The organism is Anaerococcus sp. HMSC075B03 (assembly GCF_001815585.1).
In the GTDB taxonomy this organism is placed as follows: Bacteria; Bacillota; Clostridia; order Tissierellales; family Peptoniphilaceae; genus Anaerococcus; species Anaerococcus vaginalis.
Map to the genome: position 1 here is coordinate 1 of NZ_KV821195.1, position 57,671 is coordinate 57,671.

Below are 57,671 nucleotides of genomic sequence, written 5' to 3' on the forward strand. Positions count from 1 at the left end.
AAAGCAGTATGGTTTGCTGAACCCCTTGTAGATTTAATTATGATAATAGCTGGTGTAGTAATGATGTTTGGGGAATTAAATAGGATGGATAAAATTGGTTTGAAAAATTCAAGTAATGAATAATGAGTGGATTGATTTAAAAGAATGGAGGTAAAATATGCAAAAAAATATAATTAAAGTAAATTTACCTTTTTTCTTTGGTTTACGCTGTTTACAAGTTAGATAACTCAGTTAAAAAATTAAATACAATTACTATTAGAAAGAGTTTCTTTCATTCTAGAGGACTAACCATGCCCAAGAGCAGGAGTCCTCCTTTTTTTGTCTGAAAACATAAAGACAAAAAAAGAATGGAGGAAACATAAATGACGAAAGAATATTACCTTTATGTCGGTGGGCAAAAAATCAAAGTAAGTGAGCAGATATACAAAGTCTACTGGCAAGAAAGAGAACACGAAAAATATTTAGAGCAGGTGGACAAGAAAAACCACTTGCTATTTTTTTCGTCTCTAAATCACGATGGGAATTTTGAAGATAATCTAGAAGATAAAAATGTTGATGTTGAAAAAGTTGTAGCTACACAAATGATGATTGAAGCACTAAGAAATGCAATGTCAAAGTTAAATAAGGATGAACGGGAAATCATAGAAAGATTATATTTCAATGATGAAACACTTCGTGCAGTAGCAAAGACTAAAAATATCTCACATCCAACTTTAATTAAAAGACGAGATAAAATTTTAGAAAAACTAAAGAAATTTATAGAAGAACTATAAATTCTGGTTACCAAAGAGGGCAAATTTTCCTTTATAAAGTGAAGGGGAATTTTGTCCTCTTTTATATAAAAAAGAAATTGAAAGAATTTTGAACCTTGACAACTGAATAGACCAAGACAGGACATTAACCATTTGTGGAGCTTTATAATTTCTTCGCCATAACTTTTCTGCTGATAAGGATTTCGGTTTAAATAAATACTCTAGTTAAAAGAAGGATAAAAGAAAACGAGCGACAAAAAGAAATTATATATTCAGCCTAGGAAACTGATGCATTGAAGCAAATGGGGATAATGATACTTCTACAGTTGTTGCCGGCTCATCTTGAAAAGGGGCGGTGGTGAAATTCCAATGTCGTGACCTACACGCCTGTTAATGTCAAAAAACTTAAAAATTTAAATATAAGGAGAAGATATTATGTGTGATGAACATAATATAAACACTGAAATGAAAACAGATAAAAAAGATAAACAGATGATAAATCAAATTGATGGTTGGAACATAGAAGTTAAATTTAATGAAAATGGATTTAGCTTAGAAAATTTAGTAGAGGAATACATCAAAGAAAAATTTTCTGTCTATTAGGGGCTGACAAAAAATATAAGGAGCGTTATAATATTTTTGTGGAAGCCTAACCTTGGTTCGATTTATTGTATGTAAATTGAATTAAAGGAGGCTTTTTTATGTTTAAAAACAATTTAGCAAAAGAAAATTTGGCAGTTATGTATTTAAGATTATCAAAAGAAGATGGCGAAAAAACAGAAAGTAACTCTATATCCAATCAAAGAGAAATTATAAACTCTTATGCAAGAAAAAATCAAATTACAATTGTCAAAGATTATGTGGATGATGGGTATTCAGGTGCAAATTTTGATCGTCCCAATTTTAAAGAAATGATAAAGGCTGCCTATGATAGAAAGTTCAATACAATTATTGTAAAGGACTTATCAAGATTCGGAAGAGATTATATAGAAGCTGGAAAATATATTCAAAGAATATTTCCGGAAAACGGTATAAGATTTATATCAGTAAATGACAATTACGATAGTAAAAGTGCAGATATAAACGATACACATCTTATACTTCCTATAAAAAACTTCATCAATGATAGTTATTGCCGAGATATTTCCAATAAGGTAAAAAGCTCTCAAAAGATAAAAAGAGAAAAAGGAGACTTTATCAGTGCTTTTGCACCTTATGGATATAAAAAGTCTGAGGAGAATAAAAACAAGTTAGTGATTGATAAAGAGATATCGGATATTATCAAAAATATATTTGATATGAAACTCTTGGGATATTCCTCAAAGGCAATTGCAGATGAACTAAATCATTTAGGAGTTTTAACTCCAAGAAAATATAAAGAAAGTCAAGGATTTAAGTGTAATGGATTTCAAAATACAAAAGGCGGAAATTGGTCAGCAAAGACAGTAAATAGAATTATAGAAAATGAAGTATATATTGGAAATACCTTACAGGGAAAGAGTGTTACTTTAAGTTATAAAAATAAAAAGCAGATAGAAAAAGAGAAAGAAGAATGGATAAGAGTAGAAAATACCCATGAAGCAATTATAAGTAAAGAAGTTTTTACTATTGCAAATACTATGTTAAAAAGAGATTTGAATAATTCTCGTGGAAAGGACAAAATTGATATTTTTACAGGAATGCTTTTTTGTAAAGAATGTGGAAGTTCTTTGATTAGAAGGACTGTAAAGTATAAAAAAAGAGAAGAGGTTTTCTATATCTGTTCAAAGTACAACAAGGAAAAATCTTGCACAAGACACAGCATAAAAGAAGAAACCTTGATAAAAGCAGTATCTAAAATAATGAAGTCCTACATTGAATTTAATGAAAATCTATATTCTAAAGTTCAGCGTATAGATATAAATAAAAATTTGAAAGACAATCAAATTCCTATACTAAAACGAGAAAAAGCAATGACAGAAGAACTCTTATCTTCCCTATACCTTGACCTGAAAGAAGATGTTATTAGTAAAGAAGAATATCAACTTTTTAGAAAAAACTATACAGAGAAACTGACTAAATTAGATGAAAGTATCGAGTATAGATTGAAAAAACAGGAATATACTAAGGAGAAGATTGACAAAAATAAGAGTTGGATCATCGACATTAACAAATATAAAAATTTATCGGAAATAGATAGATTGTCTGTTGTGATGCTCATTGATAAAATTTTTATTTCTGAAGATAAAACGATAGATGTTAGGTTTAATCATACCGAAGAATTGTCTTTACTTGAAGAAATGACAAAAATGGATAAGTCTGACATTAAAGCTAACACTATAAAAAAGAAAAGTATCGATATAAGCAGGAAGTCAAAAACTATCCCCACTGTTATGAATAAAAGTCTTGTAAGTGCTGAAAGTGAGGTATGCTATGGCTAGAACAAAAAATAGGCATATATCACAATCAGAAACAGAAGTTGGAAAAGTGATTGAAAAAATATACATTGCCGGTATTTATGCTAGATTATCACAGGAAAGAAAGGAAGCTTACAGGGATAAAAGTAATTCACTTGAAATGCAGGAAGAACTTTGTATAAATGCTGCAAAAGAAAAAGATATAAAGATTTTAAGAGTATACAAGGACTATGAATATTCTGGAACAAATTTTAAAAGACCTGCATTTATTGAAATGATGGAAGATATCCGAACAGGTAGGATAAATTGTATCATAGTAAAAGATATGTCAAGGTTTGGTAGAGAGTATTTAGAAATCGCAAACTATATCGAAAAAGTATTTCCATTTTTGGGAGTTCGATTTATTTCCGTAAATGATAATTTGGATACTAAAGACGGTATAAAATCAGAACAGAGTTATGAAATAGCAATAAAAAATATCTTCAATGATTTATACGCAAAAGATATTTCAAAGAAAATAAAAGCCTCCAAAGAAATAAAAATGAAACAAGGGTCTTTTATAGGAGCAATGGCTCCGTATGGCTATAAGGTTGATAAAATTGATGGAAAAAGAGTTCTGATGATGGACGAAAAGGCAGCAGATGTAGTAAGACTTATCTTTTATATGGCAAGTCAAGGTAAATCCAATATGCAAATAGCAAGAGAATTGACTAAAACATATACGACACCTGATGAATATAAAAGAACAGGTAAAATTTTTAAGGATAAAGAAGATACAAGACAATGGGATATTTCTTATATATCAAAAATGCTTTCTGATGAAGTATATATTGGGAATTTGATTCAAAGAGTTTACTCAAATAGACATGATCCAAGTAGGAAAAGTAAGTTTCGTGATAAAGAAGAGTGGATTATAACAGAGAACACCCATGAAGGGTTAATAGACAAAACTACATTTGAAAATATCAGAGAGATAAAGGAGAAAAAACAAAACTATCTACCTTACCATTCACTGAAAAACATAATAAAAGACGGAAAAGAAAATGTTGGAGTAAAAATTCAAAGAGATTATAAAAAAGAAGGAAAGTATGACGACCTCATACAATGCAGTGTTTGTGGTAGAAATTTGAAAAAACAATATGGACCACGAGGACTGAAATATCATGATGAGATTTGCTATTGCTATTATTGTAAAGGTGGAGACAGATTAAAATTAGAAAAATCTCATGTCAGAATATATGAAACAGACCTCGACAAAATTTTAGTAGATACCTTAAAAAGACTGTTTTCATGCTTTTATAAAAAGGATAAAAGATTACAACTAAAAATATATTTAGAAAATATAAGTGCTGAAAAGATAAATCAAGTTTCTATAAAAACAGATGTAAATAATAAAAAAATTGCTTCTCTTAGGATCAATTTACAAGAACAATATGAAAACTATGTTAAAGGAGAGGTTCTTTTAAGTGATTTTAAAATAGAAAGTAAAAAAATAAATAATCAAATAAAAACCTTAAAAAATGAATTAAAAGTTTTTGCTGAAAGAATAAGAAATATAAAAAAGAAAAAAAGAGAAATTATAGAATTTATAGATGTACTATTTTGCTGCTTGGATGCTAAAAGCATAGAAGTTGATAAAGAATTGGTCGATACATTAATTAGTCATATAGAAATATCAGAGTATAAGCAGGTTACCATATATTTTAAGTTTAAACTTGATAAAGATGTGGGAAAGCAGTTGGAGGTAGAGCATGAATAAGATAGCTATATATTTAAGACTTTCTGAAGAAGATTATCACAAAGTGGATGAAAGTGAAAGTATAGCAAATCAAAGAGATTATATAAAAAGCTACATTGAAAATGAAACATCTTTAAAAAGTTGTGAAATAGAAGAATATGTAGATGATGGATATTCTGCTACTAATACAAATAGACCTTCCTTTTTAAGGCTTATTGAGGATATAAAGAGTGGTAAAGTGGGAACTATAATTGTAAAAGATATGTCTAGGTTTTCAAGAGATTATATTTTGCTTGGGGATTACTTAAGCAATATATTACCATTTCTAAAAATACGATTTATTGCTATTAATGACAACTATGATTCTTTAAAAGAACAAGGTAATGGCTTAGATACAGATACACAGTTTAAGACATTGTATTATGATTTATTCAGTAAGGAATTATCTGAAAAGGTAAGAGGTTCTATTAGGCAAATTAAATCGCAGGGGAAAAATATAAATTGGGCAGCACCTTTTGGATATATTAAAGATCCAAAAGATAAACATAGTATCATCATTGATGAAAAAACAGCTTTTATAGTTAAAGAAGCTTTTGATTTATTGCTAAAAGGATATTCGTGTATTCAAGTGGCTAATATATTTAATGAAAAAGGTTATATTACACGCTCTGAACGAAAAGAAGAACTGAAACTTTCTGATTATACTGGAAATTTAATTACTGGAAGTGAGGTAAAGAAAAGAGTTTGGACAAACGCAGCTATCTCACAGATTACAAGGAACGAACTATATACAGGAGATTATGTATATAATAAATTCAAAGAAACAAAAATAGGTGGAAGAAAAAGAATTTTACTTCCTGAAGATGAGTGGAAAATACTTCCAAATACCCATGAATCTATTATTTCCAGAGAAGTGTTTGATAAGGTTAAGAAAATAAAAGAAAAACGAAGTTTTGGGGGATATACAGGAAACAAAAATCGTTCTATTTTTTCTGATAAGATTTTTTGTAAAGAATGTGGTAGACATATGAGTTTACGATGTGACAGTAGACAAAAGAAGAATTCTGATAAAATATACAAGTATAAGATTTATTATTGTAATTTATGTAAAGCTGAGAAAACACCAAACAATATCAAAGAGAAAGATATTATTGAACTTATAAAACCAAAATTAAAAGATTTTAAGATTCAAAATACATTAAATGAAGAGAAAGTTATAGAACACAAGAATGTAAAAGAAGAGATTCTAAAGGAAATATCCATATTAAACTGCAATTTACAAATCATCTATGAAAACTACAAAAAGAAAATTATTTCAAAAGAGGCGTATCTAAAGGAAAAATCTCTTATACAAGATAAAAAGATATTATTGGAGAGTAAGTTGGAAGAATTGAAGTCGGAGAATATTGATTCAAAGAAAGAAACGGATATTGTTATCTTAGATGAGGAAGGTTTGCTGAAAGTTTATGTGAAAAGTTTAATTGATAAAATAATCGTATCAAGAAGTGGAGAAATAGAAATTGTAGAAAAATAGATGAATAGCATTAAAAGTAACTCATAATCTCGCCAACTTTAATTTTAATACGCCAAAATGTAAATAATGGCGAGAAAATTTGCGGAAATAAATAGTACTGTTTACTATGGTTGATAGGGTAAATATTTAGGAATAAATAAAAAAAATGATATAATTATAGTTAAAATGAGATATTGTGAGGTGATTTTTGTGTCTAAAATAAATGTGGAAGGATCAGAAATTAGCATTATTGCCATAGATAATAGAGATTATATTTCTTTAACCGACATGGTTAGAAATGTTGAAAATGGTGTGACACTAATAGAAAAATGGCTAAGGAATAAAAATACAATTGAATTTTTAGGAATATGGGAAGAAATGTATAATGCGAATTTTAATTCCACCGAATTCGAGGGAATTAAAAATGAAGCAGGTTTTAATCGTTTTATTTTATCGGTTAAACAATGGGTCAATAAGACGAATTCTATCGGAATTATTGCCAAAGCAGGAAGATATGGTGGAACATATGCACATAAAGACATAGCTTTTGAATTTGCGTCGTGGGTATCACCTTATTTTAAGCTCTATCTTATTAAAGAGTTTGAGCGCTTAAAAGAAGAAGAACAAAAACAATTAGGTTGGGATATCAAGAGGAATTTAGCTAAGATAAATTACAAAATTCATACAGATGCAATTAAGAATAAACTTGTCCCTGAAAAATTATCAAAGGAAAGAATAAACTATATCTATGCAAGTGAAGCAGATATATTAAATGTAGCTTTGTTTGGAATGACAGCAAAAGAATGGCGTGAAAGTAATCCGGAGTTAAAAGGAAATATGAGAGACTATGCTGATATATCACAATTAGTGTGTTTATCAAATCTTGAGAACTTAAATGCTGTTTTTATAAATGAGGGAATGGATGCAACTGAAAGGATAGAAAAATTAAATGCAATTGCTATTGAACAAATGAGGATTCTAACAGAAAGTGAACGTATAAAAAAGTTAAAATAAAAGTTTTGTATATAAATTAGGCGATAGAAATATCGTCTAATTTTATGTAACAATTGCTTGACATTGTAGGGTAAATCAACTTTAATAAAATTAATTTTAAAGGATTTGAAAAAAGATTCGGGAGAGATTAAATTATTTGGGACAAATATAGAAGATTTTAATGCTTATTCAAAAATTGGCTATGTACCACAAGTAAATGATTTAAACAAACTTGCCTTTCCAGTAACAGGAGAAGAATTTGTAATTTTAAATTTGTATAAGAAATTTAATATTTTTAACAGACCAAGCAAAAAATGCTATCAAAAGGTTCGTGATATTTTTGAAATTTTAAATATTGAAAATCTTTTGCATATTCCTTTCAATCAACTTTCAGGAGGGCAGGCTCAAAAAGTTATGATAGCAAGGGCAATGGTAAATAATCCAGAGGTTTTGCTTTTGGATGAGCCAACAGTTGGTGTTGATGAAAAATCAAAAAGAGACTTTCTTAAACTTCTAGCTCACTTAAATGATAAACACAAAATTTCAATTTTGATGATAAGTCATGAAATGGATGTTGTTAGAGAATTTTCTAAAAGAGAAATAAGGATAAAAAATGGAAGGATAGTTGATGCTTAGTTATGAATTTATGCAAAGGGCAATTTTAGTTGGGCTTATGCTTGCAATAATAATTCCTATGATTGGAATTGTTATGGTAAACAGGAGGACTTCTATGATTGGAGATGCCTTATCTCACACAGCCCTTTCGGGAGTTGCTCTGGGTTTAATTATTGGAATAAATCCAGTTTTTACTTCAATAATAATTTGTATTGTTGCAAGTTTTGCAATTGAAATAATTAGGAAAAAATTTAAAAGTTTTGGCGATATGGCAACGGCTATTATTATGAGTCTTGGAATTGGACTTGCAGGAATTTTATCAGATTTTACACCAGGTGGAACAAGTTTTGAATCATTCTTATTTGGTTCAATAACAAGTGTTACGAGTGAAGACGTAATTATTGTAAGTGTAATTTTTATTCTTGTTTTATTTTTTAGCCTTTATTTATATTATCCGCTTTTGTATAATTCAATTAGCCCTTTGATGGCAAATCTTTCTGGAATTAATTCAAAATTAATTTCTAGCATTTTTACATTTTTGACAGCCATTACTGTGGCAATTTCTACAAAAACTGTAGGAGCTTTGATGATTTCGTCATTGATGGTTCTGCCAGTTGCAAGTGGGCTTTTGATTTCAAAATCTTATAAAGAAACTTTTATAAAATCAATTATAATTGCAATAATTTATATGATGGCAGGAATAAGTGCAAGTTTTTATCTTGGAATAAAACCAGGTGGTGCCATAGTGGTTATTGCAGTTTTTGGAATGATAATTTCTCTAATAATTCAAAAAATTTTAAAAAGATAGGTTCGCCTGTCTTTTTTTTGTGGAAATTTTCTATGATATAATTAATTTAGAATGAAAAATAGAAAGGTTTGATATGAAAATTATAATTTCGCCTGCAAAAAGGTTTAAACATTTTGAAAATGAAAATACACAAGGACTTTTGTTTGAAGACGAAACAAAAGAATTAGTTGAAAATTTAAAAAAATATTCAATAAATGATTTAGCAAATATGTTTTTTTGCAATGATGATCTTGCTATAAAAGCTTATTATGATTACAAGGATTTTGATTTTGAAAATTTAAAAAATCCAGCGATTTTTTCTTATGATGGACTTGTTTTTAAGCAATTTAAAAAAGAAGATTTTAATGACTTAGAATATTTGAATGATCATGTTTATATTATTTCTGCCTTATACGGTTTGTGCAAGCCTTTTACAGGAATTTCTGATTATAGACTTTATATGGATTCAAAAGGAGTAGATATGTATGGATTTTGGGCTGATAAAATTTACAAAAAAGCCTTTGAGGATGAAAATTTTATTATAAATTTGGCGAGTGCTGAATACGCTAAGCTCATAAAAAAATATTTGAAAAAAAATCAAAAATTTTTGACCTTGACCTTCAAAGAAAATAGAAATGGAAAAATTCGTTCAATTGTTTCATATACAAAACAAATGCGTGGGAGAATGTTAAAATATTTAATTAATAATAAAATTTCAGATACTGAAGAAATTAAAAAAATAAATCTTTGTGATTATATTTATGATCCAATTAATTCAACAAAAGATGAGTATATTTTTGTGAGGGAAAATAAATGAAATTATTACATTTATCAGATCTTCATATAGGAAAATCAATAGGCTCATATTCTTTGCTAAAAGATCAAAAATTTTGTCTTGACCAAATTTTAAAAATTATTAAAGATGAAAAAGTAGATATTGTTTTGATTGCAGGAGATATTTTTGATACAGCTATTCCAAATAATGAAGCTATGAAAGTCTATTCTGATTTTGTGGATGAAATTATTTTTAATTTGAAGAAAAAAATTATAGCAATTTCTGGAAATCATGATTCGGGAAAAAGGCTTGAAATTTCTAAAAGTTTTTTTGAAAAAAATTCTTATTATATTTATGGAAATTCTTCTGATGAAAAAATTTCTTTTGATGATGAATATGGTAAAGTTAATTTTTATCCGATTCCTTATATTTCCCTTGCAAGGGCAAAAAATGAAATTGATTCAAATATAGAAAATTTTACAGATCTTTATAAAGTTTTATTAAAAAATATAGATTATAAGGATAGAAATGTTTTGATAAGTCATTGTTATGCAAATGAAAAGCCGTTTGAAGATGAAAAAATAGAAGGGGAAAAACCTCTTACAATTGGTGGAAATGACGCTATGGATGCCCATTTATTTAAAAATTTTGATTATGTAGCCTTGGGACATCTTCATAGAAAACACTTTGTCCTTGATGAAAAAATTAGGTATTGTGGGACTTTTATGAAATATTCATTTTCTGAAATAAATCAAAAAAAATCAGTAACTGTTATTGATTTGAAAGAAAAAATTTCAATAAAAGAAATAGAAATTAAACCTTTAAATGATTTTCAAAAAATTTGTGATTATTTTGAAAATATTTTGAAAATGGAAAATTCAAATGCTTATATAGAATTTACTTTAAAAGATGATAAGCCAATAGATTCTCCAATGGCAAAATTAAAAATAAAATTTCCTCATGCAGTTTCAATAAGGTATGAAAAATCAATAAATATTGAAAAAGATGAAGATATTGATATTGATTTTGAAAAATTATCAAGCTTGGAAATATTTGAAGAATTTTATAAGTTTAAAATGAATGACAAAATGACAGATTTGGAAAAAGAAATACTTAAAAAGGTGATACAATGAAGCCAGTAAAACTTGAAATGTACGGATTTATGACCTACAAAAATAAAACTTTTATAGATTTTACAAAAATTTATGATTCTAAAATTTTCATAATTTCAGGGGATACTGGAAGTGGAAAAACTACAATTTTTGATGCCATAAGTTTTGCACTTTTTGGAGAAATTCAAAGAGAAGGATTTAATTTTAACGATATTAGAAGTGATTTTCTAGGTGGAGATGATCCTATAACTTATGTAGATTTTTATTTTGAAATTGATGGAAAAAATTATAGGATAAAAAGAATTCCAAATCAAAAAGCAAAAAAAACAAGAGCCAATGTCAATGTTTCTCATAGCGTAGAATTTTATAAAATTGAAAATGAAAAGGAAATTTTAATCTCTGATGGGCCACAAAAAACAGATAAAAAAATAATTGAAGTAATTGGACTTGATTATAATCAATTAAATAGGGTTATGATTCTTGCACAAGGAGAATTTTCAAAATTTTTAAAATCAAATTCAGATGAAAAAGCTGAGCTTTTATCAAAAATTTTTTCGTCTTATCTTTACAAGGAAATAGAAGAAAAATTGAAAGAAGCAAGCAAAAATTCAAAGAGAAATTTGGATATGATTTCTAAAAGCTTGGAAAATGAAATTGTAAAAAATGAACTCTTAGAAGATAAAGTTGATGATGAGTTAATAAAGCTTAAAGATTTTCAAAAAATTATAGATATTATAGAAGATTTGCTTTTAGAAAGTGAAAAAAATACTCAAATAAAAAATGATGAGAAATTATCTTTAAACAAAAATCTAGAAAATGAAAATTCCAAGTTGAATTTCTATGAAAAAGAAAATGAACAAATAGAAAATTACAAAAATTTACTTAAAGAAAAAGAAAAACTTTTAGAAGATGAATCTTTTTATAAAAATTTAAAAAATGATTTGGCTTACGCAGAAAAATCTATAGGAGTTAAACCATATTACGATTCTTTTCTTGACTTAAATAAAAGCCAAAAAGATTTGAAAACAAATCTAGATTTTGAAAATGAAAATTTGAATTTTATTGAAGAAAAATTGAAAGAAAATAAAACTTATCTTGGAAATAAGGATGAGCTTTTAAAAATCATCGACAAAAAGAAAGAAAATATAGTAAAAAATCTTGAAATTTTAAATAAATTTGAAAATTTACAAAAAATTAAAGATGAATTAGATAAAAATAAAAAAGCATTTGAAGATGGAAAAAATTATAAAAAATCCATAGAAAATAATTTAAAAGAAAAAGAAAAAATAAATGAAAAAATAAGAAAAAAATCAGATGAATTGCTAGATTTTTCTAGAAATCTTGAAAAAATTACAAAGGAAATCCACAATGCCTATCAAAAAGTTTTTGAATGTCAAAATCTTTATGAAAAAGCGCTAATTAATGATGAAAGAATTAAAAATTTAAATGATGAGAAAATTCAATTTGATAAGGCAAATAAAGCTTATGAAAAGAAAAAAATATCATTAGATAAGGCAAAAGAGAACAAAAAATCCATACAAATAAATGAATTTAGGAAAGATTTAAATGAAAAAGGAATTTGTCCGATTTGTGGAAGGATTTATAAGGGAGAAATTGAGTTTTTAGAATCTTTTGACCTTGATATAGAAAAAATTGAGAAAGATTTTTTTGAGTTGGAATCAAAAATAAATCGTTCAAAAGATAAAATATCAGATTTGGAAAAATCAATAGATTTTAATATGGAAAAGGCAGAAGATATTGGAAAAAATCTTCAAAATTATAAAAATGAACATGAAAAATTGAAAAAATCTTACGACAAATCCAATCAAGAATATAAAAAAGAAATAAGCTACAAAAAAGATTTGGAAAAAGAAGTTTTTGAAATTGAAAAAATAATTGGAGATTTAGAAAATAAATTAGAAAATTTAGGCGATTTAAAAAATATAGAAGAGCTTGAAAATAAATTTAAAATAAAAAAAGAAGAGATTGATGATTTTAATGAAAAAAAAGTTATTGAAAGTGTAAATACTGACAAAAAATTTGTAGAAAATGAAGAAGAAAGAATTAAAAAGCTTGATGAGAAAATAAAAAATTTAGAAAAGGAAAAATCTTCATCAAATTCAAAGGTTGAATCACTTAGCTCTTATATAAAAATAAATCAAGAAAAAATTTTAAAGACTGAAAATATTTTTAAAAATAAGATTAGGGAAAATTTTAAGTGTATAGATGAATTTTTGAAATACTTAGAAAAATCCAAGGACTTAATTGATAGAAAAGAAGAAATTCAAAAATATTTTGAAAACTTAAACAATATTTCTATAAGGCTAACAAGTCTCAAAGATTACGCAAACAAAGAAAAATTTGAAACGGATAAAATAAAAGAAAAAATTGAAAATTTGAAAAATATTTTGGAAGAAACAAATGATGCTATTTTTTCTCTAAAATTAAATGAAACAAGATTAAAAGATAGCAAAAATGAAATTAATTCGATAGAAAAAAACTTCAATAAATTAAAAAATGAGGATGGAATTTTATATAAACTTTCAAAAATTGCTGATGGTTCTTTGTCAAATGTTTCTGGAAGGGAAAAATTAAATTTCGAAACTTTTGTTCTTTCTCATTATTTTAGAAAAATTTTATCTCTTGCAAATATAAGGCTTAAAGAAATGACTGATGGTCAATTTACAATGATTAGAAAAAAGCAAACTAACGATAAGAGAAAAAATTATGGGCTTGATATAGAAATTTTGGATGCAAATACGGGAAAAATCAGAAGTGAGGCTTCTCTTTCTGGTGGAGAAAGTTTTATTGCATCACTTGCTTTGGCTCTTGGACTTTCTGATGAAATAAGTATGGAAAATGGTGGAATAAAAATTGATACGCTTTTTATTGATGAAGGTTTTGGAACTTTATCAGATGATTATTTGGAAAAAGCAATAAGAACAATTGAAAAATTATCCTATGATAATAAATTTATTGGTTTAATTTCTCACGTAAAGGAATTAAAAGATGCTATTGATGCAAAAATTGAAGTTTCATATTCTAAAACAGAAGGATCAAGTTTGAAGGTGGTTGTATGATAAAAATAATTATGAGCAAATTTCCTAAAGAAAATTCATTTTATATTTACAAAGACATTGAAAAAAATTTGGATAAAAAAGAAAAAACATTTCTTATAGTTCCAGAACAATATACACTTGAAAGTGATATGGATTTTATTGATTCAATAAAATATAAGTCGGTTATGGATGCAAAAGTTTTATCATTTTCATCTTTAATTTCATATATTTCTCAAAGGCTAAGTCTTAAAAAAAATGAAAATTTAAATCAAGTTTCTAAGGCAATTTTACTTACAAGCGTACTTGATGAAATAGATGATAAATTAAAACTTTTTTCAAACAAATCATTTGATATAGATTTTGTAAATAATCTTTCTGATTTTTTCTCAAATATTAAGGAATATTATTTTGATGATGAATTTTTTGGAAAAATTAATAAAAATGAAAATTTAGATCCAATGACAAAATTAAAATTTGAAGAAATCAAATTGATTTATGATTCTTATATAAAAAAGCTTGAAAATTCTTATATTGACAAAGAAGATGAGCTTGAAATTATAAAAGATAATATTAAATATTGCGATTTTTTTAAAAATGTTAATTTTTATTTTGATAAATTTGATTTTTTGTCTGACCTTAAAATAGATTTTATAAAAGAGTTAATAAAAATCGGAGCAAAAGTTACGATTTCAATTTGCCTTGATTGGAAATATTATGAAAATAATATGGCAGGCGATATGGATATATTTGATCAAGCAATTCGCTTTGTCGAAAGCTTAAAAAATATAGACAAAATCAAAATTATAAATTTAGAAAAAGAAAATGAGCTTTTAGATATTAAGCACCTATATGAAAATTTTGAAAAATATAATCCCCAAATTTATCAAGAAAAAACTAAAAATATAAATATTGTTGAATCAATTTCTTCAACAAATGAAATTGAAAATAGTAGCCTAATTATAGAAAAATTAATTAGAGAAGGTCATAGATATTCTGAAATTTCTTTGGTTTTAGCAAATAGTGATGAGTACGAAAATCTTGTAAAAAGAATTTTTGCAAGGAGCGAGATTCCTATTTTTGTAGATAAAACAAAAAAATTATCCGACAATCATATTTTAAAAACTTGGCTTTCTATGATTAGACTTGTTGTTTTTAATTTTAGAAAAACAGATCTTGAGGCTTTTATAAGATCAAATGTAATTGATTTTGGAGAAAATGCCTACGAAAGGATTTTAGATTTTCAAAATTATATTGAAAATAGAAAAATCAAAGGGGCGATGATTTTTGATGATAAGTATTTTGTTTTAGATGAAAAATTTTATGAAAATGATGAGAAATTAAAAAAAGAAAAAGAAGATGAGCTTAAAAATGTAAATTCAATAAGAAAAATTTTAATCGACTTATTGTATGACCTATATAAAATTAGAAATGAAAAGATTAAGGCGAATGATCTGGTAAAAGAAATTTATAAGAGTTTTGATAAAAAAATAATAAAATCAGGTTTTAATCATTATCAAGAAAATATAAGGGAAAATAGGCTTGAAATTTTTGAAGAAAACAAACAAGTTTGGGATAAATTTTTGACGAATTTAGAACAAATAGCAACAATTTTGAATGATAGTCCTACAAAGCTTAAAAAAATTTACAAATTAATAGAAAATTCTTGCAAAGCAATATCAATTGGCATAATTCCTCCTGCAATCGACCAAGTTTTAATTGGAGATTTTTCAAGAGATAGGATAAATGATAGAAAAATTAAAATTTTTGTGGGAATGACAGATATTTATTTTCCAGGAAATAACAATAGTGAGATGTTAATATCAGAAAATGAAAAAACTGCTTTGGAAAATGATGGGATTGACCTTAAAATTTACAAAGAAAAAAAGGATGATAAAATTCTTTTAAATTTACTTAGGATGTTTACATCATCGCAAAAAATTATTTTTTCATATTCTTTAATAAATAAAGAAAACGACCCAATGAATAGGGCAACAAGTATTTCTGATATTATAAATATTTTCCCAAATATTTCTTACAAAAAAATTGCCCAAAGTAAATTTGATTTTATAAAATATTCCACAGATCTTTTGGACTTAAAGGCATATCAAATTTTATGGAATATTAAAAACAAAGAAGATACAAAAAAATCAGAAAAGGAATTTGTAACATCATATCTTAAATTTAAAAAAGATAATATAGAAAATTACAATTATTCTAAAAATTCTTCCTATGATTTATTTATAAAAGGATTTACTTATTCTAATGATAAAAATTTATTGAGTTCTGAAATTTCAAAAAAACTTTATGATAAAAATAAATTTTCAGTTTCAGAAATTGAAACTTATGCAAAATGTCCTTACAAACATTTCATAAATTATGGGCTTAGGGCAAAAGAAAATAAAAATTTGGATGTTGATAATTTAGAAATTGGAAATATTGTTCACTATAATATGGAAAATATTTCAAAGAAATTGATTGATATGGATCTTAAAGAAGCTGATGATGAAAAAATAGAAAATCTTGTAAAAGAAAGTTTCCAAAAAGCAATTGAAAATTCTCTTGATTTGGGAAGGGCAAATGATAATAAAAATAAATTTATTTTATCAAATATTTATGAGTCAACTCAAAAATCATCTAAAAAAATAATCAACCAAATCAAAGAAGGAAATTTTAAAATTGATAGTGTAGAAGAAAAATATGGAAAGGGACAAAAATATCCAGAAGTTTATGTGGATGACAAAAACTATCTTGAAGGACGAATTGACAGGATTGATAAGTGTAATAATTTACTAAGAATTATTGATTACAAAACGGGCTCAAAAGAAATTAAAATTTATAATCTATTAAATGGCTTAGACCTTCAATTGTTTGCATATATGTTGGCTGCAAAAGAAAAAAAATCTGAAAATTTGTTTCCAGTTGCAAGTTTTTATTTTCCTTTAAAAGATGAGGTTAAAAAACTTGAAAAAAATTATGATAAGGATGAGATTAAAAAAATTTATGATGACAAAACAAAAATGAATGGAATTATTATAAAAATTGATGAGGAAATTTTAAATCTTTTGGATAAGAATTTTGACGGCAAAAAATCTGATATTTTTAAAATTACAAGAAGTAAGGATAATATTTTTTCTCTTGAAGAAGAAAAAATAGTGGAAAAATTTATTAAAAAATTAATTTCTTCTTATATAAGTGAAATTAAAAATGGAAATATTAAATTAAATCCACTTAGAATAAATCAAAATTCTTATGAATGCATGAATTGTCCTTATAAGTCAATTTGCAAATTTGATTACACAAGAGATCAAGACAAATTTCATGATATAAATAAAAATATTTCCATAAATGATATTAAAAAGGAGCAATCAGATGAGTAAATTTAAGCCAACTGATGATCAAAAAAAGGCAATAGAAACAAGAGGAAAAAATATTATTGTTTCTGCTGCGGCAGGAAGTGGAAAAACTAGAGTTTTGGTTGATAGGCTTGTTTCAATTATGCTTGAAGAAAAAATTCCCATAAAAAATATGATTATCGTAACTTTCACAAACAAGGCATCTGTTGAAATGAAAGATAGGATAAGACAAAAATTAAATGATTTATTAAAAGAGGAAAACTCTGACAAAATTTTTATAAAAAACCAAATCAAATCTATAAATGATGCTTTTATAAAAACTCTTCATTCATTTTGTGCAGATATGCTAAGAGAAAATTTTTATTTGTCTGATAATCTATCTCCTTCTTTTAAAATTGCTGCTGATTCCAAACAAGCACTTTTGAGAAAAGATGCCATTGATGAGCTTTTTGAAGACGAATACGAAAAAAATGATCCAAATTTTATAAATTTTTTGCATAATTTTGCTTCATCAAAAGATGATAAGGATGCAAAAAATATAATTTTGGACTTATATGATTTTTCAAAAAGTCAAATAAATCCACATCAATGGCTTTGTGATAATACAAATAATAATTTTGATTTTGAAAAATTTAAATTTTATATAAAAGAAAGAGTCGAAACAATTATTTTAAATGCAAGAGATTTGGAAAATTATATAAAAGAAAAATCCATGAGGGATAAGTATTTTATAATGATTGAAAAAGATTTATCCTATTTAGAAAAAATAAAAAATGCCATAGAAGAAAAAATTTGGGATGAGGTCATAGAAATTTTTGAAAATGGATTAGCGAATATGGTTACAATTTCAAAAAAATTAGATGATCCAAATGAAAATGCCTATGTAAAAGCAAAGAAAAATGCCTACAAAGAAGAATTTAATATTGTAAAAGATTTTGTAAAAAATACAGATTCTATTACTAGGGGATTTTTTAATCTTTTGGAAGAAAAAATTTTAAATGAATTAAAAAATCTTGTGTTTTCTTTTGAAAAAATTTATACAAATAAAAAAAGAGAAGAAAATTATTTGGATTTTTCTGATATGGAACATGAATTTATTAAATTATTGGACAATGAAAAATTGCAAAGCAAATTAAAAAAGCAATTTAAATATATTTTCTTTGATGAATATCAAGACTCAAACGACATTCAAAATTATATAGTAGAAAAATTAAAAAATGAAAATAATTTATTTTTTGTAGGAGATGTAAAACAATCAATTTATGGTTTTAGAAATGCAAGACCAGAATTATTTTTGAAAAAGCTTGAAGATTATGACACAGATTCAAATTGCCTAAGAATTGATTTGTCCAAAAATTTTAGAACCGATAAGGACTTGATTGATTTTAATAATTATATTTTTGATAGGCTTATGACAAGAAAAAATTCTGACATAGATTACAAAGATGACAATCACAGATTAAATTATCATTTTGAATTTGACGAAAAATATCCAAAAGTTTCAATCAAGGCTCTTGCAAAAAATGTAAGCGAAGAGGCTTATTTGACAAAAGAAATAAATAATTTAATAAATTCGGGTTTGGAATATAAGGATATTGCAATTTTACTTAGAGCATCATCAAAAGCATATTTATTTGAAAATGAATTAAAAAAAGCAGGAATTCCATTTTCATCTGATATTTCAAAAATTTCCTTTGAAACAGTTGAAGTAGAATTTTTCATAAATATTTTAAAATATATAGCTAATCCAAACGATGACATTAGCCTTCTTTCAGTTCTTAGGAGTGAAATTTTTAATTTTTCTGAAGATGATTTGGCAGAAATTAGTTTATCATCTGAAAAATCTCATTTTTACAAAAAATTTAAGGAATATGAAAAAGAAAATGAAAATAATCTTTCTCAAAAAATTTCTGATTTTAATACGATTTTTACAGATTTTTCTTATATTTTAAATTTTTCTACCATGTATGATTTTGCAAATATTATTTTTGAAAAATCTGGTCTTTATGATTTTTTGAAAGCAAGAGACAGGGGAGAAGAAAGAGTAAAAAACATTGAGGCTTTTATTGAATTGATGGATGATTATGATAAAAATAATGAAAATTCTTTATTTGGATTTTTAGCTTACATTGATAATTTAAAAAATCAAAAAAAAGATAATTTAAAAGCTTCAAGAAATTTATCTGATGATGAAAATTTAGTGAGAATTATGACAATTCACAAGTCAAAAGGTCTTGAATTTAAGGCTGTAATTTTACCAGATTTTTCTAAAAGATTTAATACACGCGACAATTCAAAAGATATGGTTTTGGATAAGGATTTGGGAATTGGAATTAATATTGCCGATTGGGAAAATAAAATAAAAATTTCGTCCATAAAAAGAGATTTGATTTTAGAAAAATCTAATCTTAATGATAAAAAAGAAGAAATGAGAGTTTTATATGTTGCGCTAACTCGTGCTGAAAGAAAAATTTCTATAATTGGCAAAAAAGATTTAAATGAAAAAGGGCTTGAAAAAGTTTTAAATGCAAACTCAATTTTGGATTTATCATCTTATATGGATTGGATTTTAAAAATTTTGTGCGATGATAAAATAATGAGTGATTTTGTCGATATAGATTATAAGACAGATGCTTTTAATAAAGGATTTTTGGAAATAAAATATATTGAAGATTTCATAGAAGATTATAAAAAAGATTATACAGATGTTGAAAAACTTATTGGGGCAGATGAGTATAATCAAAAAATTTACAAAGATATAGAAGAAGTTTATAATTTTTCTTACAAAAATAAGGAAAATATAAATAAATCTTTGAAAAAATCTGTAACAGAAATTGCAAAAAATTATGATTTATCAAAAGATGGCTACGAAAAATCTCCTTTTGAAGAAAATGAAGATTTTTATGAATTTAGAAATCCAAATTTTGAAGAAATAAAATTATCAGCAACTGATAAGGGAACTCTAATACACAAAATTTTCCAAGAATTAGAATTTAAATCTTACGATTTAAATTTATTGGAAAAAGAAATAAATAAATTAGTAGATTTAGGAAAAATAAAAAAAGAATATCTCCCATATATAAATTTTGAAAATATTTTAGGATTTTTTAATTCAAAAATCATCCAAGATTTAATGAAAAAATCACCAAAAATTCGAAAGGAAGAATCATTCCTTAGAAAAATTGATGATTTTTATGTAAATGGTCAGATTGATATAATGTTTGAATTTCAAAATGAAGTTGTACTTATGGATTTTAAAACAGATTCTTTAAAAAGAGAAGGATTTTATGATAAGCAACTTGAAATTTACAAGGACTCCATAGAAGAAGCTCTTGGAAAAAAAGTTATATCATCTTATATTTATTGGTACAATTTTAAAGAATTTGAACAAGTTAATAAAAACCACCGTTAATATCAAAAATGGAACCTGTAATATAAGAACCTTTTTCAGATATTAAAAATTCAACGAGATTTGCAATTTCTTCGGATTTTGCAAATCTTTTTTCTATTAAATCTTCTTTCAAAGATTTTTTATCATCTTCAGATAAATCAAATTTAGTCATATCAGTATTAACAATTCCTGGTGCAATCGCATTTACCCTAATATTTGATGGCAAAAGTTCTTTTGAAAGAGCCTTTGTAAAAGAATTTACTCCGCCCTTAGTCGCAGAATAAGCAACTTCAAAACTTGCTCCCAAACTTCCCCAAATTGATGAAATATTTATAATAACTCCAGATTTTTGACCAACCATATTTGGAATTGCTCTTTTTGAAGTTAAAAAAATTGAGGATAAATTTGTCCTTAAAATTTCATTCCAATCGGACAAAGTCATATCTTGAATTAAACCAAAATAAGAAATGCCTGCATTATTTATTAAAATATCAACATGAGAAAAATTTTTCTCAGCAAGATCAAATAAATTATTTATTTCATCTTCATTTTTAACATCACATTTTACAGCAATTACATTTGGATTTTCATCTCTCAAATCTTCTAATAAATTTAAAGCTTTTTCCTTATTTTCCTTATAAGTTAAGACTAAATTGTAGGATTTATTTAATTTTTTTGCAATGGAAGCACCAATTCCTCTTGATGCGCCCGTTATTAATACAGTTTTCATAAAATGATTATATCATATATTTAAGGGTAAAACTTAAAACAGGAGGATGATATGAAATATTACAAACTAAATGACGGAAATGAAATACCAGCTTTGGGTTTTGGTACTTATAAAATTACTGACAGAAATGACATGGCAAATGCAATTGAGGCATTTTTTGAAAATTCTTATGAATATTTAGATACAGCAAAAATTTATAATAATGAAAAAATGATAGGAGAAGAACTTAAAAATTCTTGCAAAAAAAGAAATGAATACAAAATAGCAACCAAGGTTTGGCCAAGTGATTTTGGCTATGATAAAACCAAAAAATCTCTTGACGAATCTTTGGAGAAATTACAAACAGATTATTTGGATGTGGTTTTACTTCATTGGTTTGGAAAAGATTTTGAAAAATCTTGGAAAGTTTTTGAAGATTATAAAAGACAAGGGATTGTAAAAACAATAGGAGTTTCAAATTTTGAAATTTCTCAATTAAAAAAACTTTTAGAAGTTGGAGAAAAACCAGCAATCGACCAATTAGAATCTAGTCCACATTTTCAAAATGACGAAACAGTAAGATTTTTAAAAGAAAATAATATTCTTCATCAAGCTTGGTCTCCAATTGCAAGAGGAAGAAGTGAATTATTAGAAGAATTTGTAATAAAAAAACTTGCAAATAAATACAACAAAACTCCAGCTCAAATAGTTTTGCGTTGGCACATTGAAAGAGGCTCAATGCCAATTCCAAAATCAACAAATCCAAAAAGAATAAAGGAAAATATAGAAATATTTGATTTTTCACTTGATGAAAAAGATTTGAAAGCAATAAAATCAATTGACCTTAAAAAAAGATATTCATCAGATCCTGAAGATGAAAATTGGTTAAAAGATTTATTAAATAGAATTTAAAAAATAAAAATTCTGCAAATAAATGCAGAATTAGAGCGTAGACAAAGTCAATTTACTAATTAATTATTAATTTAAAAATGTAATTACGCTATACCCCATCTCGACTAAGTGAGTGAAACGAACGCACGGAGAGATCTCATGAGATTTCTCGGCTCACTACGTTCGCTCGAAATGGGGAAATTTTAGTTTATCAACAGTCTGATTCTGCAAATAAATGCAGAATTTTTTTATGGGGCATATTGTTTGATTTTTATTTTATCTATTTTCAAAAATTTCTTTTATTTCGTCTTCATTTATTCCAACCATAGCTTCGCCGAGATCTTTTGAAACTTCTAAAATAATTTCTGGTTTATCAAAATTTTCTACGGCTTTTACAATTGCATTTGCTCTTTTTTCTGGGTTTCCAGATTTAAAAATTCCACTTCCTACAAACACACCGTAAGCTCCAAGTTGCATCATCAAAGCAGCATCGGCAGGAGTTGCAACTCCGCCAGCAGAAAGATTTGCTACAGGAAGTTTTTTATTATCTCTTACATATTTTAAAAGATTCACATCAACAGCTAATTCTTTTGCGTATGAAAAAATTTCATCATCAGTTAAAACAGAAATTCTTTGGATTTGTCTGTTAATTTCTCTCATGTGTCTTACAGCTTGGACAATATTTCCTGTTCCAGCTTCGCCTTTTGTTCTAATCATTGAAGCTCCTTCAGAAATTCTTCTCAAAGCTTCAGAAATATTTCTTGCTCCACATACAAAAGGAGTTTTAAATTTCTTTTTGTCGATGTGATTGTAATCGTCAGCCACAGTCAAAACTTCAGATTCATCTATGTAATCAACTCCCAAGGCTTCAAGAATTTGTGCCTCAACAAAATGTCCAATCCTTACCTTTGCCATTACAGGAATTTTTACAGCATTCATTATCTCTTCAATCATTTTTGGATCGCTCATTCTTGAAACGCCACCAGCAGCCCTTATATCTGCAGGAACTCTTTCAAGAGCCATAACAGCACTTGCACCAGCTGCCTCTGCAATTTTTGCTTGTTCAACGTTCATTACATCCATAATAACTTTTTTTTCAAATTGAGCATTTATATTTTTTTCAATCATTTTTTTCTCCTTAATATTTATCTTGATTCTATTATATGATAAACTGTAACTAATAAAAGTAACAAAAAATAAAAAAACGAGGGTTACAGATGTATTTAAATTTACCAAATGACAAAAAATATTTATATGAACAAATATATGAAATTATAAAAAATAAAATAATTAATGGAGAAATAAAAGAAGACGAAAAGCTCCCATCAATTAGAAATTTATCAAAAGATATTAATGTTTCAAAAAATACAATAAAAAAAGTTTACTATAAACTTGAAGAAGAAGGCTACATTTATGCAAAAGATAAAAGTGGATTTTATTGTCGAAAAATTGATGATTTAATTATTTTGAACAAGAAAGAATTGAAAAATAATAAAATAGATGATGAAAAAATTAAATATGATTTTTCAATTAGTGGAGTAGATTATGATAATTTTCCCTATAAAGTTATGCAAAAATATATGAAAGAGGCAATAGATAAGGATGATATAAAAATTTTGGACAAGGGCTCCTATAAGGGATACGAGCCTTTGAGAAAGGCTATAAAGACTTATTTAAAAAATTCTAGAAATATAAATACAAATTCTAGAAATATAATTATTTCATCATCAACTGAACATTTATTTTCTATGATAAAAAAACTTCTCACAGATCAGACTCTTTTTGCTTTTGAAAATCCTGGTTATGCTTTTGGAAATAAATTTTATACTTATGATTTGAAAAATCCAATTCCTTTGGATTTGGATGATGAGGGTGTAAAAATTGATAAGCTAAGAGACCTAAATGCTTTGTGTTTATTTGTAACCCCTTTTCATCAATTTCCGATGGGTACAGTTATGTCGATACAAAGAAGAATTGAACTACTAAATTGGGCTTCGCTTTCAAAAGATAGGTATATAATTGAAGACGATTATGATAGCGAATTTAAATTTAAGGGTTATCCAATAGAAAGTTTAAAAGCAATGGATAAAAATTCTGATGTAATTTATTTTGGTTCATTTTCAAAATTGATTGCGCCATCAATGAAAATTTCTTATATGGTTTTGCCAGATGATTTATTAAAAAAATATGAAAATAATTTTAAAGATTTATCAAATACAGTTTCAAATTTTTTGCAAAAAGCTTTGGCATCTTTTATAAGAAGCGGAGAATTTGAAAAGCATATAAACAGGATGAAAAATATTTATTATAAGAAATTTAATTTTATAGTAAAAAAATTAGAAGAAATTGAAGAAATTTCTTTTCCAACAAAGGCAGATTCTTTAAATTTGCTTATAAAAATTGATGGGTCTGTAAATATAAAAAAATTTAATGAAGTTTTAAATGAGAAATCTTTAAGACTAATTAATTTGAATAGATTTTCTTTTAGAAAGGCTGGAAAAGAGAATTATTTTATTTTAGGGTTTGCAAATTTAAGTAAAAAAGAAATTGATGAAGGAATAGAAATTATTAAATTTGCCATAAAAAAATCAAAAAATTCCTAATGAAAGCTTGATTTTATAATGTTTTATGTAATAATAAAAAAATTTAAAAATTTTTTACAAAAAAAGTTGAACATCGTTCAGAAAGTTGTATCATATAAATGTAGCAACGAATGAACGGCGTTCATTTTATATTATTATATAGGAGTAGATTAATTTATGAGTGATGTAGAAAATAAAAAAGAAAAAATTATGGATGCAGCCCTGAAAATTTTTCAAGAAAAAGGTGCTGAAAAAACTTCTGTTAGAGATATTATGACAGAAGCTGGATATGGTTTGGGTACTTTTTATTTGTATTACACAGATAAAAATGATTTGGAAGAAAAAATGGTTTTAAATATCGGTACACAGATTATTTTAAATGCTGAAAAAATGTGCAAGGAAACTGATCCAATTGAAAGATATATTTCTTTTGTAAACTATATAATTGATTATTTGATAGCTCATCCTTTTGAGCTAGATCTTTTGAGCAAAAATATTACTTGGACTCTTTATACAAAAATTGAAAATGATTATGGTCTTAGCGAAGCGGATTCGACTTTAAAATATATTTTAAATAAATATGATAATCTATTTTTAACAAATCATACGGAGTCGCAAAAACTTTATATACTTTCTCTAACTCTTGAAATTATGATGTCTACTTGTAAAAGTGCTGTATTGGAAGAGTCAATTTTATCAATTGATGAAATGAAACCAGTTTTATTTGCTATTATTAGAAAAATTTTCGATAGAATAGGAGAGAATAAATGAAAAAAATAACGAAATTTATTTCGCATCATCCTAGACTTGTTTTATTAATAATGACTTTATTATTAATACCTGCTTGGTTTGGATACAAGAATACTGGTGTAAATTATGATATTTTGTCATATTTACCTGCTGACTTGGAATCTACTCAAGGGCAAGAAATTCTTGATAAAGATTTTAAAAATGCTGCCACGGGCATGCTTCTTTTGAAAGGCGATGATTATGATGCTGATAAACTTAAAAATGAAATTTTAAAGGTTGATGGTGTTGAAGATGTAATTTCAAAATCATCAATTGTTGGAGATAGCATTCCAAATGAGTTTTTACCTGATGAGATAAAAGATATTTTTTATTCTGAGGATTGTACTTTGCTCATGGTTAAATTTAAAGAAAGCTCATCATCTTTTAGGACTATGAAAGCTATAGAAAATATTAAAAAAATAGAATCCAAGGAGAAATTTTTAAGTGGTATGAGTTCACTTGTAAAAGATACAAAAGATTTAATAGATCACGAAACGCCAATTTATGTTGCCTTGGCAGTAGCTTTGGCTTTGATTATTTTATCTCTTACAAATGAATCAACTATCATACCATTTTTATTTATTTTGAATATTGGATATGCAATTTTATATAACTTTGGTACAAATTTATTTTTGGGAGAAATTTCTTATATAACAAAAGCTATTGCAGCTGTTTTACAACTTGCTGTAACTACAGATTATTCTATATTTTTATATCATAGATATGTTGAAGAAAAGAAAACTAATGATGATAAAAATGACGCGATGGATATAGCTATTCAAAAAACTGTATCATCAATTTTTGCATCATCACTTACAACTTTTGCAGGATTTATTGTATTAATTTTAATGCGTTTAGGACTTGGAAAAGATATAGGTCTTGTTATGAGTAAGGGTGTTTTATTGGGACTAATTTCAACTGTTGTAGTTCTACCACCAATGATTTTGATTGTAGAAAAAATAGTTGCAAGATTTAATCATAGAATATTTTTACCATCATTCGACAAGACATCAAATTTTGTACTAGGTCATAAAAATGGATTATTTATTGCATTTTTGATTTTGTTTATTCCTGCTATATATGGAGCAAGAAACACAGATCTTTATTACAATCTTGATAGGTCTTTGCCACAAGATTTGGATTCAATTGTTGCTTTAAATAAAATGAAAAAAGATTTTAATATGGCTTCTACACATTTCGTAGTTGTTGATGATAAATTAAGCAAAAAAAATGTAAATGGACTTGTTGATGAATTAAAAGATGTTGATGGAGTAAATAGTGTTTTAAGTTTAAATTCATTTACAGGACTTACCTTACCAGATAGCGTATTGCCAGATAAAATAAAAGATAATTTCAATAAAAATGGCTACCAAATGATTATGATAAATTCAAAATATCAAACAGCATCTGACAAGGTAAATAATCAAGTAGATAAAATAAATAAAATTGTAAAAGAACATGATAAAAATGGATATTTAACAGGAGAAGCTGTTTTAACAAAAGACCTTACAATTTTATCAGATAGGGATTTTAAAATGGTAAATATTGCGTCAATTATTATAGTTTTTCTAATAATTGCAATAGTGTTTAAATCATTTGCTATTCCTGTGGTTTTAATTGCAGTAATTGAGCTTGCTATTCAAATAAATATGGGAATTCCATTTTATTTAGGTCAAACTATTCCTTTCGTAACATCAATCATTATTGGAGTAGTTCAATTAGGTTCAACCATAGATTATTCAATACTTATGATGGATAGGTTTATTGCAGAATATAAAGAAACTAAAGATGTGGATATGTCTTTAAAATTGACAGTAAAAGAAACATCAAAATCAATTGTAACATCTGCTTTGTCATTTATGGCAGCAACTGTTGGAGTAGGTTTGTATTCAAAAATGGAAATTGTTTCAACAATCTGTATGTTCTTGGCAAGAGGAGCAATAATAAGTATGCTTGCAATAATATTATTCCTTCCAGCCATAATAAAAATAGCATTTCCATTTATTAAAAAGACAACAAAAGGATTAAATTAGGAGGAAAATATGAAAAATAAATTAATAAAAGGATTCTCATTAGTTCTTGCAAGTTCATTATTGATGACAAATGTGGCTTATGCCAAAGATTTAAATGTTAGAAAAAGTGAGACTATATATGTTACAAAAGAAGCTGATAAAATAAAAGATAAAACTGGTTCAATTTGGATAAATTCCGATAATAATATCAAAGTAAAAGATAAAACCAATTTAAAAGAAATCAAAAATTTAAAAACAGACAAAAAAGTAAATTTAGAGAATGGATATATAAATTGGAATGAAGACAGCAAAGATATTTACTATCAAGGAAAAACAAATGAAGATTTGCCAGTTGATATAAATGTAAAATATTTTTTAGATGGAAAGGAAATGACTTTTGATAAATTAAAAGGAAAATCTGGACATTTAAAAATACAAATTGAAGCTGTAAATAAGAAAAAAACAAATGCAAAAATTGATGGCAAAGATAAAGAAATATATTCTCCATATCTTGCCCTTACAGAAATGAATTTCAATTCAGATAAGGTTAAAAATCTTACAACAAACGATGGAAAACTCGTAAAAGATGGAAAAAATGAAATTGTTGCAGCAATTTTAACACCAGGACTTAAAGAAAATTTCCAAGGAATTATTGAAGATGATAAATTAGATAATTTCAAAGATAAAATAGAAATGGAAATGGATGTTAAAGATTATGAACCAGCGGAAGTGTATGCACTTATAACTAATGAATTTTTCCAAGAAGATGCAAAACTTGATTCCTTAGATGAATTAAAAAATGGAATAAACGAATTAGAAGAAAATGCAGCAAAACTTGTTGACGGTTCAAACAAATTAGATGAAGGAAGCAAAAAATTAAATGATGGAATTGGAAAATTAAATGAGGGAGCAGGTCAATTATCCCAAGGCTCAAACAAAATAGTAAGCTCATTTGACCAATTATCAAATGCTTTTTCAAGTTTGCCAGGAAAAATTCAAACAGTAAATTCAGCAGTAAACCAACTAAATAACGGTGGTTCAAAACTTTATACAGGAGTAAACCAATACACCATGGCAGTTGGACAAATAAATAATAATATGGCAAAATTACAAGATGGATCAGTAAGTTTAAATAATGGAGCAAGCGAATTAGATTCATCACTTTTAAAATTAAATAAAGGAACAACAAGCCTAAGAAATAGTTTGTTACAAGCAACAAACGGAGAAGATATAGGAAAATTGACAGATTCAATGAATCAATTATCAAATGGACTTGAAGAATTGTCAAAAGGAATTAGTCCGCTTGCAGATAATATTGGACAATTGAGTGGGGGACTTTCAAAAATTGAAGAATCTTCAAAAACATTAAATCAAGGAATAAATAATCTAAACCAAAGTGCTCAAAATGCTCCAAGTATTGATTCATCAATTCAAGATATAAATGCTCAAGCAAGCTCAATTGACCAAGTTATAGCAAATTTACAAGCAAAAAATGAAGATGACTCACTATCAGGAGAAATTGAAAATTTAAAAGCAGTAAAACAAGGATTAATTAATGATGCAGCCTCATTAAGTGCAAATAGTCAAGCAAATACTGCTATAAAAGCTGGACTTGGACAAGTTGCAAAAGGCTCATCAGATCTTACAACATCAATTGGACAAGTAAATAGTGGATTATCCCAAGTAAACACTAAATTAAATGATTCAAAAACAAAAATACAAACATCATCAGAAAAGCTTGCACAAGGAAGTAAAAAAATAGGCGAAGCTTTGTCAAAAAGCAATATTAAAAAATTACAAGATTCAGTAGTAATGCTTGATGAGTCAACAAAACAAATTAAAGCTGGATCAGAAAAATTAAAAAATGGCACACAACAAAATCAAGATGGAGTTAATAAACTTTCTAATGCAATTAGCCAATTAGACTCAAATTCAGAAGAATTAAGAAATGGATCAGCATCTCTTTCTAGTGGCTTAAAACAATTCCAAGAAAGATCAAAAGCTCTTTCATCACTTGCAAATATAAATGAAACAGCAATAAATCCAATGGCAAATGGAATCAAACAATTAGATAATGGAATTAATAAATTGAGTGATTCTACAGGTCAACTTAAAAATGGAAGTGACGAATATGCTTCATCATTTGAAAAGTTCAAAGAAGGACTTAGCGATTACAAGACAAAAGGAATAGATAAATTAGCTGATAAATCAGAAGATGTAACAGAAATTAGCGAAATTCTAGACCAAATGTCAAAAATAGCAAAAGAAAATAAATCAATAACAGGAACAAGCGATAATTTTGAAACAAAATCAAGAATAATCGAAAAAATCAAATAAAATATAAAAGAAAAAATCCGATTACACGATAAATAATCTGTGAATCGGATTTTTATTTTTTCTAAAATATCATTAAAAAATTTTAAAATTAAAATATCTAGAGATGATGTAAAATTAAAAATTTAATTTGGATTTTAAGATTTCATCATAAGCTAGGTTTAAATTTATTTTGCTTTATTTTTTATATATTTATCAATATTTTCAGCTGCTTTTTTACCAGCTCCCATTGCAAGAATTACAGTTGCAGCACCACTTACGGCATCTCCTCCTGCAAAAACTCCATCCTTACTTGTCATTGTAGAATCATCAATTATAATTCCACCCCAAGATTCAGTATTTATATCATCATTTGTTTGTTTAATAAGTGGATTTGGGGATTGTCCTATTGAAACAATTACAGAATCAAAATCAACTTCTTCATATTTTCCAGTTGGAACAGGACGTCTTCTTCCGGATTTATCTTCTTCGCCTAATTCCATTACTTCTAATTTAACTTTTTTAACCCAACCATTTTCTCCTTCAATTTCTACAGGATTGTGGAGGTTCATAAAGTTAATTCCTTCTTCTTTTGCATGATGACTTTCTTCAGCTCTTGCTGGCATTTCTTCAAAACTTCTTCTATAAACAACAGTTACGTCAGCGCCCATTCTTTTTGCACTTCTTGCCGCATCCATTGCTACGTTTCCACCACCAACTACACAAACTTTTTTTCCTATATGAACTGGAGTGTCATATTCTGGGAATTTATATGCTTTCATCAAATTCATTCTTGTCAAAAATTCATTTGCTGAATAAACTCCGTTTAAATTTTCTCCTTCAATTCCTAAAAATTTTGGAAGACCTGCTCCAGTTGAAACATAAACTGCTTCAAATCCTTCTTCAAATAATTCATTAATGGTTTTTGTTCTTCCAATAATTGTATTTCTTTGAAGTTTTACACCAAGACCAATTACATTTTTCAATTCTTTTTGAACTAATGTTTTTGGAAGTCTAAATTCTGGAATTCCATACATCAAAACTCCGCCTGCTGTGTGGAAAGCTTCAAACATAACAACTTTATAACCTAATTTTGCAAGATCAGCTGCACAAGAAAGTCCAGAAGGACCAGATCCAACAATGGCAACTTTTTTATTTTGTCCTGTAACTTCTGTTGGTTTATTATATTCTTTATTCATGTGATAGTCTGCTACAAATCTTTCAAGACGACCAATTCCAACTGGCTCGCCATTTCTTCCTCTTGTACAAACTCCTTCACATTGATTTTCTTGTGGACAAACTCTACCACAAATTGCTGGAAGGTTATTTGTTGATGAAATAATTTCGTAAGCTTTATCCAAATCTCCTTCAACTACTTGATGAATAAATTCTGGAATTCTTACAGAAACAGGACAGCCTCCCATACAAGGTTTATTTTTACATTGAACACATCTAAGCGCTTCCTCTTGAGCCATTTTTAAATCATAACCAAGAGCCACTTCCTCAAAATTTTTGTTTCTAACATTTGGATCTTGTTCAGGCATAGAAACCTTTTGTTTATTCATATTAAATTTTGCCATTTCTCATATCTCCTGTTAGTCTACAAATGTGTTCTCTTTCTTCTTGTTGGTAATTTCTTCCTCTGTTCATGGCTTCATCAAAATCAACTTCAAAAGCATCAAAATCTGGACCATCAACACAAGCAAATTTCATTTCGCCACCAACTGTAATTCTACAACATCCGCACATGCCAGTTCCATCAACCATAATTGAGTTTAGTGAAACAATAGTTGGTATGTCATATTCTTTTGTTACAAGGGCAGTATTTTTCATCATAATCATTGGGCCAATTGCCAAAACAAGATCATATTTTTTTCCATTTTCAATATTTTCTTTTAAAACTTCAGTAACAAATCCTTGTTTGCCATAAGATCCATCGTCGGTTGTAATGTATAAATTGTCTGAAGATTCTTTTAATTCATCTTCAAGGATTACTATGTCTTTATTTTTAAAGCCCATTATTACATCAGTGTGAGCTCCAATTTTATGTAAATATTTTGCTTGAGGATAGGCAATAGCTGTTCCCAAACCTCCACCAATTACACAAACATTTTTTCCTTTATATTGGTCAAGTTCAGTTGGTTTTCCTAAAGGACCAACAAAATCTAAAAATCCATCGCCTGCTTTTAATTCGTTCATTCTAATTGTTGTTCCTCCAACAATTTGAACAATTATTGTTACATTTTCATCATCAGTTTCAGAAATTGTAAAAGGAACTCTTTCGCCTTTTTCATCTATCCTTAAAATTATAAATTGACCAGGTTTTGCTCTTTTTGCAATATCTGGAGAATTTACAACAAATTTAATGGTTGAGTCATTAAGATTTGTTTTTTCAATTATTCTTGCCATTATTCCTCCTTATGTGTCTTTATTAATATTTTAACAATTAATCTAAAAAAATCAAGTGAATAAGTTTAAATTAATAGTAAAATACTATAGTATAAAAATTTTAATAAGGAGGAGAAATGGAAAAAAGAACTTATTCTGATAAAGAATTAATTAAAAAATTTATTCCTTATTATAAGGATTACAAAAATATTTTGGCTATTGATTTATTTTCTGCATTTTTAACAACTGTTTGTGAATTGATTTTACCAATTATTTTATCATCACTTACAGATCACGCATCAAATTCTAGCTTGACTTATTCAATTATTTTAAAACTTACATTAATATATACTCTTACAAAACTTGTAGAAGTTGCCGGAAGATATTTTATGCAATCTTACGGCCATATAATGGGAGCTCACATTGAAAAAGATATGAGAAGGGATATTTTCAAACATTTTTTGACAATGTCCACAGCTTTTTTCAATGAAACAAAAATTGGACAACTTATGAGTAGGATGACGACAGACCTTTTTGATATAACAGAATTTTCTCATCACTGTCCTGAAGAATTTTTTATTGGTTTTATAAAACTTTCAATATCATTTGTAGTATTGATGACTATAAATATTCCTTTGACTCTTGTTTTGTATATAATTATTCCACTTATGGTTTATGCAGCTAGAATAAAAAGAAGAGCTTTTTCAAAATCGGTAAAAAGTGAGAAAAAACAAATTGGGGAAATTAATGCAAGCATTGAAGATTCTCTTTTGGGAATAGATGTTGTAAAATCTTTTGCTAATGAAAGTTTAGAAAAAGAAAAATTTAAAAAGGGAAACGACAAGTTTGTAGATATTAAAAAAGTAAAATATTACAATATGGCATCTTATAATATGATCAACCAATTATTTGCGGGAAGTATGTATGCGGTTTTAATTATTATTGGAGGAAATTTTGTAATAAAAAATTTGATGAGTCCAGGAGATCTTGTTGCTTTCGTTTTATATTTAAATACAATAATTGCAACTGTAAACAGGCTTGTAGAATTTACAGACCAATATCAAAAAGGAATTACAGGAATTGAAAGATTTTATGAAGTAATTAATTTAAAATCTGATATTTTTGATAAAGAAAATGCGAAAGAACTTACAGATGTTAAGGGAGGAATTTCCTTTGACCACGCTTATTTTAAATATCCAGACCAAGATGAAAAAGATTCTTGGATTTTGGAAGATATTAATTTTAACATAAATGTTGGAGAAAATGTCGCTCTTGTTGGACCATCTGGAGCAGGCAAGACCACTATTACAAAACTTATTCCAAGATTTTATGAAATTAATAAGGGAAAAATATTAATCGATGGCAAAAATATAAATGATTTAACTCTAGATTCCTTGAGAGATAATATTGGAATTGTCCAACAAGATGTGTATTTGTTTGGAGCTACAATCAAAGAAAATATTTCTTATGGAAAAAAAGATGCCAGTGATGAAGAAATAATAAGAGCAAGTAAACTTGCAGGAGCTTATGATTTTATTATGGAACTTTCCGATGGATTTGACACTTATGTTGGAGAAAGAGGAGTAAAACTTTCTGGAGGTCAAAAACAAAGAATTTCTATTGCAAGAGTATTTTTGAAAAATCCTCCAATTTTAATTTTGGATGAGGCGACTTCATCTTTGGATAATACAAGTGAGGCTATAGTTCAAGATTCTTTGGAAAAATTATCAAAGGGAAGAACAACTTTAACAATTGCCCACAGGCTTTCTACAATTATAAATGCAGATTCAATTTTAGTTTTAACAGAAGATGGGATTGTTGAAAGAGGATCTCACAAGGACTTACTTGATAAAAAAGGAATTTATTATAAGCTTTATAATTCTAATAATGAGGAGCTTTTTGGCTAGTAGACAGATAAAAATAACTTGGGTATAATTAAGATAGATTGGAGAAAAAACGTGAAAAAAATATTTGGAAAATTTATCCATGGACTAGCAAGCGTATTAAATTCAATATTTAATTTTTTAATAAATATTTTAAATGCAATAGTTACAGTCTTTGAAGGTTTAAGCCAAGTTATAATGCTAATTGGATGTTCAGTAATATTTGTACTTCCATTGTTTTTTATAGCTATACCGCCTGAACTTTTTACTATTTTTTTGATAATAGCAGTAGTTCCATTTCTAGGAAAATCTTTCATTTCTCTTTTGAGATATGGAAATTATACTTTGATAGAATGGATGTACGATAAGGCTGATACTTTAATTTCTGGCGAGAAAAAAGGATTTGACAATTTATCAGATTATGCAAAAAAATATAAGCTAGACCAAGAAAGAGAAAGAAGAAGACAAGCTGAAGAAGAAAGACAAAGAAGACAAGAAGAAATGAATCAAAGATTTGAGGAATTTTTTCAAGGTTTTAATTTTTCGGGATTTGATTTTGACGAAAGAAATTATAATGGAGGATACAATACAGGTTCTTATCAAAACGGTAGCTTTGTAAATGACCTTGGGTTTAAAGAAAAATATCAAAAAGCTTGTGATACTTTGGGTGTATCATATACAAGCGACCAATATGAAATAAAACTTGCCTACAGGAAACTTGCAAAAAAATATCATCCAGACATAAGCCAAGATCCAAACGCAACTGAAAAATTTCAAAAAATAAATGATGCTTACGATTTTCTTTCATCAGATAATATAAATAAATACAAAAATATGTAAAATTTTTTTAAGTAACTTTCCTTCAATTTTGGAAAGTTACTTTTGCATTAAAAAGGATAATAAAATGTATAAAGAAGATGATATAAATAAATTACTTGAAATAACATCAAGGGCAGGAGCTATGATGTTAAAAAATGGAGCAGAAATTTATAGGGTTGAAGACACAGTCGAAAGAATAATAAGATCAATTTATGAAGCAAGTGACATAGATGTTTTTGCAACCTTTAACGCTTTAATGTATTCTTTTAATGTTGATGGCAAAACTTATGCAAATGTTAAAAGAGTAAAAAATAGAGGAAATAATTTAATAGTTGTAGATAGGGTTAATTCATTTTCTAGAAAATTTTGTAATCATGAACTAAATTTAGACCAAGCTTTGATAGAGCTTGATAACATAAAAAAAACCACAAAAGCAGACGTAAAATTAAAAATAATAGGAGCAACACTTGCATCAACAGCCTTTCCGATGCTGGTAAATTCTAAAGCTCCAAATTTTTTAGATTTGCCAGTAACTTTTGTTGTTTCCTTACTAACATATCTTATTTTTATAAAAATAGAAAAGAAAATGTATGGATATTTTATAGAAAATTTTGTGGCAGGGATTATGGTTTCACTTTTTGCCCATATTATAGGGAAATTTGTTTTTGGATTTAATATGGCAAATGTAATTGTTTCATCGATGATGCCCTATGTTCCAGGATTTTTGCTAACAAATTCTATAAGAGATCTAATGAGTGGCGATGCAACAAGTGGACTAACAGGACTTGCTATGTCGTTTTTTGTATCCCTTGCCCTTGCAATTGGCGTTGCCTTCCCAATGACTTTATTTTAAGGAGGAAATATGCATTTAATAATAGGTTTTATATCTTCATATTTATCAGCAGTAGGATTTGCTATGTTTTTTTCTTGCCCAAAAAGATCAATTGGATTGTCATCACTTGCAGGAGCAATAGGATTTTTGATTTATATGATAGTTGGAGATTTTTTTGAAGGAGTATTTTTGCCAGCACTTGCAGGAGCATATTTTACAGGAATTTCTGGAGAAGTTTTTGCAAGAAAATGTCACATGCCTGCTATTTTATTTATAGTACCAGGAATTATAAATTTAGTACCAGGAAAAGGGATTTACAATACACTTTTTTATTTTGTAGATGGAAAAAAATCACTCGCCATTGTAAATTTATTTGATACCCTTGCAGTTGCATCAGCAATTTCATTTGGAATTTTGTTGGCATCAGTTTTATCAAAATCACTTAGAGGATTTAAATTTAGAAAGCCAAGTAGAAGATATGATTGGAGAAAGAAAAAATGAAAAAAATTTATTTAGCAGGCGGATGTTTTTGGGGAGTTGAGGCATATTTTAAAGATATAAAAGGAGTAGAAAAAACTCTTGTAGGATATGCAAATGGAAATAGTGAAAAAACAACTTATAAAAATTTATACCTAACAGACCACGCTGAAACCGTAGAAATAAGCTACGATGGGAAAGAAGAATCATTAGAAAGAATTTTGGAATATTTATATTATATAATTGACCCATTTTCAATAAATAAACAAGGAAATGATATAGGACGTCAATATAGAAGTGGAATCTTTTCAAAAGATGAAAAAGATTTAGAATTTGCAAAAAAATTTTTAGAAGAAAAACAAAAAAATGAAGAAAGAAAAATCCAAATACAAGTCGAAAAATTAGAAAATTTTGTAAAAGCGGAAGATTATCATCAAGATTATTTAGAAAAAAATCCAAATGGCTACTGCCATATTGATTTATTAGATAAACCAAACCTAGATTAAACTAGGTTTTTTCTTTTGGAAAAATTTATAAAAAGATATAAAAAAAATTATGAATTGATTTTTAAAAACTTTATAATACAATCCTTGTAGAAGAAATTATTCTATGATATTATACTCAAAGGAGAGGATAATATGGATCTTATTGATGAAAATAATTTAACTAAAAATCAAAAAAATTTGTTGGATTTAAAAATTCGTCTTATCAAGGCTGAGTACGAATTGAATTTTTATTTGACAGGATATGAAAATCTTAGCCAATTTTATGATGATAAGGAAAAACTTGATAGGATTTTTGTTGATTCTTATGTTTCATTGAGAGATTATAATCTCTATGATTTTGTTGGAAAAATCGATAGAATTAAAGAAAGTGATTTTTTCTATAAAACTGACGATAGGAAAATTCAAAATTTTCTTAAAAGTTTAGAAGATATTAAAAATTTAGATGATGACGAGATTGTAAAACAAAAGGGTAGAATAAAAAACAGAATTCGTAAAATGGAAATGGCAGCAAGTGAGATTGAATATGTTTTACTTGGATCTTTGCCTAGAAATTATTATAGTTAGGAGTTTGTATGGCAATAAAATATGATATAGTAGAAAATTTGGGAGTTCTTTCAACAAATGCAAAAGGATGGACAAAGGAATTAAATCTTGTTTCTTGGAACGATAGAGATCCTAAATATGATTTGAGAGATTGGAATGAGGATCATACAAGAATGAGCAAGGGAATTACTTTCACAAAGGAAGAAGCTGAAGTTTTAAAAGAAATTTTAAAAGAAGAATTTGACGACTAAGACCTAAATTTTTAGGTCTTTTATAAATTATAAGGAAATTTTAATGATATATTTTGATTATGCAGCTACATCAATAAAAAGAAAAGAAATCTTGAAAGATATTTTTGAAAATATGGAAAATTTTGATGGAAATCCTGATTCTTTGCACGCCCTGGGAAGGGCTGGAAAAAAAGTTTTGGAAGAATCTAGACTAGAAATTGCAAAATCTATTAATGCAAATCCAAATCATATAATTTTTACATCTTCTGCAAGCGAGGCCAACAATACAATTTTGTCAAATTTCAAGGATGATTTTGTTATAACTTCAAAAATTGAGCACGACTCTATTTTAAATACTATAAATAAGGAAAAAACAATTTTTCTTGATGTTGATGATAATGGATATTTTTCCCTTGATGACTTGAAAGAAAAACTTAGAGATGATGTAAAATTAGTTTCTTTGATGTTTGTAAATAATGAAATAGGGGCAATTGAGCCAGTTTATGAAATTGGAGAATTTTTAAAAGACAAAAATGTATTTTTTCACGTAGATTGTGTTCAAGCTTATTCTCATGTTGATATTGATGTAGAAAAACTTCATTGCAATTCTCTTTCTCTTTCAGGGCACAAAATTGGAGGAATAAATTCTTTTGGTGTTCTTTATTGCAATAAAAAAATCAAGCCTTTTATTAAAGGCGGTGAGCAAGAAAAAGATAGGCGTGCTGGAACTTCTTTTACAATGGGCGCTTATTCTATGGCAAAATCTTTTCCAAAAGCTTGTAGCGAAAGAGAAAAAATCAAAGAATTGAAATCTTATTTTGTAAAAAAATTAGAAGAATCAAATTTTTCCTACGAAATTAATGGAAGTTTAGAAAATTCAACTGACCATATATTAAATTTATATTTTCCAAAAGTTAAAAATGAACTTCTTCTTACATATTTGGACATGAATGGAATTTGTATTTCTGTGGGATCTGCTTGTAGGGCAGGAAGTGTGGAAGCAAGCAATGTTATAAAAAATATGTACGATGAAGATAGGGCAAGACATTCTGTAAGATTTTCTTTTGGATTTACAAATACAAAAGAAGATATTGACTATACATTTGAAGTTTTGAAAAAATTAAGGGGGATAGATGGAAAAGAAAGATAAAAAAGATATAAAAGTTATCGTTGGTGTAAGTGGTGGAGTTGACTCATCTGTTGCTGCCCTCTTATTAAAAAAAGAAGGCTATGATGTAAGCGGAATTTTTATGAAAAATTGGGACGAGGAAGATGAAAATGGAGTTTGTACTGCGGAAGTTGATTATGAAGATGCAGTCAAAGTTTGCAATCAAATAGGAATTCCATATTATTCCATAAATTTTGAAAAAGAATATTATGATAGGGTATTTTCATATTTTCTTGATGAATATAAAAAGGGAAGAACTCCAAATCCTGATATAATGTGCAACAAGGAAATAAAATTTAAGGCATTTTTGGATTATGCAAAAGATTTGGGAGCAGATTATCTTGCAACAGGTCATTATGCAAGAGTTGATAGGGAAGATGATGAAACCAAAATGCTAAGAGGTCTTGATTCAAACAAGGACCAAACATATTTTCTTTCCCAACTATCCCAAGATCAAATAAAAGATGTTTTATTTCCAGTAGGAGATTTGGATAAAAAAGAAGTTAGAAAAATTGCCAAAGAAAATAATTTGGCAACAGCTGATAAAAAAGATTCAACAGGAATTTGTTTTATAGGAGAAAGAAATTTTAACGAATTTTTATCCCACTATCTTCCAGCAAAAGAAGGAAATATTGTTGATACTGATGGAAATATTTTGGGAAAACACTACGGTTTAATGTATCACACAATTGGTCAAAGAAGAGGACTTGGAATTGGTGGAGAAGGTGAAGCTTGGTTTGTTTGTGGAAAAGATTTAGAAAAAAACGAACTAATAGTTTGCCAAGGAAAAAATAATGAAAAATTATTTTCAAATAGATTAATAGGATCAAATTTATCATCAATTTCAGCCAAGGGACTAAAAAAAGAATTTGATTGCACTTGTAAATTTAGGTACAGACAAAAAGATATAAATTCTCATGTAAAGATTTTAGATGATGGAAAAGTAGAAATAACCTACGACAAAACAAAAGCCGTAACCCCAGGCCAAGCCGCAGTTTTTTATGACGGAGAAGTTTGCTTGGGATCTTGCATTATTGATGAAGTTTATAATGGGGAAAAAAGATTAAAAGTATAAAAAAATCGGAGAACAAATCTCCGATTTTTTACTTTGTGTTCTAAAATATTTTTTAAAATTTTAATTAAAATAATAAATTGAATCTAAAATTTCTTCAAAGCTTGTGACTCCTTCTAGAACTTTTTTAATTCCATTGTAGGTCATCGACTTGAAATTTTTTTCTTTATTTAAAATATCCAAATCATTTTTGTTAAAATTTTTATTTTCAAAAAATAATTTTTTATAAGCCTCATCAAAATCTACAATTTCTTCAACTGCTTCTCTTCCTAGGTAGCCATCGTGACATTTATCACAAGATGATGGCTCATAGATATAAGTGTTTTCATCTATATCAAAATAATTTTTTACAAAATTGTATTCTTCTTTGGAAATTTTTCTTTTTTTCTTGCAAGAGCAAAGTTTTCTAACAAGCCTTTGGCTTGCAAGAGTATTTACAGATTGTTTTATTAGATAATCTTCAACTCCCAAATCACGAAGTCTATTTATTGATGCAAAACTATTATTTGTGTGAAGAGTTGTCAAAACTAAATGACCAGTTATTGCAGCCCTTACTGCCATTTTTGCAGTTTCCTTATCCCTAATTTCTCCAAGCATAATAATATCTGGATCTTGTCTTAAAATTGACCTAAGAGCATTTTGAAAAGTCAAACCAATTTTTTCATTGATTGATATTTGATTAATTCCCAAAATATTTATTTCAACTGGATTTTCAATGCTGATAATATTTCTTTTTTCATCATTTAATTTATTTAATAAAGAATAAAGGGAAGTAGATTTTCCAGAACCAGTTGGTCCAGAAAAAATTATCATTCCAGATTTATTTTTGATTGCATTTTCCAAAATTTTTTTTGAATCATCAGAAAAACCCAATAAATTTTGAGATTTTTTAAAATTTTCAATCGATAAAATTCTTAGAACTAATTTTTCTCCGACTATAGTATTTAAAGTTGAAATTCTAAAATCAATTTCTGGAAATTTTTCTAATTTTAAATAACCGTCTTGAGGTCTTCTTTTTTCTGAAATATCTAATTTGGAAGATAATTTAATTCTAGTTAAAAGTTTAATATAAGAAGGATAGTCCATCTCACTTATTATCCTAAGTTTTCCATCTATTCTAAATCTTATTCTTGAAAATTTTTCATCCATTGGCTCAATGTGTATATCACTTGCATTTAATTTTAAAGCTTTTTCTACAAGCTCATTTATATACAAATCTATATTTGAATTTATCAAATTATTATCCATCACACGCTCCAATATTTATCATCCAAAGACCTATATCTAACAGCTTCAAGAAGATGTTTTGCTTCGATTTTTTCGCTTCCATCAAGATCTGCAATAGTCCTACTCATTTTTATAATTTTATTGTAGGATCTTACAGAAAAATTATATTTTTCAAAGGCTTTTTGTCCGATTTCCTTTACATTTTTATCAAGTTTTATATATTTTTTCATAAGTCTTGTAGACAAAGATCCGTTTGTTGAAATTTTTTCATTTTCATATCTTTTTATTTGAATTTCTCTTGCTCTTTGAACTTCATCTTTCATTTCTTTTGAAGATTTTGTTTTTATATTGTCATCCAAATCTTTGTATTTTACAGGTTTTATTTCTATGTGAATATCAATCCTATCAAGAATTGGCGAAGATAATTTTGACAAATATCTTCTTATTTCATTTTGAGTGCAAGTACATTCTTTTAAAGGATTTCCAAAATTTCCACAAGGGCATGGATTCATGGCAGCAATCAAAATAAAATCTGCTGGATATTTGATACTTGCCATTGATCTTGAAATATTTATTTCCTTATTTTCCAAAGGCTCTCTCAAAGCTTCTATGGTTTTTTTGGAAAATTCTGGGAATTCATCCAAAAACAAAACTCCCTTGTGGGCGAGGGTTATTTCTCCTGCTTTTGGAATATTTGCCCCTCCTCCAATCAAAGAAACTTCACTTGCTGAATGGTGGGGAGATCTAAATGGTCTATTATTTATTAATTTTCCACTTTCAAGAAGTCCCATCACTGAATAAATTTTTGTAACTTCAATTTTTTCTTCAAAATCCATATCAGGTAAGATCGATGGTAAATGTTTGGCAGAAAAAGTTTTTCCGCTTCCAGGAGGTCCAATCATCAATAAATTATGTCCGCCAGCTGCTGCAATTTGTAGGGCTCTTTTTAATGAATCTTGACCTTTTATATCAGAAAAATCAAAAGGATATGTAATTTTTTCATTTGTATTTGATAATTTTATTTTATAGGGAGATTTTTTTGTATTTTCGTTAAGGTATGAAACTAATTCTTCTAAATTTAAAAATGGAAAAATATTGCAATCTTTTATTATTGCACATTCGTCCTTATTTTCATTTGAAATTATAAAATTTTTAAAGCCTTTTTCTCTCATAGAAATTACCATGGCAAGAGCGCCTTTTATAGGAACAATTCTTCCATCAAGAGAAAGCTCTCCTATAAAAATAAAATCATCTTTTGAATTTTCAATCACTCCCATACTTTTTAAAAGAGAAATTGCAATTGGTAAGTCTAGTTGAGTTCCTTCTTTTTTTATATCTGCTGGAGATAAATTTATGGTAATTCTTCCTTGGGGAAATTTAAAACCAGAATTTATAAGAGCAACCCTAATTCTGTCTTTGGATTCTTTTATAGATGAATCGGGAAGACCTACAATATTAAAAGCTGGCATGCCAGAAGTTATATCAGATTCAACTTCAATTGCCTTTCCATCAAGTCCCAATAGACTTACTGTATTTGTTTTTGAATACATTTTATTCTCCTAAACCCAAAATTTTTTGATATTTTTTAAAATCTTCATGGACATCTGCACAAAATTCTCTATAAATTCCATTTTTATCAGTAAATCCTAATTTGTGGCAATGAAGTAGTTGATGGTCTAAATTAAATTTGTGTTTTACATTTCCATAAACAGGATCACCCAAGAGTGGATGATTAATATAGGTCATGTGAACTCTGATTTGATGAGTCCTTCCAGTTAAAATTTTGATTTTTACCAAGGAATATCCATTATTTTCTGAAATAACTTCATATTTACTAATAGCATCACGACCAGAATTTGTTACAGCCATTTTTCTGCGATTATTTGGATCACGATCCATAAAAGTTTGAATTGTTCCAGATTTTTTTTGAAAAATTCCATTGCAAATTGCCAAATATTCCTTGTCAATTTTTCTTGTTTCAAAAAGATTTTTCAAATATTTGTAAGATGAATTATTTTTTGCAATTACCATAAGACCTGTTGTATCCTTATCAAGTCTGTGAACAATTCCTGGTCTGTCATCGCCTCCGATATGTGATAAATTATCGTAGCCAAAATAATCCAAAAGCCCATTTACCAAAGTTCCACTTACAATTGAACCTGCTGGATGAACAATTACATTTTCATCCTTATCAATAATTGCATAGTCTTCATTTTCATAAATGATTTTTAAATTCATTTTTTCAGCTTCGATTTTTTCTTTTTCAAATAATTTGTCAGAAATTTCTATTTCATCTTCTAAAATTAATTTGTAGGAAGGTTTTATTTTTTTATTATTTACTTTTATTTTTTCATCCTTGATAAAATCTTTTACCTTTTCTCTTGGAATTTCTTCAAAAATATCTGAAAGATATTTATCAATTCTAATTTCTTTATTTGCTTTAATTTTCATAATTAAATTATAGCATTATGAAAAAATATATACAAAATCCTAATTTATTTACAAAGAAAAAATCATTTTAGCTTTTTATATTTAAGAATAATTCTTATGGTATAATCATATAGAGATAAAATTAGAAAGAAGGGTGTATGAAAGAGAAAGAACTTAATCATCTTGCCATTATTCTTGATGGAAATGGTAGGTGGGCTAAAAAAAGAAATTTGCCAAGATCTATGGGCCACAAGGAAGGTTCTGAAAATGTTGTGGATATTGCGCTATATGCTAAAGAAAAAGGCATAAAATATCTAACTCTTTATGCTTTTTCTACAGAAAATTGGAAAAGACCACAAGTAGAAGTCAATTATTTAATGAAATTATTGGCAAAATTTATAAAAGATAAGACAAAATTACTCATGGAAAATGAAGTAAAATTAAATATTATTGGAGATATATCAAAACTTCCAGAAAAAACTATAAAAGCTTGCCTTGATGTTTGTGAGCTTACAAAAAATAATGACAAGCTCGTTTTAAATATGGCTATAAATTATGGGGGCAGAATGGAAATTGTAAAAGCCTTCAAAGATATGGCAAAAGATGGAATAGATTTTGAAAATATAAATGAGGATGATATTTCAAATTATTTGTATACGGCAAATATGCCAGATCCTGATCTTTTAATTAGGACGGGAGGAGATCTTAGGATTTCTAATTTTTTAATTTATCAAATGGCCTACACTGAATATTATTTTACAGATATTTTGTGGCCGGATTTTTCAAAAAAAGATTTGGATGATGCTGTTGATGCGTTTTTTGGAAGAGATAGAAGGTATGGTGGTATAAATGAACCTAGCTAAAAGGCTTTTTGGTGGAGGAATAATTCTTTTTATATTAATTGCAATAACTTATCTTGGTGGAATTTATTTTGCAATTGGTTTTGGCATTTTTTCGTGTATTGCTGTAAAAGAATTGGTAAATGCACTGAAAAATTTGTCATACAATGTTCCTTTAAAATTTGCTATGGTAATAAATTTATTTTTTGTTATAAATGCCTTTAGCAATCATCAAAATTTATTTATGTTTGGCTTTACATCCATACTCATAGCAATTTTTGTATATATGATTTTTAATAAAAAATATAGGATGGAAGACTTTTTTGCACTTTTATTTGTAGTAACTTATGTTTCTATTTTTATGTCAAGTGCGATAAGAATTAATAATAAAATATATCTTTATATGTTATATATTATTGCTTGGGGCTCAGATACTTTTGCTTATCTTACAGGCTCAACTATTGGCAAACACAAAATCAAATCATTAGAATCTATTTCTCCTCACAAAACCATAGAAGGTTTTATCGGAGGAATTTGTGGAGCTGTGATTTTAAATTTGATTTATGTAAATTATGTAAATCTTGACAAAAATATATTATTAGTAATTATTTTTACAATAATTGCTGCATTTTTGTCGGAAACTGGAGATTTAGTAGCATCGTTTATAAAAAGAAAATGTAAAATAAAAGATTATGGAAATTTAATTCCAGGTCATGGTGGGATTTTGGATAGATTTGATTCAATCTTATTTATCAGCCCTTGCCTTTATTTATTTACATTAATATAAGTTAGGAGAAAAATGAAATCAGTTATTATATCGATTATAATGTTCTTATTTTTGATTTTAATTCATGAATTTGGACATTTTATTATAGCAAAAAAAAGTGGAATTAGGGTTAATGAATTTGCCATTGGAATGGGCCCTAAAATTTTTTCAAAACAAAAAGGAGAAACTCTTTATTCTGTAAATCTTTTTCCAATTGGTGGATATTGTGCTATGGAAGGAGAAGATAGCGAAAGTGATGATGAAAGATCATTTGACAAGGCACCAGCCTACAAAAGATTTTTTACAATTCTTGCAGGACCATTGACAAATTTGATTTTTGCAGGATTAATATTTGCTTTTGTATCTTTTAATACAGGAACTGCATCAACAAGCATTGGAAATTTTACAAAAAATTCGCCAATAAAAGCTCAAGGTTTTAAAGTCAATGACGAAATTGTAGAAATTGACGGAAATAAAATAAATAATTTTAATGATATTTCAAAAAATTTAGAAAATTATTATCAAAAACATGGGAAAAATGACAAAATATCATTAAAAGTAAAAAGAGATAATAAATATATAGAAAAAAATGTCAAAGTAAAATTTGAAAACAAAAGACCTCTTCTTGGTTTTATTCCAAAAAATAAAGACGTAGGATTTTTTGAATCAATTAAAATTGGTTTTAAAGAAGTTGGCTCAATGATTGTTTTGATGATAAATGTTCTAAAAAGTTTATTTACAGGAAAATTAGGATTTTCTGCTTTGTCAGGGCCTGTTGGTGTTGTAAAAGAAATGGGAAGGCAAGCAAATCTTGGAATTATGAATTTATTATTCTTTTTGGGATATATAAGTGTAAATTTGGGATTTTTTAATTTGCTTCCAATACCAGCTCTTGATGGTTCAAAAATATTTACTTCCTTATTTGAAATGATTACAAAAAAGACAGTAAATAAAAAAATTGAAGAAAAATTTACAATTGGAGGATTTGTTCTCTTGTTAGGACTAATTCTTTTGGTTACGATTAAGGATTTAATTAGCTTATTTTAAAGGAGTAAAAATTGAAAAAAACTAGAAAAGTTTATGTAGGAGATGTTGCCATAGGAGGAGGATCTCCTATTTCTATCCAATCAATGACAACAAAAGAAACGAAAAATATTGAAGAAGTCGTAAAACAGATTAATGATTTTGAAAAGGCAGGTTGTGATATTTCAAGATCTGCTATAAATTCTCTTGAAGATGCAAGGGCAATTTCTGAAATTAAAAAGAAAACCAATCTTCCTTTTGTGGCAGACATACAATTTGATTATAAACTTGCCCTTGCAGCTGTCGAAAACGGCTGTGATTGTTTAAGAATAAATCCAGGAAATATTGGTGGAAGTGACAAGGTAAAAATTTTAGTTGAAAAATGTAAGGAAAAAAATATTCCAATAAGAATAGGTGTAAATTCTGGTTCTGTGCATAAGGATATGATTGAAAAATATCATGGTGTAAATGTTGATAGCCTTGTTTATTCTGCTCTTGATGAAGTAAAAGTTTTAGAAGATTTAGACTTTCACGACATAGTTATTTCTATAAAATCATCAGATGTAAATACAATGATTGATGTAAATAGAAAAATTTCTTCTCTTTGCGATTATCCACTTCATTTGGGAGTTACGGAAGCAGGTCCTCTTTATCAAGCTTTGGTTAAATCATCAATTGGCATGGGATCACTTTTAAAAGATGGAATTGGAGATACAATTAGGGTTTCAATAACTGGAGATCCACTCCAAGAAGTAAAGGCTGGAAAAACAATTTTAAAATCTTTGGGACTTAGACGAGATGGAGTAGATTTGGTTTCTTGCCCAACTTGTTCAAGAACAAGTGTAAATTTAGATGAAATTGTAAATGAGGCAAGTGAAAGACTTGATAAATTAAATTTAAATTTAAAAGTTGCCATAATGGGCTGTCCTGTTAATGGACCAGGAGAGGCAAAAGAAGCAGATTATGGAATAGCTTGTGCAAAGGGCTATGGATTTTTATTTAAAAAGGGAATTACAATAAAAAAAGTAAAACAAGAAGAAATAGTTGACAGTTTGATTGAAGAAATTTTGAAAGATGAAAAAAATGAAAATTAATCTAAAATCTATTATTGAAATTGACAAAGATTATTATATAAACAAGGCGATTTATTCAAAAAAATTAAATAAATTGAAATTAAATATTCTAGGAGAATATGATGAAAATATTGAAAAAAAACTTGAATCATATTTTTCTTATGTTAATTTGTCATTGCAATTTGAAAAGGAAAATAAAAAAGAAACAAATTCCATAGATGATTTTTATGAAAGCCAACCTCTTCCAGATTATTATGAAACAGGTTATGAAAATCCAGAAAATTTGGGCGAAAATAATGAAGAAAAAAATCAAGAAAGTAAAGAGGCTTCATTAAACAATCAAGATATATTTGATTTGCCAAAAATTAAAGAAGAAAAGAAAGAACCTTCAAAAAATCAAGAAGAAGAAAAAGCATCAAGACTTAGAGATTTGAAAAAAATCGAGCTTGAAAATATGATTGAAAATGCTAGAAATAATAAGAAAAATTTGGAAAAAAAAGAAATAAAGCAAGCAGAAATTTTAAAATACGGCAGAAATATAAATGGAGATTTGTTTAAGATTGAAGAAATTTATGACAAAAAAGGCATGAATCTTTCCATAAAGGGAGAAATTTTTGGCATTGATGTTTTTGAATCAAAAAGAGGAAACTTTATTTATTCTTTTGACCTTGAAGATGAATCTGATGCCATAGCTTGCAAGATGTTTGTCCAACCAAGAAATAAATCAAAACTTGAAAATTTAAAAGAAAATATGATAGTTCAAGTTCAAGGTGTTCTAAACTATGATAGCTTTTCACATGAAGATGTTTTTACTGTAAATTCTATGGTGGAATGTGAAAAAAAAGAAAGACTTGACACTTATCCAAAAAAAAGAGTTGAGCTTGAAATTCATACGAAAATGACAAACCTTGATGGATTTGTTGATATGGATGAGCTAGCAAAAAAATTAAAAGCTTGGGGCCATAGTGCTTGTGGAATTACAGATACAGAAACTCTTCAAGCTCTTCCAGATATGTATGATAAACTTGGAAAAAATGGGATAAAAATGCTAGCAGGTGCAGAGCTTTTGTTGGTTGATAAAAATTTAAGGATTTTAACTAACAACTACAATAAAAAAATAAACGATATAAGCGATTTAAAAAATCAAAGATTTATTGTATTTGACTTGGAGACGACAGGACTTTCAAAATATATAGATAAAATTACAGAAATTGGTGCCGTAAAAATTGAAAATGGAGAAATAATTGAAGTTTTTAATGAGCTTGTAAATCCAGAAAAAATGATTCCTCAAAAGGTTGTTGAACTTACAGGAATTACAAACGAAATGGTAATGGATAAGCCGAAAATTGATGAAGTTTTGCCGAAATTTTTAGAATTTTCAAAAGATTCATATTTTGTAGGACAAAATACAGATTTTGATATTGGTTTTATAACAGAAGCTTGTCAAAAATTATCTTATAAATTTGAGCCAGTTTATTTGGATACTTTGCCAATGGCAAGAGCAGTTTTTCCATATATGGGAAGATTTTCTCTTGATAAACTTGCAAAAAAATTAGGAGTTGGACCTTTTAACCATCACAGAGCAAGCGATGATGCAATGACAACTGCCAAAATTTTTATTAAATTATTTGAAAAAATTAAGGATAAAAATAAAGACCTTAGCCTTGAAAAAATTAATTCAATAAAAACAAAATGGCCTTTGGCTCGTCACGAAAATTTCTCATCAATTATTTTTGCCAAAAATTATCATGGACTTAAAAATCTTTATAAAATAATTTCAGAATCTAGGATGAAATATTTTAATTTGGAAGCAAAAACGCCTTTTGATTTGGTAAAAGAAAATAAAGAAGGTTTGATAATAGGATCTGGTGGAAAAGATGGTCTTTTGTTTAAGGCTATAAGAGATGATTTTTCTGAAGAAAAAATAGAAAAAATTTGCGAATTTTTTGATTTTTTCCAAATAGAGGCGATGGGAGTTTTTGCTGATGATTTGGAAAATGGATCTATAAGAGATAAAAATCAAATTATAGAAATAAATAAAAAAATAATTGAGCTTGGAAAAAAATATAATAAATTGGTTGTAGCAACTGGCTCTGTAAGATATATGGAAAAGAAAGATTATGTTCTTAGAAATATTCTTCACAAGGGACAATTTTTCCATTACAAGGAAAATAATCCTCTTTATTATTTAAAAACAACCAATGAAATGCTTGATGAATTTTATTATTTAGATGATCAAACGAAAATGGAAGTAGTAATTGATAATACAATTAAAATTGCTGATAGTTTGGAAAGTATTATGCCAATTCCTCACGAAACTTTTCCACCAAAAATTGAAGGCTCTGATAAAAAATTAAAAGATACAACTTATGAAAAAGCAATCTCAATTTATGGAGATCCTCTTCCTGATCTTGTAAAAACAAGACTTGATAAGGAGCTTGATTCTATTATTTCAAATGGCTATGCAGTTTTATATATAATTGCAAAAGAGCTCGTGGAAAAATCAAATGAGGATGGATATTTGGTTGGATCAAGAGGTTCTGTTGGTTCATCTTTTGCAGCAACCATGGCAAATATTACAGAAGTAAATCCGCTTGCTCCTCATTATGTTTGTCCATCATGCAAGCATTCAGAATTTATAACAGATGGTAGCGTTGGAGCTGGAATAGATTTGCCAGATAAAATTTGTCCAAAATGTGGGGCAGAGATGAACAAAGACGGCCACGATATTCCTTTTGAAGTTTTCTTGGGCTTTGAAGGAGATAAGGAGCCAGATATTGATTTGAATTTTGCTGGAGAATATCAACCAACTATTCACAAATATACTGAAGAATTATTCGGAGAAGGAAAAGTTTTTAGGGCAGGAACAATTGGAACTATAAAAGATAATACTGCTTTTGGTTATATCAAAAAATATATGGAAGATAATGACCTAAATCTTTCTAATGCACAAATTAGAAAATATCAAAGAGGACTTTATGATGTAAAAAGAACAACAGGTCAACACCCAGGTGGTCTTATGATAGTGCCAAATGATAAAAATATTTACGATTTTTCTCCTGTTCAATATCCAGCAGACGATGGAAAAGACGATATAAAAACAACTCATTTTACCTACAATATGATGCATGGAGTAATTTTAAAACTGGATTTATTGGGCCACGATGTTCCTACAATTATTAGAAGTCTTCAAGATTTAACAAATACAGATCCTTTGAAGCTTCAAATGGATGATGAAAATGTAATGAATATTTTCTCTTCAACAAAACCATTAAATATAAAATATGATTTTTCAAATAATGAGATTGGAACTTTGGGAATTCCTGAATTCGGAACTTCTTTTGTAAGGGGAATGTTAAAAGATACTTTTCCAACAAAATTTTCTGAAATGACAAGAATTTCTGGACTTTCTCACGGAACTGATGTGTGGTTAAATAATGCTCAAGATTTAGTTAAATCAAAAACGGCAGGATTTGATCAAATAATTTCTACTCGTGATGATATTATGAATTCTTTGATTAATCTTGGACTTGATAAGAAAAAATCTTTCCAAATAATGGAAAAAGTAAGAAAAGGAAAAACTTTATCAGAAGAAACTTTGGCTTATATGAAAGAAAATAAGGTTCCTGATTGGTACATTGATTCTTGTTTAAAAATAAAATATCTATTCCCAAAAGCTCACGCAGTTGCTTATTGTTTGATGAGTTATAGGATTGCTTATTACAAAGTTTATTATCCAAAAGCTTTTTATGCAACATATTTTTCTACAAAATTAAATGATTTTCAATATTCAGTAATTGTAAAGGGATTAAAATCAATCCAATATGCTTTAAATGAAATTAATCAATTAGAAAAACCAACACAAAGAGAAAAAAATCTAAGATCATTGTTGGAAGTTGCTGAGGAGATGGCAGCAAGAGATATAAAAATTAAAAAAGCGGACTTATATAAGTCTGAAGCTGTTAAATTTATTTTAGATGATGACGGAGAAATTTTGCCTCCGCTTTCAGCAGTTGATGATGTTTCAGAAGCTATGGCAAAAGATATAGTTATTGAAAGAGAAAAAGCCAAATTTATTTCGATTGAAGATTTGAAAAAAAGAACTTCACTAAACAAAAATGCTTTGAATTCTTTAAAAAATTTGGACATAATTAATGGATTGCAAGAAGAAAATCAAATGTCTTTATTTGATTTGTAAATTAAAACTCTAATAGAGATTAAATCTTTATTAGAGTTTTTTTATTATATTTTTTCAAATAACAATTTATGCATATATATAACAATAAAAATCAATTAATTATCAAAGTTAAGCGACTTGTGTAGGATTTTTATTATTTTTATTAAAAAATCTTACAAAATTTAAAATTTTTGATATAATACAAGCAAGCGGAAAAAAATCTATTAGGAGTAAGTATGAAAAATAAACATAGGGGAGAATTACTTTTACTATTGACTTCATTTATTTGGGGATTTGCTTTTATTGCCCAAAAATTAGGAAGTGATTACATAGAACCATTTACCTTTAATTTTTTTAGAAATTTGACAGCTGGAATTTTTTTATTAGCTTATTCATTTTTTAGAAAAAATAAATCGAGAAAAAAAGTAGATAGTATTACAAAAACTGCAACAATCAGAGGTGGAATTGCCACAGGTCTTGTTATGGCAGTTGCAGTTAGCTTTCAACAAACTGGAGTTTATTTTACGACAAGTGGTAAGGCAGGTTTTATTACATCACTTTACGTTGTCATAGTTCCGATTTTTGCAATTTTTATGGGAAAAAAAGTTTCCAAAAAAACTGCAATTTCTATAATACTTGCTCTAGTGGGTTTATACTTATTAACTGTAAGAGTTGATGACGGATTTTCTATAAATAAGGGAGATATTTTAATTTTTGTTGGATCCTTATTTTTTGCTTTTCATATTTTGTTTATCGATAAATTTTCTATAAGAGCTGATAGTGTAAAAATGTCTATGATTCAATTTTTTGTAGCAAGTTTAGTATCTTTGCTTCTTATGATTTTATTTGAAAAACCAAATTTTGATTTATTAATGAAAGGCATGCTTGCTATTTTGTATTTGGGTATATTTTCATCAGGTTTGGGTTATACTCTCCAAATTGTTGCCCAAAAAGATACTGATCCTACGATTGCTAGTTTGATTTTATCTTTGGAATCAGTTTTCGCTGCATTTTTTGGATTTTTATTTTTGAAAGAAAGACCAGTAGATAGGGAAATTATTGGAGGAATAATTATGTTTATCGCAATAATTTTATCTCAAATTCCCGAACAAAAAATAAAAAAAATTTTTAAAAAGTAAAGCACAAATCTCTAGTTATTTAAAATTAAATACTAGAGATTTTAATTTTATATTTTTATTAAATTTTATTTTGTAAATTTATTTTAAAATTGAAAGTTAAGTCTTTTATAGTATAATAATTTTAAGCGAAGAGTGGACAAATCCACTCTTTTAATATGTAAAGGGGAAGTTATGGATTTAATAAGCAAACTAAAAGAAAATTTAGAAAGTGATATTAATGGGCTTGGTTACGAGCTTGTTGATATTGAATTTGTTAATGAGGGTAAAAATAAAATATTAAGGTTTTTTATTTACAAAGATGGAGGAATCACAATTGATGATTGTGAAAAGACTTCTAATTTTTTAAGCGAAAGATTAGATGAAATTGATCTTATAAAATCTTTTTATTATTTGGAAGTATCTTCTCCTGATCTTTCAAGACCATTAAAGACTGATAGAGATCTTGAAAGAAACAAAGATGAGCTTTTAGAAATAAAGCTTAAAAATGGCGAGAAGTTTATAGGAAAAATTAAAGAAATAAAAGAAAATTCCTTAATTTTTACACTTGAAAATGAAGAAAAAGAAATTGAAAAGAGTGAAATTAAGACTATTAAAATTGAGATAGTCTTCTAGGGGGACAAATGAATAAAGAATTTATAATTGCCTTAGAGGAGCTTGAAAAGACTAAAAATGTTGACAAGAGAATAATCCTTGAAGCATTGGAAAAAGCTTTGGTAAAATCTTACCAAAAAAACTACGATAATAATGAAAATGTTGATGTAAGTATTGACGATGAAACTGGAGAAATCGAAGTATATTCTCTAAAAAATGTAGTTGAAGAAGTAAATGAACCAATAGCTGAAATTTCTAAGACAAAAGCAAAAGAAATTGACCCTAAACTTGATTTGGGCGATATTTGTAGGGTTAAAATTGCACCGAAAAATTTTGGAAGAGTTGCAGCTCAAACTGCAAGAAATATTGTAATCCAAAAAATTAGAGATGCCCAAAGAGATTCAGTTTATTCTGAATATTTGGATAGGGCAAATGAAATTATAACAGGCGTTGTACAAAGAGAAGATAAGTTTAATGTCTACATAAATCTTGATAAAATTGAAGGAATTATTCCGATAAAAGAGCAAGTAGAAAATGAAACTTATACTCCAAACCAAAGAATAAAAGTTTTGATTAAAGAAGTAAAAAATACAACAAAAGAGCCACAAATCATTTTATCAAGAAAAGATAAGGCCTTGGTTGTAAGATTATTTGAGCTTGAAGTTCCAGAAATTACGAATGGAATAATTGAAATTTATGGAATAGATAGAGAAGCAGGTTCAAGAACAAAAATTGCAGTGTTCTCAAATGATCCAGAAATTGATTCAATTGGAGCTTGTATTGGCTTTAAAGGAAGTCGTGTAAATTCAATAGTAGAAGAATTGCAAGGAGAAAAAATTGATATTATAAATTACGATAAAGATATAAAAGTATTTATAAAAAATTCCTTATCTCCTGCAGAAATTAATGAAGTTTATATAAATGATAAGAAAAAACAATCCTTGGTTGTTGTAAGAGAAGATCAATTATCTCTTGCCATTGGAAAAGAAGGACAAAACGCAAGACTTGCAGCAAGACTTACAGGCTGGAAAATCGATATAAAAAGTCAAGAAGAATTCGACCAATTAAGCCAAGAAGAAATTGATGAAATACTTGGTCTTAACGAACAAACAGACAAAGATTTAGAAAATATTGAAGAAAATTCAAAAGATGATATTTTAGAAGATGAAAATGCACAACAAGGCGAAAATTTAGATATAGATAAAGAAAATATAGAAGATTTATCAAACGACCTTGACCAAATTATTAAAGAAGATATTGAAGAAAGTGATGAATAATAACTTATTAATAATGGTGAAAAAATGAAACAAAGAAAAATACCACAAAGAAAATGTATAGTTTGTGGAGAAAACAAAGACAAACACGAATTGATTAGGATAGTAAAAAACAAAGAAGAAGGAATTATCCTAGATCCTACCGGCAAAAAAAATGGTAGGGGAGCTTATATTTGTAAAAATGAAACTTGCATAAACGAAGCCAAGAAGAAAAGAAAATTAGAAAAAGTTTTTAAAACTGAAATTAGTGATGATCTTTATGAGGAGATAATTGCTATGAAATAAAAGAGGTGATTAGATGGCTAAAAAATTAAGAATTTATGAATTAGCAAAAGAACACAAAAAAAGTACGAAAGAAATGCTCAGTCTACTAAAAGACGAATTTGGACTAAAAATAAAATCCCACATGTCAGTGTTAAGTGGAGATGAACTTGCAATAGTTGAAGAATATTTTGGAGAAGATAAAAAAATAAAAGAAGATAAAAAAGAAATAAAAGCAGAAAAAAAATCAGAAGAAAAATCTTTGGAAGATAAAAATTCAAAAAATAAAAAAGACAAAAAGTCATCAAAGAAAAAAGAAAAAAAGAAAAACAAAAATAAAAAGCAAAATAAAAGATCAAAAAAATCAACCAAAAGAGAAGTAAAAGCAGAAAATAATGATGATGGAAATATTTATATTCCAGAATCAATTTCAGTAAAATCTTTTGCGGAAAAAATCAATGAAAATGCCAACCAAGTTATTATGAAACTTATGGGACTTGGAGTAATGGCTGGTTTAAATGATCAAATAGAATTTGAACAAGCAGAGCTTGTTGCTCTTGAATTTAATAAGGAAATTGCAAAAGAAGTTAAGCTTGATGAAATTGAAATTCAAGAAAAAGATTTAGATTTCGAAGATGACGAAAAAGATTTACAAACTCGTCCACCAGTAGTTTCAGTAATGGGACACGTTGATCACGGAAAAACTTCAATTCTAGATGCAATTAGAGATACACAATTTGCATCTGGAGAAGCTGGAGGAATTACTCAACACATTGGTGCTTCAACTGTAAAAATAAATGATAAAGAAATTGTATTTTTGGATACACCAGGCCACGAAGCTTTCACTCAAATGAGAATGAGAGGAGCTCAATCAACTGATATAGCAATTTTGGTTGTAGCTGGAGATGATGGAGTAATGCCACAAACAATTGAGGCGATTAACCACGCAAAAGCTGCAGAAATTCCAATAATTGTTGCAATAAATAAAATGGACAAAGAAGAAAGTGATCCAAATAGAGTAAAACAAGAACTTACAGAATATGGTTTAGTTTCAGAAGACTGGGGCGGAGATACAATCATGGTAGAAGTGTCTGCAAGAACTGGCAATGGAATTAAAGATTTGTTGGAGATGGTTTTACTTGTTGCAGAAATGAGAGAATTAAAAGCAAATCCAGACAGAGCTGCAGTTGGAATTATAATTGAAGCTCAACTTGATAAGGCAAGAGGTTCTGTTGCAACTGTTCTTGTTCAAAAAGGAACTCTTCACGATAAAGATTATGTAGTTACTGGTTCATCATCAGGAAGAATTAGAGCTATGTTTAATTCAAAAGGAGAGCCAATCTCACAAGCAGGTCCATCAATGCCAGCCCAAATTTTAGGACTAAACGATGTGGCAGAAGCAGGAGATAAAATTTTTGCTGTAGAAGATGAAAAAACTGCAAGAGCTTATGCAGATCGTGCAAAAGAGCAAAAAAGAGAAGAAAGACTAATTCAAAAATCTAATACAAACCTTGAAGATATGTACGAAGGCATCGAAGATGGAGAATTAAAAGAATTAAATATTATAGTAAAAACTGATGTAAAAGGAACAGTAGATGCAGTTTCAAGTTCATTCTCTAAACTTTCAAACGAAGAAGTTTTTGTAAATGTAATTGCAGGAGCTGTTGGAGGAATTTCAGAATCAGATGTTCTTCTTGCTCAAGCATCAAATGCTATAATAATTGGATTTAATGTTCGTCCAACTCAAGGTGCTCTTCAAATGGCAGAAGAAAATAATATAGAAATAAGAACTTATTCTGTAATTTATGAAGCGATAGAAGATGTAGAAAAAGCTCTCAAAGGAATGCTTGATCCAGAATTTGAAGAAAAAGTTTTAGGTCGTGCAAAAGTTCAAGAAACTTTCAAAATTCCAAATGCAGGAATGGTTGCAGGTGTTCTTGTAACAAGTGGTTCAATTCCAAGAAGAGCAAAGATAAGATTATTAAGGGACAATGTTGTTATCTTTGATGGAGAAATTGAATCTATGAAAAGATTTAAAGATGACGCCAAAGAATTAAATAATGGTTACGAAGGTGGAATTGGCCTTGAAAAATTCAACGACATCAAAGAAGGCGACGAGCTTGAAGCCTACGAAATGATAGAAAAAGAAAGAGAATAGAATGGACAAAAGAAGAACCTTAAAAATATCTTCTCAAATGCAAAAAGAATTATCAAAAATCTTGGCAGAAGATATTAATGATCCAAGATTATCAGATAATGTAATAGTTTCTATAACTGAAGTAGAAGTTACAAATGACTTATCATATGCTGATATTTTTGTTTCAGTTTTAGGAGATGAAAACAAAAAAGAATCTGTAATAGAAGCTCTTGAACAAGCAAAAGGATATATGAAAAAATTGATTGGCGAGAGAATGAGATTAAGATCTATGCCAGAATTTAGGTTTAAATATGACAATTCTATCGAACATGGCGTGTATATGGATAAGCTAATTGCTGAAACCATAAAAAGGGATGAAAAAAATGCCAAAAATCGAGAAGATTAGCCAAAAAGAATTAGAAAATTTAAAAAAATTTATTGATGAGGCTGATACAATTGCAATTTCAGCTCACATAAATCCAGATGGAGATGCCCTAGGATCAGCTCTTGGTCTTAGGAAATCTCTTGAGCTTTATGGAAAAAAATCTGATGTTATAAAAATTAGCGAAGTGGATGAGTATTTAAAATTTTTACCACAAATTGATTTTTATAAAAATCCTAGCAAAAAAGAATATGATTTGTTTATTATTGTTGATTGTTCAGAATTTGATAGGATTGATAAGGCAATAGAAATTTGTAAAAAATCTAAAAAAGTTCTTGTAATTGACCATCATGAAGGTGGCTCTATCAAAACGGATTTAAATATAATTCATTCAGATTCTCCTGCAAGTTGTGAGCTTGTTTATGAAATTATAAAAAGATTAAATCTTCCGATTGATAAAGAAATAGCTACACTTTTGTATGCTGGCTTGGTTACGGATACTGGTAGATTTTTATATTCAAATATAAGTGAATTAACTTTTTATACTGCAGCAGATTTGTATAAAATCGGAGCAGATTTTGAAATGATTTATAAAAATCTCTACCAAAATAAAGAAATTTCAAAATTACAATTTGAAAATCATCTTTTAAACAA

General features: G+C 27.6%; 45 protein-coding genes and 1 pseudogene (1 of these 46 running past the window's edge). 39 read left to right on the top strand and 7 right to left on the bottom strand.

Annotated elements, in window-relative coordinates; translation table 11 throughout:
- Positions 1–362 precede the first annotated feature (362 nt).
- From HMPREF3045_RS06110 to addA, 13 genes and pseudogenes are all read left to right on the top strand, one after another.
- Positions 363–773, top strand: a complete 411-nt coding sequence (locus tag HMPREF3045_RS06110; RefSeq protein ID WP_005956601.1) for an RNA polymerase sigma factor — start codon at positions 363–365, stop codon at positions 771–773.
- Positions 774–1,187: 414 nt separating this feature from the next.
- A complete protein-coding gene (locus tag HMPREF3045_RS06115) occupies positions 1,188–1,355 on the top strand; it encodes a hypothetical protein (RefSeq protein ID WP_000332792.1) in 168 nt (55 codons plus the stop codon).
- A gap of 98 nt (positions 1,356–1,453) precedes the next feature.
- Entirely contained in the window at positions 1,454–3,172 is a 1,719-nt protein-coding gene (locus HMPREF3045_RS06120) for a recombinase family protein (RefSeq protein WP_070737952.1), read from the top strand.
- The gene (locus HMPREF3045_RS06125) at positions 3,165–4,907 is read left to right on the top strand and encodes a recombinase family protein (RefSeq protein WP_070737955.1); all 1,743 of its coding nucleotides are present in this window, start codon (positions 3,165–3,167) and stop codon (positions 4,905–4,907) included. The genes HMPREF3045_RS06120 and HMPREF3045_RS06125 overlap by 8 nt, the downstream gene beginning before the upstream one ends.
- Positions 4,900–6,420: a recombinase family protein gene (locus HMPREF3045_RS06130; protein WP_070737959.1), complete on the top strand. Its 1,521-nt coding sequence runs from the start codon at positions 4,900–4,902 to the stop codon at positions 6,418–6,420. The genes HMPREF3045_RS06125 and HMPREF3045_RS06130 overlap by 8 nt, the downstream gene beginning before the upstream one ends.
- 189 nt (positions 6,421–6,609) lie before the next feature.
- Positions 6,610–7,413, top strand: coding sequence for a KilA-N domain-containing protein (locus HMPREF3045_RS06135; protein ID WP_070737962.1), 804 nt, complete (start codon positions 6,610–6,612; stop codon positions 7,411–7,413).
- An 81-nt stretch (positions 7,414–7,494) separates the two neighbouring features.
- Positions 7,495–8,028 (top strand): annotated as a pseudogene (locus HMPREF3045_RS06140) (metal ABC transporter ATP-binding protein); the annotation flags it as partial.
- On the top strand, positions 8,021–8,815 hold the full coding sequence (locus tag HMPREF3045_RS06145) for a metal ABC transporter permease (protein ID WP_070607801.1): 795 nt from the start codon (positions 8,021–8,023) through the stop codon (positions 8,813–8,815). The pseudogene HMPREF3045_RS06140 and the gene HMPREF3045_RS06145, both read left to right, overlap by 8 nt.
- A 73-nt stretch (positions 8,816–8,888) precedes the next feature.
- Positions 8,889–9,611 (top strand): YaaA family protein, encoded by a 723-nt coding sequence (locus tag HMPREF3045_RS06150; RefSeq protein WP_070607798.1) that lies wholly within the window; start codon positions 8,889–8,891, stop codon positions 9,609–9,611.
- On the top strand, positions 9,608–10,702 hold the full coding sequence (locus HMPREF3045_RS06155; RefSeq protein ID WP_070737968.1) for an exonuclease SbcCD subunit D: 1,095 nt from the start codon (positions 9,608–9,610) through the stop codon (positions 10,700–10,702). Before HMPREF3045_RS06150 ends, HMPREF3045_RS06155 begins: the two co-directional genes overlap by 4 nt.
- On the top strand, positions 10,699–13,761 hold the full coding sequence (locus tag HMPREF3045_RS06160; RefSeq protein ID WP_070737971.1) for an AAA family ATPase: 3,063 nt from the start codon (positions 10,699–10,701) through the stop codon (positions 13,759–13,761). The genes HMPREF3045_RS06155 and HMPREF3045_RS06160 overlap by 4 nt, the downstream gene beginning before the upstream one ends.
- The gene (locus HMPREF3045_RS06165) at positions 13,758–17,117 is read left to right on the top strand and encodes a PD-(D/E)XK nuclease family protein (RefSeq protein ID WP_070737974.1); all 3,360 of its coding nucleotides are present in this window, start codon (positions 13,758–13,760) and stop codon (positions 17,115–17,117) included. Before HMPREF3045_RS06160 ends, HMPREF3045_RS06165 begins: the two co-directional genes overlap by 4 nt.
- A complete protein-coding gene (addA, locus tag HMPREF3045_RS06170; RefSeq protein WP_070737977.1) occupies positions 17,110–20,505 on the top strand; it encodes a helicase-exonuclease AddAB subunit AddA in 3,396 nt (1,131 codons plus the stop codon). Before HMPREF3045_RS06165 ends, addA begins: the two co-directional genes overlap by 8 nt.
- On the opposite strand, the gene ymfI is transcribed toward addA, so the two are convergent.
- Complete coding sequence (gene ymfI / locus HMPREF3045_RS06175; RefSeq protein WP_070737980.1) at positions 20,486–21,214, bottom strand: elongation factor P 5-aminopentanone reductase; 729 nt, start codon at positions 21,212–21,214, stop codon at positions 20,486–20,488. The genes addA and ymfI overlap by 20 nt on opposite strands.
- 51 nt (positions 21,215–21,265) lie before the next feature.
- On the opposite strand from ymfI, the gene HMPREF3045_RS06180 reads away from it, so the two are divergent.
- Positions 21,266–22,105, top strand: a complete 840-nt coding sequence (locus tag HMPREF3045_RS06180) for an aldo/keto reductase (protein ID WP_070737983.1) — start codon at positions 21,266–21,268, stop codon at positions 22,103–22,105.
- 255 nt (positions 22,106–22,360) lie between these two features.
- On the opposite strand, the gene pdxS is transcribed toward HMPREF3045_RS06180, so the two are convergent.
- Positions 22,361–23,227 (bottom strand): pyridoxal 5'-phosphate synthase lyase subunit PdxS, encoded by an 867-nt coding sequence (gene pdxS, locus HMPREF3045_RS06185; RefSeq protein WP_306807254.1) that lies wholly within the window; start codon positions 23,225–23,227, stop codon positions 22,361–22,363.
- Positions 23,228–23,301: 74 nt separating this feature from the next.
- Between pdxS and HMPREF3045_RS06190 the strand changes: the two genes are divergently transcribed.
- The 4 genes from HMPREF3045_RS06190 (at position 23,302) to HMPREF3045_RS06205 (ending at position 29,804) form a co-directional block, all read left to right on the top strand.
- The gene (locus HMPREF3045_RS06190; protein ID WP_070737989.1) at positions 23,302–24,687 is read left to right on the top strand and encodes a MocR-like pyridoxine biosynthesis transcription factor PdxR; all 1,386 of its coding nucleotides are present in this window, start codon (positions 23,302–23,304) and stop codon (positions 24,685–24,687) included.
- Between the two features lie 156 nt (positions 24,688–24,843).
- Positions 24,844–25,437, top strand: a complete 594-nt coding sequence (locus HMPREF3045_RS06195) for a TetR/AcrR family transcriptional regulator (RefSeq protein ID WP_070607769.1) — start codon at positions 24,844–24,846, stop codon at positions 25,435–25,437.
- Entirely contained in the window at positions 25,434–27,488 is a 2,055-nt protein-coding gene (locus tag HMPREF3045_RS06200) for an efflux RND transporter permease subunit (RefSeq protein ID WP_070737992.1), read from the top strand. Before HMPREF3045_RS06195 ends, HMPREF3045_RS06200 begins: the two co-directional genes overlap by 4 nt.
- Positions 27,489–27,497: 9 nt before the next feature.
- The gene (locus HMPREF3045_RS06205) at positions 27,498–29,804 is read left to right on the top strand and encodes a YhgE/Pip domain-containing protein (protein ID WP_070737995.1); all 2,307 of its coding nucleotides are present in this window, start codon (positions 27,498–27,500) and stop codon (positions 29,802–29,804) included.
- Between the two features lie 164 nt (positions 29,805–29,968).
- Here the strand turns inward: HMPREF3045_RS06205 and gltA are convergent, their stop codons facing one another.
- Both gltA and HMPREF3045_RS06215 read right to left on the bottom strand, forming a co-directional pair.
- Positions 29,969–31,360: an NADPH-dependent glutamate synthase gene (gene gltA, locus HMPREF3045_RS06210; RefSeq protein ID WP_070737998.1), complete on the bottom strand. Its 1,392-nt coding sequence runs from the start codon at positions 31,358–31,360 to the stop codon at positions 29,969–29,971.
- A complete protein-coding gene (locus HMPREF3045_RS06215; protein ID WP_049691303.1) occupies positions 31,347–32,189 on the bottom strand; it encodes a sulfide/dihydroorotate dehydrogenase-like FAD/NAD-binding protein in 843 nt (280 codons plus the stop codon). Before HMPREF3045_RS06215 ends, gltA begins: the two co-directional genes overlap by 14 nt.
- A gap of 116 nt (positions 32,190–32,305) precedes the next feature.
- On the opposite strand from HMPREF3045_RS06215, the gene HMPREF3045_RS06220 reads away from it, so the two are divergent.
- From HMPREF3045_RS06220 to mnmA, 9 genes are all read left to right on the top strand, one after another.
- Positions 32,306–34,075 carry an ABC transporter ATP-binding protein gene (locus tag HMPREF3045_RS06220; RefSeq protein ID WP_070738001.1) on the top strand — a complete coding sequence of 590 codons (1,770 nt, stop codon included), beginning with the start codon at positions 32,306–32,308 and terminating at the stop codon, positions 34,073–34,075.
- Between the two features lie 51 nt (positions 34,076–34,126).
- Complete coding sequence (locus HMPREF3045_RS06225; RefSeq protein WP_070738004.1) at positions 34,127–34,891, top strand: J domain-containing protein; 765 nt, start codon at positions 34,127–34,129, stop codon at positions 34,889–34,891.
- A gap of 64 nt (positions 34,892–34,955) precedes the next feature.
- Positions 34,956–35,723, top strand: a complete 768-nt coding sequence (locus HMPREF3045_RS06230; protein WP_070738007.1) for a threonine/serine exporter family protein — start codon at positions 34,956–34,958, stop codon at positions 35,721–35,723.
- Between the two features lie 9 nt (positions 35,724–35,732).
- Positions 35,733–36,203 carry a threonine/serine exporter family protein gene (locus HMPREF3045_RS06235; RefSeq protein ID WP_019118054.1) on the top strand — a complete coding sequence of 157 codons (471 nt, stop codon included), beginning with the start codon at positions 35,733–35,735 and terminating at the stop codon, positions 36,201–36,203.
- A complete protein-coding gene (gene msrA / locus HMPREF3045_RS06240) occupies positions 36,200–36,685 on the top strand; it encodes a peptide-methionine (S)-S-oxide reductase MsrA (RefSeq protein ID WP_070738011.1) in 486 nt (161 codons plus the stop codon). The genes HMPREF3045_RS06235 and msrA overlap by 4 nt, the downstream gene beginning before the upstream one ends.
- Before the next feature lie 132 nt (positions 36,686–36,817).
- The gene (locus HMPREF3045_RS06245) at positions 36,818–37,249 is read left to right on the top strand and encodes a hypothetical protein (protein WP_070738014.1); all 432 of its coding nucleotides are present in this window, start codon (positions 36,818–36,820) and stop codon (positions 37,247–37,249) included.
- Between the two features lie 8 nt (positions 37,250–37,257).
- Positions 37,258–37,479 (top strand): YdbC family protein, encoded by a 222-nt coding sequence (locus HMPREF3045_RS06250; protein WP_004838352.1) that lies wholly within the window; start codon positions 37,258–37,260, stop codon positions 37,477–37,479.
- Between the two features lie 43 nt (positions 37,480–37,522).
- A complete protein-coding gene (locus HMPREF3045_RS06255; RefSeq protein WP_070738017.1) occupies positions 37,523–38,608 on the top strand; it encodes a cysteine desulfurase family protein in 1,086 nt (361 codons plus the stop codon).
- Positions 38,592–39,701, top strand: a complete 1,110-nt coding sequence (gene mnmA / locus HMPREF3045_RS06260; RefSeq protein WP_070738020.1) for a tRNA 2-thiouridine(34) synthase MnmA — start codon at positions 38,592–38,594, stop codon at positions 39,699–39,701. Before HMPREF3045_RS06255 ends, mnmA begins: the two co-directional genes overlap by 17 nt.
- Positions 39,702–39,761: 60 nt before the next feature.
- On the opposite strand, the gene HMPREF3045_RS06265 is transcribed toward mnmA, so the two are convergent.
- The 3 genes from HMPREF3045_RS06265 to HMPREF3045_RS06275 are packed head-to-tail and all read right to left on the bottom strand — an operon-like array spanning position 39,762 to position 43,376.
- The gene (locus tag HMPREF3045_RS06265) at positions 39,762–40,946 is read right to left on the bottom strand and encodes a GspE/PulE family protein (protein WP_070738023.1); all 1,185 of its coding nucleotides are present in this window, start codon (positions 40,944–40,946) and stop codon (positions 39,762–39,764) included.
- On the bottom strand, positions 40,946–42,475 hold the full coding sequence (locus HMPREF3045_RS06270; RefSeq protein ID WP_070738026.1) for a YifB family Mg chelatase-like AAA ATPase: 1,530 nt from the start codon (positions 42,473–42,475) through the stop codon (positions 40,946–40,948). Before HMPREF3045_RS06270 ends, HMPREF3045_RS06265 begins: the two co-directional genes overlap by 1 nt.
- Position 42,476: 1 nt before the next feature.
- Positions 42,477–43,376 carry an RluA family pseudouridine synthase gene (locus tag HMPREF3045_RS06275; RefSeq protein ID WP_070738029.1) on the bottom strand — a complete coding sequence of 300 codons (900 nt, stop codon included), beginning with the start codon at positions 43,374–43,376 and terminating at the stop codon, positions 42,477–42,479.
- A gap of 137 nt (positions 43,377–43,513) precedes the next feature.
- On the opposite strand from HMPREF3045_RS06275, the gene HMPREF3045_RS06280 reads away from it, so the two are divergent.
- From HMPREF3045_RS06280 to HMPREF3045_RS06335, 12 genes are all read left to right on the top strand, one after another.
- A complete protein-coding gene (locus HMPREF3045_RS06280; protein WP_070607729.1) occupies positions 43,514–44,218 on the top strand; it encodes an isoprenyl transferase in 705 nt (234 codons plus the stop codon).
- The gene (locus HMPREF3045_RS06285; protein WP_070607726.1) at positions 44,205–44,981 is read left to right on the top strand and encodes a phosphatidate cytidylyltransferase; all 777 of its coding nucleotides are present in this window, start codon (positions 44,205–44,207) and stop codon (positions 44,979–44,981) included. Before HMPREF3045_RS06280 ends, HMPREF3045_RS06285 begins: the two co-directional genes overlap by 14 nt.
- Before the next feature lie 12 nt (positions 44,982–44,993).
- Positions 44,994–46,007 carry a M50 family metallopeptidase gene (locus tag HMPREF3045_RS06290; RefSeq protein WP_019118043.1) on the top strand — a complete coding sequence of 338 codons (1,014 nt, stop codon included), beginning with the start codon at positions 44,994–44,996 and terminating at the stop codon, positions 46,005–46,007.
- Positions 46,008–46,018: 11 nt separating this feature from the next.
- Positions 46,019–47,077: a flavodoxin-dependent (E)-4-hydroxy-3-methylbut-2-enyl-diphosphate synthase gene (ispG, locus tag HMPREF3045_RS06295; RefSeq protein WP_070738032.1), complete on the top strand. Its 1,059-nt coding sequence runs from the start codon at positions 46,019–46,021 to the stop codon at positions 47,075–47,077.
- Positions 47,058–51,254 (top strand): PolC-type DNA polymerase III, encoded by a 4,197-nt coding sequence (locus tag HMPREF3045_RS06300; protein ID WP_070738036.1) that lies wholly within the window; start codon positions 47,058–47,060, stop codon positions 51,252–51,254. The genes ispG and HMPREF3045_RS06300 overlap by 20 nt, the downstream gene beginning before the upstream one ends.
- A 215-nt stretch (positions 51,255–51,469) precedes the next feature.
- Positions 51,470–52,372: a DMT family transporter gene (locus tag HMPREF3045_RS06305; RefSeq protein WP_070738039.1), complete on the top strand. Its 903-nt coding sequence runs from the start codon at positions 51,470–51,472 to the stop codon at positions 52,370–52,372.
- Between the two features lie 171 nt (positions 52,373–52,543).
- Positions 52,544–52,984, top strand: a complete 441-nt coding sequence (gene rimP, locus HMPREF3045_RS06310) for a ribosome maturation factor RimP (protein WP_070607711.1) — start codon at positions 52,544–52,546, stop codon at positions 52,982–52,984.
- Positions 52,985–52,992: 8 nt separating this feature from the next.
- Positions 52,993–54,240: a transcription termination factor NusA gene (gene nusA / locus HMPREF3045_RS06315; RefSeq protein ID WP_070738042.1), complete on the top strand. Its 1,248-nt coding sequence runs from the start codon at positions 52,993–52,995 to the stop codon at positions 54,238–54,240.
- A 24-nt stretch (positions 54,241–54,264) separates the two neighbouring features.
- The gene (gene rnpM / locus HMPREF3045_RS06320; protein WP_004838372.1) at positions 54,265–54,522 is read left to right on the top strand and encodes an RNase P modulator RnpM; all 258 of its coding nucleotides are present in this window, start codon (positions 54,265–54,267) and stop codon (positions 54,520–54,522) included.
- A 13-nt stretch (positions 54,523–54,535) separates the two neighbouring features.
- Positions 54,536–56,656: a translation initiation factor IF-2 gene (gene infB / locus HMPREF3045_RS06325; RefSeq protein ID WP_070738045.1), complete on the top strand. Its 2,121-nt coding sequence runs from the start codon at positions 54,536–54,538 to the stop codon at positions 56,654–56,656.
- 1 nt (position 56,657) lies between these two features.
- Positions 56,658–57,041, top strand: coding sequence for a 30S ribosome-binding factor RbfA (gene rbfA, locus HMPREF3045_RS06330; RefSeq protein WP_070738048.1), 384 nt, complete (start codon positions 56,658–56,660; stop codon positions 57,039–57,041).
- On the top strand, positions 57,019–57,671 hold the 5' portion of the coding sequence (locus HMPREF3045_RS06335) for a DHH family phosphoesterase (protein ID WP_070738052.1). Its footprint extends 328 nt past the window's final position; 653 of the gene's 981 nt are visible here — the first part of the coding sequence; the start codon lies at positions 57,019–57,021; its stop codon lies beyond the right edge, outside the window. The genes rbfA and HMPREF3045_RS06335 overlap by 23 nt, the downstream gene beginning before the upstream one ends.

Excerpts from the sequence above, each read along its gene's own strand:
- HMPREF3045_RS06110 (WP_005956601.1), top strand. The coding sequence starts at position 363 with ATGACGAAAGAATATTACCTTTATGTCGGTGGGCAAAAAATCAAAGTA.
- HMPREF3045_RS06115 (WP_000332792.1), top strand. The coding sequence starts at position 1,188 with ATGTGTGATGAACATAATATAAACACTGAAATGAAAACAGATAAAAAA.
- HMPREF3045_RS06120 (WP_070737952.1), top strand. The coding sequence starts at position 1,454 with ATGTTTAAAAACAATTTAGCAAAAGAAAATTTGGCAGTTATGTATTTA.
- HMPREF3045_RS06125 (WP_070737955.1), top strand. The coding sequence starts at position 3,165 with ATGGCTAGAACAAAAAATAGGCATATATCACAATCAGAAACAGAAGTT.
- HMPREF3045_RS06130 (WP_070737959.1), top strand. The coding sequence starts at position 4,900 with ATGAATAAGATAGCTATATATTTAAGACTTTCTGAAGAAGATTATCAC.
- HMPREF3045_RS06145 (WP_070607801.1), top strand. The coding sequence starts at position 8,021 with ATGCTTAGTTATGAATTTATGCAAAGGGCAATTTTAGTTGGGCTTATG.
- HMPREF3045_RS06150 (WP_070607798.1), top strand. The coding sequence starts at position 8,889 with ATGAAAATTATAATTTCGCCTGCAAAAAGGTTTAAACATTTTGAAAAT.
- HMPREF3045_RS06155 (WP_070737968.1), top strand. The coding sequence starts at position 9,608 with ATGAAATTATTACATTTATCAGATCTTCATATAGGAAAATCAATAGGC.
- HMPREF3045_RS06160 (WP_070737971.1), top strand. The coding sequence starts at position 10,699 with ATGAAGCCAGTAAAACTTGAAATGTACGGATTTATGACCTACAAAAAT.
- HMPREF3045_RS06165 (WP_070737974.1), top strand. The coding sequence starts at position 13,758 with ATGATAAAAATAATTATGAGCAAATTTCCTAAAGAAAATTCATTTTAT.
- addA (WP_070737977.1), top strand. The coding sequence starts at position 17,110 with ATGAGTAAATTTAAGCCAACTGATGATCAAAAAAAGGCAATAGAAACA.
- ymfI (WP_070737980.1), bottom strand. The coding sequence starts at position 21,214 with ATGAAAACTGTATTAATAACGGGCGCATCAAGAGGAATTGGTGCTTCC.
- HMPREF3045_RS06180 (WP_070737983.1), top strand. The coding sequence starts at position 21,266 with ATGAAATATTACAAACTAAATGACGGAAATGAAATACCAGCTTTGGGT.
- HMPREF3045_RS06190 (WP_070737989.1), top strand. The coding sequence starts at position 23,302 with ATGTATTTAAATTTACCAAATGACAAAAAATATTTATATGAACAAATA.
- HMPREF3045_RS06195 (WP_070607769.1), top strand. The coding sequence starts at position 24,844 with ATGAGTGATGTAGAAAATAAAAAAGAAAAAATTATGGATGCAGCCCTG.
- HMPREF3045_RS06200 (WP_070737992.1), top strand. The coding sequence starts at position 25,434 with ATGAAAAAAATAACGAAATTTATTTCGCATCATCCTAGACTTGTTTTA.
- HMPREF3045_RS06205 (WP_070737995.1), top strand. The coding sequence starts at position 27,498 with ATGAAAAATAAATTAATAAAAGGATTCTCATTAGTTCTTGCAAGTTCA.
- gltA (WP_070737998.1), bottom strand. The coding sequence starts at position 31,360 with ATGGCAAAATTTAATATGAATAAACAAAAGGTTTCTATGCCTGAACAA.
- HMPREF3045_RS06215 (WP_049691303.1), bottom strand. The coding sequence starts at position 32,189 with ATGGCAAGAATAATTGAAAAAACAAATCTTAATGACTCAACCATTAAA.
- HMPREF3045_RS06220 (WP_070738001.1), top strand. The coding sequence starts at position 32,306 with ATGGAAAAAAGAACTTATTCTGATAAAGAATTAATTAAAAAATTTATT.
- HMPREF3045_RS06230 (WP_070738007.1), top strand. The coding sequence starts at position 34,956 with ATGTATAAAGAAGATGATATAAATAAATTACTTGAAATAACATCAAGG.
- HMPREF3045_RS06235 (WP_019118054.1), top strand. The coding sequence starts at position 35,733 with ATGCATTTAATAATAGGTTTTATATCTTCATATTTATCAGCAGTAGGA.
- msrA (WP_070738011.1), top strand. The coding sequence starts at position 36,200 with ATGAAAAAAATTTATTTAGCAGGCGGATGTTTTTGGGGAGTTGAGGCA.
- HMPREF3045_RS06245 (WP_070738014.1), top strand. The coding sequence starts at position 36,818 with ATGGATCTTATTGATGAAAATAATTTAACTAAAAATCAAAAAAATTTG.
- HMPREF3045_RS06250 (WP_004838352.1), top strand. The coding sequence starts at position 37,258 with ATGGCAATAAAATATGATATAGTAGAAAATTTGGGAGTTCTTTCAACA.
- HMPREF3045_RS06255 (WP_070738017.1), top strand. The coding sequence starts at position 37,523 with ATGATATATTTTGATTATGCAGCTACATCAATAAAAAGAAAAGAAATC.
- mnmA (WP_070738020.1), top strand. The coding sequence starts at position 38,592 with ATGGAAAAGAAAGATAAAAAAGATATAAAAGTTATCGTTGGTGTAAGT.
- HMPREF3045_RS06265 (WP_070738023.1), bottom strand. The coding sequence starts at position 40,946 with ATGGATAATAATTTGATAAATTCAAATATAGATTTGTATATAAATGAG.
- HMPREF3045_RS06270 (WP_070738026.1), bottom strand. The coding sequence starts at position 42,475 with ATGTATTCAAAAACAAATACAGTAAGTCTATTGGGACTTGATGGAAAG.
- HMPREF3045_RS06275 (WP_070738029.1), bottom strand. The coding sequence starts at position 43,376 with ATGAAAATTAAAGCAAATAAAGAAATTAGAATTGATAAATATCTTTCA.
- HMPREF3045_RS06280 (WP_070607729.1), top strand. The coding sequence starts at position 43,514 with ATGAAAGAGAAAGAACTTAATCATCTTGCCATTATTCTTGATGGAAAT.
- HMPREF3045_RS06285 (WP_070607726.1), top strand. The coding sequence starts at position 44,205 with ATGAACCTAGCTAAAAGGCTTTTTGGTGGAGGAATAATTCTTTTTATA.
- HMPREF3045_RS06290 (WP_019118043.1), top strand. The coding sequence starts at position 44,994 with ATGAAATCAGTTATTATATCGATTATAATGTTCTTATTTTTGATTTTA.
- HMPREF3045_RS06300 (WP_070738036.1), top strand. The coding sequence starts at position 47,058 with ATGAAAAAAATGAAAATTAATCTAAAATCTATTATTGAAATTGACAAA.
- HMPREF3045_RS06305 (WP_070738039.1), top strand. The coding sequence starts at position 51,470 with ATGAAAAATAAACATAGGGGAGAATTACTTTTACTATTGACTTCATTT.
- rimP (WP_070607711.1), top strand. The coding sequence starts at position 52,544 with ATGGATTTAATAAGCAAACTAAAAGAAAATTTAGAAAGTGATATTAAT.
- nusA (WP_070738042.1), top strand. The coding sequence starts at position 52,993 with ATGAATAAAGAATTTATAATTGCCTTAGAGGAGCTTGAAAAGACTAAA.
- rnpM (WP_004838372.1), top strand. The coding sequence starts at position 54,265 with ATGAAACAAAGAAAAATACCACAAAGAAAATGTATAGTTTGTGGAGAA.
- infB (WP_070738045.1), top strand. The coding sequence starts at position 54,536 with ATGGCTAAAAAATTAAGAATTTATGAATTAGCAAAAGAACACAAAAAA.
- rbfA (WP_070738048.1), top strand. The coding sequence starts at position 56,658 with ATGGACAAAAGAAGAACCTTAAAAATATCTTCTCAAATGCAAAAAGAA.